This window comes from Paenirhizobium naphthalenivorans (genome assembly GCF_007992095.1).
In the GTDB taxonomy this organism is placed as follows: domain Bacteria; phylum Pseudomonadota; class Alphaproteobacteria; order Rhizobiales; family Rhizobiaceae; genus Allorhizobium; species Allorhizobium naphthalenivorans.
In genome coordinates, this window is the sequence record NZ_BJZP01000016.1 from 1 (window position 1) to 57,375 (window position 57,375).

53 protein-coding genes (1 of these 53 only partly in view) are annotated in these 57,375 nt (G+C 61.2%); 23 read left to right on the forward strand and 30 right to left on the reverse strand.

The window, feature by feature from the left end:
* The first annotated feature begins 264 nt into the window (after positions 1-264).
* Positions 265-1,215 (forward strand): sugar-binding transcriptional regulator, encoded by a 951-nt coding sequence (locus RNA01_RS15195; protein WP_147181067.1) that lies wholly within the window; start codon positions 265-267, stop codon positions 1,213-1,215.
* 118 nt (positions 1,216-1,333) lie between these two features.
* Here the strand turns inward: RNA01_RS15195 and RNA01_RS15200 are convergent, their stop codons facing one another.
* From RNA01_RS15200 to RNA01_RS15225, 6 genes are all read right to left on the reverse strand, one after another.
* Positions 1,334-2,959 (reverse strand): TRAP transporter large permease, encoded by a 1,626-nt coding sequence (locus tag RNA01_RS15200; RefSeq protein WP_147181068.1) that lies wholly within the window; start codon positions 2,957-2,959, stop codon positions 1,334-1,336.
* Positions 2,960-2,964: 5 nt separating this feature from the next.
* The gene (locus RNA01_RS15205) at positions 2,965-3,645 is read right to left on the reverse strand and encodes a TRAP transporter small permease (RefSeq protein ID WP_147181069.1); all 681 of its coding nucleotides are present in this window, start codon (positions 3,643-3,645) and stop codon (positions 2,965-2,967) included.
* A 93-nt stretch (positions 3,646-3,738) separates the two neighbouring features.
* On the reverse strand, positions 3,739-4,740 hold the full coding sequence (locus RNA01_RS15210; RefSeq protein ID WP_147181070.1) for a DctP family TRAP transporter solute-binding subunit: 1,002 nt from the start codon (positions 4,738-4,740) through the stop codon (positions 3,739-3,741).
* A 326-nt stretch (positions 4,741-5,066) separates the two neighbouring features.
* Complete coding sequence (locus RNA01_RS15215) at positions 5,067-6,449, reverse strand: sigma-54-dependent transcriptional regulator (protein WP_147181071.1); 1,383 nt, start codon at positions 6,447-6,449, stop codon at positions 5,067-5,069.
* Positions 6,450-6,453: 4 nt separating this feature from the next.
* On the reverse strand, positions 6,454-8,223 hold the full coding sequence (locus RNA01_RS15220) for a sensor histidine kinase (RefSeq protein ID WP_147181072.1): 1,770 nt from the start codon (positions 8,221-8,223) through the stop codon (positions 6,454-6,456).
* A 285-nt stretch (positions 8,224-8,508) separates the two neighbouring features.
* Positions 8,509-9,306 carry a helix-turn-helix transcriptional regulator gene (locus RNA01_RS15225; protein WP_210245763.1) on the reverse strand — a complete coding sequence of 266 codons (798 nt, stop codon included), beginning with the start codon at positions 9,304-9,306 and terminating at the stop codon, positions 8,509-8,511.
* Positions 9,307-9,449: 143 nt separating this feature from the next.
* On the opposite strand from RNA01_RS15225, the gene RNA01_RS15230 reads away from it, so the two are divergent.
* The 16 genes from RNA01_RS15230 (at position 9,450) to recQ (ending at position 24,968) form a co-directional block, all read left to right on the forward strand.
* Positions 9,450-10,775: a glutamine synthetase family protein gene (locus RNA01_RS15230; protein WP_210245764.1), complete on the forward strand. Its 1,326-nt coding sequence runs from the start codon at positions 9,450-9,452 to the stop codon at positions 10,773-10,775.
* A 42-nt stretch (positions 10,776-10,817) separates the two neighbouring features.
* Positions 10,818-11,969 (forward strand): ABC transporter substrate-binding protein, encoded by a 1,152-nt coding sequence (locus RNA01_RS15235; protein ID WP_147181075.1) that lies wholly within the window; start codon positions 10,818-10,820, stop codon positions 11,967-11,969.
* A gap of 86 nt (positions 11,970-12,055) precedes the next feature.
* Positions 12,056-13,153: an ABC transporter ATP-binding protein gene (locus tag RNA01_RS15240; RefSeq protein WP_147181076.1), complete on the forward strand. Its 1,098-nt coding sequence runs from the start codon at positions 12,056-12,058 to the stop codon at positions 13,151-13,153.
* Between the two features lie 2 nt (positions 13,154-13,155).
* A complete protein-coding gene (locus tag RNA01_RS15245; protein ID WP_147181077.1) occupies positions 13,156-14,034 on the forward strand; it encodes an ABC transporter permease in 879 nt (292 codons plus the stop codon).
* The gene (locus RNA01_RS15250; protein ID WP_147181078.1) at positions 14,031-14,867 is read left to right on the forward strand and encodes an ABC transporter permease; all 837 of its coding nucleotides are present in this window, start codon (positions 14,031-14,033) and stop codon (positions 14,865-14,867) included. Before RNA01_RS15245 ends, RNA01_RS15250 begins: the two co-directional genes overlap by 4 nt.
* A 23-nt stretch (positions 14,868-14,890) precedes the next feature.
* Positions 14,891-16,057, forward strand: a complete 1,167-nt coding sequence (locus tag RNA01_RS15255; RefSeq protein WP_147181079.1) for an iron-containing alcohol dehydrogenase — start codon at positions 14,891-14,893, stop codon at positions 16,055-16,057.
* Positions 16,058-16,337: 280 nt separating this feature from the next.
* On the forward strand, positions 16,338-17,783 hold the full coding sequence (gene atpD, locus RNA01_RS15260; RefSeq protein ID WP_147181080.1) for a F0F1 ATP synthase subunit beta: 1,446 nt from the start codon (positions 16,338-16,340) through the stop codon (positions 17,781-17,783).
* Positions 17,783-18,232, forward strand: coding sequence for a F0F1 ATP synthase subunit epsilon (locus RNA01_RS15265; protein ID WP_147181081.1), 450 nt, complete (start codon positions 17,783-17,785; stop codon positions 18,230-18,232). Before atpD ends, RNA01_RS15265 begins: the two co-directional genes overlap by 1 nt.
* A complete protein-coding gene (locus RNA01_RS15270; RefSeq protein ID WP_147181082.1) occupies positions 18,229-18,528 on the forward strand; it encodes an AtpZ/AtpI family protein in 300 nt (99 codons plus the stop codon). The genes RNA01_RS15265 and RNA01_RS15270 overlap by 4 nt, the downstream gene beginning before the upstream one ends.
* Positions 18,521-18,817, forward strand: coding sequence for an N-ATPase subunit AtpR (locus tag RNA01_RS15275; protein ID WP_147181083.1), 297 nt, complete (start codon positions 18,521-18,523; stop codon positions 18,815-18,817). Before RNA01_RS15270 ends, RNA01_RS15275 begins: the two co-directional genes overlap by 8 nt.
* Positions 18,817-19,515 (forward strand): F0F1 ATP synthase subunit A, encoded by a 699-nt coding sequence (locus RNA01_RS15280; RefSeq protein WP_147181136.1) that lies wholly within the window; start codon positions 18,817-18,819, stop codon positions 19,513-19,515. The genes RNA01_RS15275 and RNA01_RS15280 overlap by 1 nt, the downstream gene beginning before the upstream one ends.
* 2 nt (positions 19,516-19,517) lie before the next feature.
* The gene (locus RNA01_RS15285; RefSeq protein WP_147181084.1) at positions 19,518-19,763 is read left to right on the forward strand and encodes a F0F1 ATP synthase subunit C; all 246 of its coding nucleotides are present in this window, start codon (positions 19,518-19,520) and stop codon (positions 19,761-19,763) included.
* Between the two features lie 13 nt (positions 19,764-19,776).
* Complete coding sequence (locus RNA01_RS15290; protein ID WP_147181085.1) at positions 19,777-20,514, forward strand: F0F1 ATP synthase subunit B family protein; 738 nt, start codon at positions 19,777-19,779, stop codon at positions 20,512-20,514.
* A complete protein-coding gene (locus RNA01_RS15295) occupies positions 20,507-22,063 on the forward strand; it encodes a F0F1 ATP synthase subunit alpha (protein ID WP_147181086.1) in 1,557 nt (518 codons plus the stop codon). The genes RNA01_RS15290 and RNA01_RS15295 overlap by 8 nt, the downstream gene beginning before the upstream one ends.
* Positions 22,060-22,932, forward strand: coding sequence for a F0F1 ATP synthase subunit gamma (locus tag RNA01_RS15300; RefSeq protein WP_147181087.1), 873 nt, complete (start codon positions 22,060-22,062; stop codon positions 22,930-22,932). Before RNA01_RS15295 ends, RNA01_RS15300 begins: the two co-directional genes overlap by 4 nt.
* A 176-nt stretch (positions 22,933-23,108) precedes the next feature.
* Positions 23,109-24,968, forward strand: coding sequence for a DNA helicase RecQ (recQ, locus tag RNA01_RS15305; RefSeq protein ID WP_147181088.1), 1,860 nt, complete (start codon positions 23,109-23,111; stop codon positions 24,966-24,968).
* Positions 24,969-25,037: 69 nt separating this feature from the next.
* Here the strand turns inward: recQ and RNA01_RS15310 are convergent, their stop codons facing one another.
* The 9 genes from RNA01_RS15310 to RNA01_RS15350 form a co-directional block, all read right to left on the reverse strand.
* A complete protein-coding gene (locus RNA01_RS15310) occupies positions 25,038-26,270 on the reverse strand; it encodes a pyridoxal phosphate-dependent aminotransferase (protein WP_147181089.1) in 1,233 nt (410 codons plus the stop codon).
* Between the two features lie 63 nt (positions 26,271-26,333).
* Positions 26,334-27,755 carry an FAD-binding oxidoreductase gene (locus RNA01_RS15315; protein WP_147181090.1) on the reverse strand — a complete coding sequence of 474 codons (1,422 nt, stop codon included), beginning with the start codon at positions 27,753-27,755 and terminating at the stop codon, positions 26,334-26,336.
* Between the two features lie 10 nt (positions 27,756-27,765).
* Positions 27,766-29,166, reverse strand: a complete 1,401-nt coding sequence (gene hglS / locus RNA01_RS15320; protein WP_147181091.1) for a 2-oxoadipate dioxygenase/decarboxylase HglS — start codon at positions 29,164-29,166, stop codon at positions 27,766-27,768.
* 224 nt (positions 29,167-29,390) lie between these two features.
* The gene (locus tag RNA01_RS15325; RefSeq protein WP_147181092.1) at positions 29,391-29,768 is read right to left on the reverse strand and encodes a hypothetical protein; all 378 of its coding nucleotides are present in this window, start codon (positions 29,766-29,768) and stop codon (positions 29,391-29,393) included.
* Positions 29,769-30,080: 312 nt separating this feature from the next.
* The gene (locus RNA01_RS15330) at positions 30,081-30,476 is read right to left on the reverse strand and encodes a (R)-mandelonitrile lyase (RefSeq protein ID WP_147181093.1); all 396 of its coding nucleotides are present in this window, start codon (positions 30,474-30,476) and stop codon (positions 30,081-30,083) included.
* A 210-nt stretch (positions 30,477-30,686) separates the two neighbouring features.
* Positions 30,687-31,067 carry a DUF6481 family protein gene (locus RNA01_RS15335; RefSeq protein ID WP_147181094.1) on the reverse strand — a complete coding sequence of 127 codons (381 nt, stop codon included), beginning with the start codon at positions 31,065-31,067 and terminating at the stop codon, positions 30,687-30,689.
* 98 nt (positions 31,068-31,165) lie between these two features.
* Positions 31,166-31,372: a hypothetical protein gene (locus tag RNA01_RS15340; RefSeq protein WP_147181095.1), complete on the reverse strand. Its 207-nt coding sequence runs from the start codon at positions 31,370-31,372 to the stop codon at positions 31,166-31,168.
* 139 nt (positions 31,373-31,511) lie between these two features.
* Positions 31,512-31,721, reverse strand: a complete 210-nt coding sequence (locus tag RNA01_RS15345; RefSeq protein ID WP_028737242.1) for a cold-shock protein — start codon at positions 31,719-31,721, stop codon at positions 31,512-31,514.
* Between the two features lie 268 nt (positions 31,722-31,989).
* Entirely contained in the window at positions 31,990-32,742 is a 753-nt protein-coding gene (locus RNA01_RS15350) for a YoaK family protein (protein ID WP_147181096.1), read from the reverse strand.
* Between the two features lie 460 nt (positions 32,743-33,202).
* Here RNA01_RS15350 and RNA01_RS15355 point away from each other — a divergent pair, with 460 nt between their 5' ends.
* The 5 genes from RNA01_RS15355 to RNA01_RS15375 all read left to right on the forward strand — a co-directional run bounded on the left by RNA01_RS15355 (position 33,203) and on the right by RNA01_RS15375 (position 39,800).
* Positions 33,203-33,463, forward strand: coding sequence for a DUF4212 domain-containing protein (locus tag RNA01_RS15355; protein ID WP_147181097.1), 261 nt, complete (start codon positions 33,203-33,205; stop codon positions 33,461-33,463).
* 14 nt (positions 33,464-33,477) lie between these two features.
* Positions 33,478-35,244: a sodium:solute symporter family protein gene (locus tag RNA01_RS15360; protein ID WP_147181098.1), complete on the forward strand. Its 1,767-nt coding sequence runs from the start codon at positions 33,478-33,480 to the stop codon at positions 35,242-35,244.
* Between the two features lie 91 nt (positions 35,245-35,335).
* The gene (locus RNA01_RS15365) at positions 35,336-37,162 is read left to right on the forward strand and encodes a DUF294 nucleotidyltransferase-like domain-containing protein (protein ID WP_147181099.1); all 1,827 of its coding nucleotides are present in this window, start codon (positions 35,336-35,338) and stop codon (positions 37,160-37,162) included.
* Between the two features lie 12 nt (positions 37,163-37,174).
* Positions 37,175-37,699, forward strand: coding sequence for a hypothetical protein (locus tag RNA01_RS15370; RefSeq protein WP_147181100.1), 525 nt, complete (start codon positions 37,175-37,177; stop codon positions 37,697-37,699).
* A gap of 13 nt (positions 37,700-37,712) precedes the next feature.
* Entirely contained in the window at positions 37,713-39,800 is a 2,088-nt protein-coding gene (locus tag RNA01_RS15375; RefSeq protein ID WP_147181101.1) for a 3'-5' exonuclease, read from the forward strand.
* A gap of 104 nt (positions 39,801-39,904) precedes the next feature.
* Here the strand turns inward: RNA01_RS15375 and RNA01_RS15380 are convergent, their stop codons facing one another.
* From RNA01_RS15380 to RNA01_RS15395, 4 genes are read right to left on the reverse strand one after another with little or no spacing between them, the layout of a single operon-like run.
* Positions 39,905-40,447 carry a sarcosine oxidase subunit gamma family protein gene (locus tag RNA01_RS15380; protein WP_147181102.1) on the reverse strand — a complete coding sequence of 181 codons (543 nt, stop codon included), beginning with the start codon at positions 40,445-40,447 and terminating at the stop codon, positions 39,905-39,907.
* Between the two features lie 4 nt (positions 40,448-40,451).
* The gene (locus RNA01_RS15385) at positions 40,452-43,415 is read right to left on the reverse strand and encodes a sarcosine oxidase subunit alpha (protein ID WP_147181103.1); all 2,964 of its coding nucleotides are present in this window, start codon (positions 43,413-43,415) and stop codon (positions 40,452-40,454) included.
* Complete coding sequence (locus tag RNA01_RS15390) at positions 43,412-43,684, reverse strand: sarcosine oxidase subunit delta (RefSeq protein ID WP_147181104.1); 273 nt, start codon at positions 43,682-43,684, stop codon at positions 43,412-43,414. Before RNA01_RS15390 ends, RNA01_RS15385 begins: the two co-directional genes overlap by 4 nt.
* Before the next feature lie 12 nt (positions 43,685-43,696).
* Complete coding sequence (locus RNA01_RS15395; RefSeq protein ID WP_147181105.1) at positions 43,697-44,947, reverse strand: sarcosine oxidase subunit beta family protein; 1,251 nt, start codon at positions 44,945-44,947, stop codon at positions 43,697-43,699.
* Positions 44,948-45,107: 160 nt separating this feature from the next.
* Here RNA01_RS15395 and RNA01_RS15400 point away from each other — a divergent pair, with 160 nt between their 5' ends.
* Entirely contained in the window at positions 45,108-46,016 is a 909-nt protein-coding gene (locus RNA01_RS15400) for a GlxA family transcriptional regulator (RefSeq protein ID WP_147181137.1), read from the forward strand.
* 148 nt (positions 46,017-46,164) lie between these two features.
* On the opposite strand, the gene RNA01_RS15405 is transcribed toward RNA01_RS15400, so the two are convergent.
* The 11 genes from RNA01_RS15405 to RNA01_RS15455 form a co-directional block, all read right to left on the reverse strand.
* Positions 46,165-47,592, reverse strand: coding sequence for an aldehyde dehydrogenase family protein (locus tag RNA01_RS15405; RefSeq protein ID WP_147181106.1), 1,428 nt, complete (start codon positions 47,590-47,592; stop codon positions 46,165-46,167).
* Between the two features lie 38 nt (positions 47,593-47,630).
* Positions 47,631-48,716 carry an ABC transporter ATP-binding protein gene (locus RNA01_RS15410; protein ID WP_147181107.1) on the reverse strand — a complete coding sequence of 362 codons (1,086 nt, stop codon included), beginning with the start codon at positions 48,714-48,716 and terminating at the stop codon, positions 47,631-47,633.
* Positions 48,706-49,326, reverse strand: a complete 621-nt coding sequence (locus RNA01_RS15415; RefSeq protein WP_147181108.1) for a helix-turn-helix domain-containing protein — start codon at positions 49,324-49,326, stop codon at positions 48,706-48,708. The genes RNA01_RS15410 and RNA01_RS15415 overlap by 11 nt, the downstream gene beginning before the upstream one ends.
* Positions 49,327-49,389: 63 nt before the next feature.
* A complete protein-coding gene (locus RNA01_RS15420; RefSeq protein WP_147181109.1) occupies positions 49,390-50,451 on the reverse strand; it encodes an ABC transporter substrate-binding protein in 1,062 nt (353 codons plus the stop codon).
* A gap of 41 nt (positions 50,452-50,492) precedes the next feature.
* Entirely contained in the window at positions 50,493-51,308 is an 816-nt protein-coding gene (locus RNA01_RS15425) for an ABC transporter permease (RefSeq protein WP_147181110.1), read from the reverse strand.
* Positions 51,305-52,186 carry an ABC transporter permease gene (locus RNA01_RS15430; protein ID WP_147181111.1) on the reverse strand — a complete coding sequence of 294 codons (882 nt, stop codon included), beginning with the start codon at positions 52,184-52,186 and terminating at the stop codon, positions 51,305-51,307. Before RNA01_RS15430 ends, RNA01_RS15425 begins: the two co-directional genes overlap by 4 nt.
* 86 nt (positions 52,187-52,272) lie before the next feature.
* Positions 52,273-53,556, reverse strand: a complete 1,284-nt coding sequence (locus RNA01_RS15435; RefSeq protein WP_147181112.1) for an NAD(P)/FAD-dependent oxidoreductase — start codon at positions 53,554-53,556, stop codon at positions 52,273-52,275.
* Positions 53,557-53,863: 307 nt separating this feature from the next.
* Complete coding sequence (locus RNA01_RS15440) at positions 53,864-54,874, reverse strand: GlxA family transcriptional regulator (RefSeq protein ID WP_147181113.1); 1,011 nt, start codon at positions 54,872-54,874, stop codon at positions 53,864-53,866.
* Positions 54,875-54,984: 110 nt separating this feature from the next.
* Positions 54,985-55,680: a VIT1/CCC1 transporter family protein gene (locus RNA01_RS15445; RefSeq protein WP_147181114.1), complete on the reverse strand. Its 696-nt coding sequence runs from the start codon at positions 55,678-55,680 to the stop codon at positions 54,985-54,987.
* Positions 55,681-55,765: 85 nt separating this feature from the next.
* Positions 55,766-56,521, reverse strand: coding sequence for a pseudouridine synthase (locus RNA01_RS15450; protein WP_235916670.1), 756 nt, complete (start codon positions 56,519-56,521; stop codon positions 55,766-55,768).
* 134 nt (positions 56,522-56,655) lie between these two features.
* A protein-coding gene (locus RNA01_RS15455) for an AAA family ATPase (RefSeq protein ID WP_147181116.1) crosses the window boundary here: on the reverse strand, positions 56,656-57,375 show its end. The gene runs 2,775 nt beyond the window's last position; only the last 720 of its 3,495 coding nucleotides appear in the window; the start codon falls outside the window, past its right edge; its stop codon occupies positions 56,656-56,658.

Sequence of the window (57,375 nt, forward strand, 5' to 3'; positions counted from 1 at the left end):
CCTGCCACAAGACATGGCTCGAAGCCGGCTCGCTGTCGATCAGCACGCCGTCGCAATCGAAGATAATGAGATCTGCCACCATTGAAGTCTGCCTGCCCTGAGGTACGCGCCGGTCGTCCACAGGAACGTCCGGGGGTATAATGCCAATTCGGTTGCCGACTGGGACGTGTTTCGAGACATTGCCTCCGAGCCCGCGGTCGTCTATGCGGTGTCTCTAGGTTACATATGTTACGCGCGTGTGACATATGGGTTATGGAGGGGATCTTGGACAGCCAGGAACTGATGGTACGGGCGGCATGGCTCTATCATGTCGAGGGCCTGACCCAGGCGCAGATCGGCGAGCGGATGAACCTCACCCGTCGGCGGGTCAACGAGTTGCTGGCTGCCGCCCTTGAGCAGGGTGTCGTCCGTATAAGTTTCAGCTCACCGCTTGCCGAGAATGTCGAGCTTGAGGCTCAGCTCTGTGACCGTTTCGGTCTAGACGAGGCGGTTGTCGCGCCGACACCGGCGGATCCGGCCCACATGCATGCCGTGATCGGTCGGGCGTCGGCGGCGTTTCTCGACCGGCTCATCCAGGTCCGCAAGCCGCGTTCGATCGGTGTCGGCTGGGGCGCCACGCTGCATGAAACGGTCAAGCTGATGACGGGCGCAAACGAACCCGAGATGCGCGTGCGATCATTGATGGGCGGGCTGACCCGCGGCTCCGAGATCAATACATTCGAGATCGTCAGAAGTTTTGCCAAGGTGCTGAACGCCAAGTGCCACTATTTCGCGGCGCCCATTTATGCGGGCAGTGAAGAGGCGCATGATGCGATCATGGCCCAGCCTGTGTTTCGGGAATTCCTGCGTGACGGCTCGAATGTCGAAGTATCCTTCCTCAGTGCCGGCGATGTGACCGGTCGCTCGCTGCAGGTGCGCTACGGCCTGCCGCCGCAGATCGACATTGCCGAGCTTGTGGCGGCTGGCGCCGTCGGCGACCTTCTCGGGCGTTATCTTGATGCCAAAGGGAGCCCGATCGATCACCCGCTCAACCGCCAGGTCATTTCGCCCGACCTTGTTGCCTATCGGGGTATCGCGAACCGTATTCTGGCATCCGGCGGGCCGCACAAGCATGCAATCCTGCGTGCAGCGCTGAGGGCGGGGCTTGCGACCGTGATTGTGACCGACTCCGAAAGCGCGCGGATGCTTCTTAGGGCCCCAGACGCAAACCGTTGAGCGGGCTTCGATTAATGGATGCTGCCGTGAGTGGCACTTGGCGGACGTGTCGATGATGAAAGAAAAGGCCGCGGCGATGAAGCCGCGGCCGATCTTGGTTCGAGATTGGCGGCACAGGCTACCGGGTGGTGATTTCCGGTCCCATCATCGCATAGGGCAGCCATGTCGAGATAATCGGCACATAGGTGACGATGATCAGGAACAGGAAGAGCACGGCGACGAAAGGCATTGCTGCCTTGACCACCTGCACGAGGCTCATGCCGGTGATGCCGGAGGTGACGAAGAGGTTCAGCCCGATCGGCGGCGTGATCATGCCGATCTCCATGTTGACGATCATAATGATGCCGAGGTGGATCGGATCGACGCCCAGTTCCATAGCGATGGGGAAGACGACCGGCGCGACGATCAAAAGCAGGCCGGAGGGTTCCATGAACTGCCCGCCAATCAGAAGCAGGATGTTGACCGCGATCAAGAAGGTGAACCAGTTGAAACCGGCGCCGACCATCAGGTCGGTAATCACTTGCGGGATGCGCTCCGATGTCAGCACATGGGCAAAGAGCAGCGCATTGACGATGATGAACATCAACATGATCGTTGTTCGCGCCGCGTCGATCGTGGCCTTGCGGGTTTCTTCGTTGAAGAAGGCGCGGAAGAAGTTGCGGCCCATCAGCTTGAAATTGCGTCCCCAGATCGGCAGGCTGGCTGCGATATAGCCGGGCAGCTGACCGATACGCGCATTCTCGCCGCGCCACAGCGTGTAGGCGACCGCGATCGCAAGGGCCATCACCAGTCCCATCAGTGCGCGGGCCCGGAACCCTGCATAAATGCTCTCGACGCCGTCGGTGGCAAAGAAGGACAGGATCATCCAGACGAAGAAGAAAGAGACGGCATAGACCAGGGCGGAGAACCCTATCCGCGCCTGGCGGCTATCTGTCTCCAGCACCCAAGCTATGTCCTTCATCGGCCCCATGTCGCGGTAGATGAAAAGCGCCACGAAAAAGGAATAGACGGCCGCCACCGAGGCCGCTTCGGTCGGGGTGAAGACGCCGCCGTAGATGCCACCGAGGATGATGATGATCAGGAACAGGCCCCAGCCGGCTTGCTTGCCGCCCTCGAGTATTTCGCCGAAACCCCGCCAGGGTTCGGCCGGCAGACCGCGGAAGCGGGCAAAGATATAGATCGTCACCATCAGCATGACGCCGGCGATCAGGCCGGGAATGACACCGGCCAGGAACATCCGGCCGACCGAGACGTCGGTTGCTGCCGAATAGACCACCATGACGATCGACGGCGGGATGAGGATGCCGAGCGTTCCGGCATTGGCGATGATGCCGGCGGCGAATTCCTTGGAATAGCCGACCTGGCGCATGCCGGCGATGGCGATCGTACCGATGGCCACTACGGTTGCCGGCGACGAGCCGGAAAGGGCCGCAAAAAGCATGCAGGACAGCACCGAGGCCATGGCCAGGCCACCGCGGAAATGACCGACGGCCGCGATGGCAAAACGGATCAGGCGCTTGGCCACGCCCCCAGTCGACATGAAGACGGATGCGAGCACGAAGAAGGGAATGGCCAGCAGCGTGTAGTTCTGAGCAGCGGTGAAGAGTTGCAGCGCGATCGATGACATCGAGTCCGACGAGAAGAAGGCAATGGTGACGATCGACGACAGGCCGAGCGAAATCGCGACCGGCGCACCGAGGAACAGCAGCCCGAACAGCATTGTGAAAAGAACAATCATTTCCATCGGCGTCAGTCCTTCAGCGCGTCTTTGCTTTCAGCGACAAGGTCTTCGGCCTCGTGGCTGGCGATCATCATCTCGCGCTCGCCACGCCAGATCTGCGCGAAGGCCTCCAGCGACCGAAAGCCGAGCAGGGCCAGGCCGATGGGGAGCATCAGATAGGCGATCCAGCGTTGAACCCGTTCCTGCACCCCGAACAGATCCTGGATGAAGATGGGATAACGCAGGTCGTCGAGGCCGATGCCGGCCTTGAAGAAGCGCGCCCAATAGAACATCGCACCGCCTTTCGTGTCGGCGCCGAACCAGTTGAGCCAGTCGGACGACAGGAGGATTGCGGCGTAAAGAACGCCGGTCAGCGCACCAAAGAGGGCAGCAATGCGCAGGCCCCGTGGCGGCAAAAGCCGGATAGCGGCATCGACGCCGAGATGCAGGCCGTGCTTGATGCCGTATCCCATGCCGAACAGGATGAGCCAGGCAAACAGGATGCGTGTAAGCTCGAGGGCGCCGCCCCATCCACTGTTGAAGCCATAGCGGGCGATTACCTGTGTAAACGATATTAGTGTGATCGCGGCGATGAGGATGGCGAGCACATTTTCCTCGAAGCGCGTCACCGCGTTCGGGAAACGGCGTTCGGTCAGGAAAAGCGCCACGATCATCAGAAAAATTGCGAAATAGGGCCAGTAAGCAGCCATGATTTTCCCCCGGCAGCCGTCAGGAACCGGGCGGTTCTACCCGGCTCGACAGTCCCGGCGCGGTTGAACTGCACCGGGTCTCCTAATGTTGAATCAGTTGTTGGCGGCAACCGCGGCGTCGATGAGGTCCTTGCCGATGTCGCCTTCGAACTTGCTCCAGACGGGCTTCATGACGTCGACCCACTGCTGGCGCTGTTCCGCGGTCAGCTCGCGAACCTTGCCGCCAGCATCGATGATGTTCTGGCGGTTCTTGGCTTCCGTTGCCGCAACGGCGGCATTGGCGTCATGGGTTGCCTCTTCGCAGAGCTTCAGGAACTGATCGCGGAATTCCGGATCGAGTCCTTTGAGCCATTCGGTCGAGGTGACCAGAAGATAGGCGAGCAGCTGGTGGTTGGTTTCGGTAATGCCATCCTGCACCTCGAAGAATTTCTGGGTGTAGATGTTCGACCAGGTGTTCTCCTGCCCGTCGACGACGCCGGTCTGCAACGCGCCGTAGACCTCCTTGAACGCCAGTTTCTGGGCCGAACCACCCATGGCTTCGATCATGGCCTCTGCCACGTCGGAGGTCTGAATGCGGAATTTCAGGCCATCGGCATCCGAAGGCACCATCAGCGGTTTGTTGGCGGAGAACTGCTTGAGGCCTGAGGACCAGTAGCCGAGACCGGTATAACCATTCGGCTCCATCATCTTCAACAGGTCCTTGCCGGCATCGCTGGTGGTGAACCGCTCGACCGCGTCCAGGTCCTTGAACAGGAAGGGCAGGTCATAGAGGCGATATTTGAGCGTATAGGCTTCGAACTTCGACAGCGAAGGTGCTGCGAGCTGCACGTCACCCAGCAATAGGGCCTCAAGAACCTTGTCGTCATCGAACAATGTCGAGTTCGGGAAGACCTCCATGCAGGCTTTGCCGTTCATCTCCTTGTTGACGCGCTCGGCCAGCTTGGTGGCGGCATCGCCCTTCGGGTGGCCGGTGGCGGCAACGACATGGCTGAACTTGATGACCATTTCTCCGGGATCGCAATCGGATGCCTGGGCGACGGAGCTGGCGGCCGTAAGCGTGATGGTCGAAACCGCGGCCAGAAGAAGTGTTTTCATTTTGTCTTTCCTCCACAATGGGCGTTGATGCCCAGTTCCTGATGTGCCGCACGGCCTCTCCAGGGACGCGGGCGATACAAGCTGCAAGGGGGAGGGACAGGCATGCAACGACAGAGCGCGTGGCGCCCCGATGGCCAAAATGTCCTTGATGATCTCCCAACCTCCAAGCTGCGCATAGTGCAGCAAGGACCGTGCCAACTGCCGGAGTGGAATTAAAAGTGTTTTTTATTCAATTGGTTGTTGGGTCTGTGTGGTGGTTTTTCAAAATCCGATGAGGCCCAGGGTGTAGGTCACTACCCATTTTTGCTGGGCGCATGTGTAGGTTTCTACCCATCGGCCTGATCGGGCTTGTCCTCGTAGTCGATTCCGAGCCGTTTCATCTTGTCGTAAAGCCCCTTGCGGGAGATCTGAAGTGCTTCATAGGTCGGCTTGAGCGCGCCATCATTGCGAACAAGCTCGGCGATGATGATGGCGCGTTCCATGTTCTGCAGACGGTCATTGAGCGTGCCCTCGCTGTCATTTGCGGACGGGGCAATGGCGCCCGGTGCCTGCGGAAAGCCGCTCCACATGCCGAGAACGAAACGGTCGGCATAATTGCGAAGTTCACGGACATTGCCGGGCCAGTCATACTCCATCAACTGTAATTCCAGATGATGGGGAATCGGGGGGATCTCCCGGCGGAAGCGGGCGCGGGCCTCGCGGGCCAGATGGAAGAACAGCAGGGGAATATCTTCGCGCCGTTCGCGCAGCGGCGGGATCGACAGCGTGATGACGTTCAGCCGGTAATAGAGGTCGGAGCGGAACCGGCCGTTGCGGCCAGCCTCGCCGAGGTCCGTTTTTGTCGCGGCAAGAAAGCGGATATCAAGGGTTATCGGCTTGTTCGATCCCAGCCGCTCGATGGTGCGTGTCTCGATCGCCCGCAGCAGCTTGGCCTGGAGGTCGAGCGGCATGGATTCGATCTCGTCGAGAAAGATGGTGCCGGCATTGGCATGTTCGAGCTTGCCGATGCGTTGTTTCGCAGCACCCGTGAAGGCTCCCGGTTCGTGACCGAAGAGCTCGGCCTCGATGATGTCAGCCGGCATCGCGGCACAGTTGATGGCGACGAAATTGCCCTTTGCCCGCTGGCCGAAGTCATGCAGGGCACGGGCGACGACCTCCTTGCCAGCTCCAGTTTCGCCGGTGATCAGGATATCGACATCGGTATCGGCAAGCATGACGATCTGCTCGCGCAGCTTGTTGACCTCGGGCGTGCGGCCGACCAGCCGCATGGTCAGCTCTTCGCGCCCGTCGAGTTCCGACCGCAGGGTGCGGTTTTCCAGGACCAGGCGCCGCTTTTCCAGCGCTCTCTCAATTACCGTATAGAGCCGCGACACCTGGAACGGTTTCTCGATGAAGTCATAGGCGCCGGCACGCATGGCATCGACCGCCATCTGCACGTCGCCATGGCCGGTGATCAGGATCACCGGGAAGGTCGGGTCGATGGCCAGCGCCGACTTCAGCAATTCCATGCCGTCGAGGCCCGGCATGCGGATGTCGGTGACGACCACGGCATAAGCTTCGTGGGCGATGCGGCCGAGCACGTCTTCCGCCGTCTTATGAACGCTGACGGGGAGCCCCTCGAGTTCGAGCCCCTGCGCAAGCGCATGCCGCAGGTCGTCATCATCGTCGATCAGATAAACAATCGGCTGTCCCGGGCCAGGCAGTTTCATCATCCTAATCCGCAGTTTGCATGAGAGGCGAGGCAGAGGCCAGCGTCACCAGAAAGGCGCAACCTTGGTCTGCGCGATCGACAAGATCAATACGACCGCCGAAATCGTGAATAATGTTGTAGGCGATGGACAATCCGATGCCGATTCCGGATCCGATCTCCTTGGTGGTGAAGAAGGGGTCGAATACGGCTGGCCGCAGATCCTCGGGGATACCGGGGCCGTTATCGGCAACCAGGACGGCGATCCGCTCCCCACTATTCTCAAGCGTAATGTGGATCTGGCCATTGTGCTGATTCTCAACCGCGTCGATCGAATTGTTGATGAGGTTGACGAAGACCTGGGACAGGCGCACGCGCCCACCAAGCACGCGGACATCACGAAGCGCGGGGTCGAGCACAAGCTTGACGCCGGCCTTGCGGGCTCGCGGCGTCACGAGGATCAGCGCCTCATCGAGAACCTGGCCCAGTCCCACGGGGTTGATGGTCGTCCCGGGTTTGCGCGAGAAGGACAGCAGCGCACTTGACAGTTCGGCCATGCGATCGACCATGGCGCTGATGCGGTCCAGATTGTCACGGGCCTGGTCGAGCCTGCCCTTCTCGATCAGCTTCTGTGTGTTGTCCGCATAGGTCTTCAACGCGGCCAGCGGCTGGTTGATTTCGTGGCTGAGTGTCGCCGACATTTGTCCGAGACCAGCAAGCTTGGCGGCTTGAATCAGTTCGACCTGGGTCTCTTTCAATCTCTTTTCAGTCAGAAGCCGTTCGTCGATTTCGTGCGAAAGGGAAAGGTTGGTGCGGCTCAGTGCCTTCGTGCGATCCCGGATGACCCGCTCCAGACGCAAGGCGACGGCCTTATCACGCCTGTTGCGGATAACCGCTAGTTCGCGGCGATGAAGCAGAAAGAACGACGACAGGGCAAGGGAAAGAGACGCAAGGCCGGCAATCAGCCCACCGGTATAGGATGCCGTTTCGATCGGCCGCATATCGCCGAGTACGTGAAGTTGCCAGCCAAGCAGAGGCAGGTCTCGCGAAACATCGACGTGGTCAACCGCTGTCGTACGCAGCCGAAAAAAACCCGTTTCCCGGTCCCGTTCGGCAATATCCTCCAGTTTTTCGAGGCGCCAGGCCGGGCGGTTGGTCAGGAAGACGGTGCCGCTTTCGTCGCTGACGAAAATCGGATTGGTGGAGAGGGACCAGGTGGCTTCGATACTGTCGAACTCGACGTAGACGGCGACGGCACCGATAAAAAGGCCATCGCGGCGAATGCCGGAGCTGAACGCATAGGCGCGGTTGCCCGAACTCAATGAGACGGCGGCGCGCCCAAGGCGCCCTTGTCTTGCCGTTTCCACCAGTGTTTCTCGCCCAGCCGGAAGGTCGATGAATATATCGCGCGCCGAAGCAAGCGGATGGCCGTCGGCTTCGAAGAAGACCACTTCCTTGGCGCCGGAGAGGCCGGCGATTTCCTCCGCCTTCAGGCGCGCCCGTGCGGCGCGGCTTTCTCTTGGTTCGTCTTCGGCAAAGAGACCGGCAATGTCGCTTTGGCGTGCAAGGAGCGGTGGCAGCAGGCGGTATTTCTCGAGCACGCCGGACAGCGTTTCGGCCTGAACCGCGAGCGTTTCAGTGGATTTCCGATGGATCTGCTCGGCGGCCCGCTGGCGGGAGAGATCGGAGGCGAGGTAGATGGCAAGAGTGGAAGCGCTCAGGAGTGCCAGCCCGAGCAACATCCGGGCGCGGCGAAAATCCCTCCCTGTTCTGGATCCGCTGGTGATTTCTGTCATCGGCTGGCTCGCATCGAACTCGGTGTCTTTCTGCCGCTCAGGCGGTCGGAGTGCCGTCAGTCTTCAACAGCGCGACATCATTGACCAGATGGCATGGGCCCATCAATTCCTTGGAAGGCCATATTCGGCCGCCTGGGTTTCCTCGATGCACCATTTGTGAAGACGCCAAGTGGCGGAGACATGTGAATTGGATTTGTGCAAGATTCTCGGTCACCGCCTTGATGTCGCAAATTCGCGACAAGGCACTGCTGCTTGCCAAGTGGCGCGCGCACTGCGTCGATGTGCTCACTGTCCCGAAAGCTGCAATATGAACATCGCAAACAGTTCCGATTGGCTGGAAATGTCGAGCTTCTGATAAATGTTCTTCCGGTGGATCTTCACCGTCCCCTCGGCGATGCTCAGATGTCTCGAAATCGAACCACTCGAATGTCCGCGCAGGACAAGTGAGGTGATCTCTATTTCCCTTGGCGTCAGGATACCATCGGTCATCCGGCTGAGCGTTTCACTGATCGGATCGGGCGGTGTCCCTGTGTCCCAGCCAGCGGGTGTGGCGGGCGACGCGCGGTGTCGCCAGTGTCGCTTTGCCAATGTCTGGATAACCGGTTCGGCAGCCCGGATCGCTGCAAGATCACGGCGCCCGAAGGCCGGCGCGGCGACCGGTCGCGTGAAGCTGATGACGACACCGGTCCAGCCCGCGGGTCGACAAACGATACCGACTTCGTCACGTATGCCGGTCAGCACATAGTGCCGCCTGTAATATTCCGAATTGTGGAACTGGTCCGGTGCCAAGTCGCGCAGTCGCAGCACGCCGTCGATCTGCGGACCAGTCGCAGCGCCGTAAAAAGGATCCAGCAGATAGGGGCCGGATACATAAGCATCGACCACGGTCCGCATCCGTTCCGGATTCATGTTGTGATAAAAGCAGACCGGTTTTTCAGCCCCTGAATAGGCAAAGGCCATCAGGATATCGAAGTCGACGATACTTCGGAGCGCCGCTTCGATGCGTGGCGCAAAGTCATTTGTGCCAACTGCGCCGATCGCCTCTGCGATCGCCTCGTTCCATGCGGAAAACTCCTTGTCCAAGGTGTGTCCTTCCCTTCTGGCCGACACTAAACGGAGCACGATTAAATCTGCCCGTCTATCCCTAACGGGATATTTCATTGCTTGGAATGCGCGCTTAACCTCGACGAGTTATCGCGTTGAAAGCCATGCCGAGATCAAGCCACATGCCCGCCAGTCTGCAAGCCGCATTTCATGAAATCAATGCCCGTTCGGTTCACATCGGCATGGTCGATCCGGAGGGCGAATTCCGCGATAAGCTGGTGTCCGCCGACAAGGCAGTCAAGCTTGGCCAGACCGGTTATCCATTCTGCGAAGTCCTGTATTTCTGGGACATTGCCGAGAAGGCCTACAGGGATGGTGCCTTTATCGACCGTCCCGCCAAGCTCTTCGCCGATAGCGTTCGCAAATATCCGTTTGCCGAGGATGCCGCCCTGTGTCTTGCCGACTTCTCCGGCGACTTCGGCAAGCGCTCGCCGCGCAACGTCTGCATGGCGATGATCGCCGAGGCTGCCGACATGGGCTTCGATGTTTTTTCCGCCTTCGAATTCGAGTTTTTCATCTTCGACGAAACGCCGGAAAGCCTGCGGGCCAAAGATTTCCGCGACCTGACGCACTTCGCCCAGGGCAATCGGACCTACTCACTGCAAACCTCCGCTCTCCATGGTGATCTGCTTGAGGGCCTCGATGAAACCATGACGACCATGGGCATCGGGCTGGATGCCATCCATACCGAGCTCGGTCCGGGCTGCTTCGAGGCGCCGTTGACCTATGCCAAGGGCATGAAATCGCCCGACGATGCCATGCTTTTCAAGAATTTCGCCAGGGCTTATTTTTCCCGTAACGACCTGACGGTGAGCTTCATGTCGAAGCTCTCCCCTGCGCTTTCCGGCCAGTCGGGCCACCTGCATGTTTCCTTGCGTGACGGACAGGGTAATCCGGTCTTTTCGGATCCAGATGCACCCGATGGTCTGAGCCGAACGGCGCGGCATTTCGTCGGCGGTCTGGTGAAGCTGATGCCGGAACTGCTGGCGCTGTGCTCCTCGACGGTCAATGCCTACAAGCGGCTGGTGCCGGGTGCCTGGGCCCCGACCTCGTCCAACTGGGGTGTGCAGAACCGCACCGCCGCGGTTCGCGTGATCAACGATGTGCCGGAAGCGACCCGGCTGGAGTTCCGCGTGCCTTCGGCCGATACCAACCCTTATCTGGCGCTGGCGCTGTGCCTCGGCGCGGGACTCCACGGTATTCGTAATGGCATCGAGCCTGCCCCGGGCAGTGACGAGAATTTCTACGCGGCGAAACCGTCGCTCGAAACCGCCTTTCCGCGCGATCTCGGCGAGGCCGCAGCGCGGCTCGACCACAGTGCCGTGGCGCGCGACCTCTTTGGTGCCGACTTCGTCGACTGGTTCGTCGCCGCGCGGAAGTTTGAATATGCCGAATATCAGAAACATGTGAGTGAATGGGAAATCAGACGCTATCTGGGAGTTGTCTGATGACCTGCAATCTTGGTGTTTGACGACAGGAAGGAAAATAAAATGAAAAAGGGAACAGCAGACATGAGCAATCTATTGAACGGCATGAAACGCCGCTCGGTGCTGAAGGGTATGGGCGGCATGGGGCTTGCAGCCGCCGGCGCCGGATTCCTCGGAATGCCGCGTCGAGCATCGGCCGCCGAAAGCCTGAATTACATGTGCTGGGAAGGCTATAACGCCCCTTCCATTCTGGAGCCGTTTCAGAAGGCCAAGGACACCACCATTTCTATTGACCTGATCACCGATTCGGCCGGTGGTTTCGCCAAGCTCGCAGCCGGCGCCTCGCGTGACTTCGATCTCGTCTCTTCCGATAGCCCGTGGATCCAACGCATGGGGCCGGCCGGCTTCTGCCGTTTCCTCGACGACAAGGACTTCGCCGAACAATATGGCGAATTCTATCCGCAGTTCCGCGCGCCCTTCGCGCCATTGCAGTTTGAAGGCAAGGCCACAGGTCTGCCGACGCGCTGGGGCTGGGTCGGGCCGACGGTGAACACCAAGTTCGACAAGCTCGAGTCATGGTCGAGCTACGCACCTGTCTTCGACAGCGCCTACAAGGACAAGATTTGCCTGCTCGATTGGGGCGATTGGCCGATCATGCCGCTTGCGCTCTATGCCGGGGTCAATCCTTACGAGGAGCTGGACGAAGCGGCGCTCGGCGAGGTCCGCAAGGTGCTTCGCGCGGCTTTCAAAAACACGCGCGCCATCGTCGCCGATCTGGCAGTCGCCCAGAAGGGGTTGCTCGACGGTTCGTTCCGCGCCCTGATCGGCGGCGGTACCTACTGCACCTCGTCGCTGCGCCTGAAGGGCCACGACTATATCCAGTCGATCGTGCCGGAGCCGAAAAACGGCCTGAAGCAGGGCATTATCTGGATGGAAGCGACCGGTCTCGTCGACAACGGCAAGAATTCCGAGATCGCTGCCGACTTCCTGAAATACATCGTCTCGCCGGAAGTCGCCAAGCAACTGGCAATCACTGAGGCGACCTGCAATCTCGTGCCGAACCAGAAGGCCGAAGCCCTGTTCTCCGAGGAAGAGAAGAAGGCGCTGCAGATGGACTACATGTGGACCGCTTGGGACAACAGCCAGTTCCACACCGTCGCGCCGAATATCGATGACATGTTGGCGATCTGGCAGGAAGAACTGGCTGCCCGCTGATCGAGCATATGCGGCAAAGGAAACCGCCCGCTTTCGAGTGGGCGGGAACCCCTACGAAATAGACTTTAAGGCGAGGAAGGCTGGCATTGGCAACCCCGATTATCGAAGCGTCTGCAATCATCAAGGATTACGGTCAGGCTCGCGCACTTCATGGCGTCTCCCTTGAGGTGGGCGCAGGCGAATTCGTAGCGCTTGTGGGGCCTTCCGGCTGCGGCAAGACCACACTCTTGAAGATTCTGGCGGGTTTCGAGGACGTGACCGAAGGGCGGCTCGAAATCCAGGGCAAGGATATGCATGGGGTCGCGGCGGCTAGTCGTCCGACCCGCATGGTGTTCCAGAAGCTTGCGCTGTTTCCCCACAAAACCGTTGCCCAGAATATCGGCTTTCCGTTGAAACTGCAGAAGGTTGACAAGGCGGAGATCGACCGGCGGGTCGCCGCCATGCTCGAGCTCATGCATCTGAAGCCGGAATATCTCGATCGCTATCCGGCGCAGTTGTCCGGCGGCGAACAGCAGCGTGTTGCGCTGGCGCGGGCTCTGGTCTCGCAGCCGAGCGTTCTGTTGCTCGACGAGCCGATGAGCGCGCTCGATGCCAAGCTGAAGAAATCGCTACAGGCCGAGCTCAAAAAGCTGCACCGTGAACTCGGCACGAGCTTCGTGCTGGTGACCCACGACCTGGAAGAGGCGATGATGCTGGCCGACCGGATCTGCGTGATGCGCGCCGGTCGTGTCGTTCAGATCGGTACGCCCTCGGATATCTATTACCGCCCGGCCAACATGTTTGTCGCCGGTTTCATCGGTGAGACGAATTTCCTGCCGGTTGACGTCGTTCACACCCAAGATGGCGCATTGACGGTCGGGTCTTCGCTAGTGACCGGTGAACCTGTTGTCATGGCGGCCGGCAATGTTTCGGAGTTCCTCGGCGAGGGAAACAAGGCGCTGTTGATCCGTCCGGAAACCATCAGTTTCATCTCGGGCGAGCCCGGCCCCGGTCAATGGACGCTGATTGGTGTAGTCGACGAGTACTTCATCAAGGGATCATCGACGCAGTATCGCATTCGTGTCGCGGGTCTCGACGCGCCTGTTGTCATGGATCTGCCCGGATCGCTCGAACTGCCGGCGCAGGTCGGAGAAGAGGTTGGCATCGGGTTCGAGCCCGCGCGCGCCTTCCTGTTGTCGGAGTGACCATGAAGAGAGAAGCGAAGAAATGGAACGATCCGGTTCTGGTGGCCGCAGTGGCACCACTGGCGATCGTCATGCTGGTCTTTTTTCTTGTGCCGCTGGTGATGACGGCCCTTCTGACCTTCCAGACGACACAATATTACCGCTTGCACTGGACCTGGGATCTGAAAATCTGGACCGAGATTTTTTCCAAACCGCATTACTGGACGATAATGCTGCGTACAGTATGGATGGCCTTGGTTTGTGTAGTGATCTCCGTCCTCATCGCCTTTCCGGCAGCCTATGCGCTGACGACCCGGTTGAAGACCTATAATGCGCAGATCCAGATCCTGATTGTCTTCGCGTTCCTGACTGATGCTGTGCTGAAAACCTTTGGTTGGATTCTCGTGCTCGACAAACACGGTGTCGCCAATTGGCTTTTGTCCTATCTTGGCATGGGCCCCGAAGCGATGAACATCCTGTTCACGCCAACGGGAACCATGATTGGCATGGTCTACAACCTCGCTGTCTATCCGATGTTCACCATCTATCTGTCGCTGGTGCGGATCGATCGCGATCTGATCCTGGCCTCCTATGATGCCGGGGCTTCGCGCATCCGGACGTTCTTCGAGGTGACGCTACCCCTGTCGCGACCTGGGCTGTATTCCGGGGCAGTACTGGTTTTCGTCCTCAGCCTCGGGGCTTTTCTGGAGCCCAAGGTGCTGGGCGGCGGTACCGCCCCGCTTGCATCGGAACTGATCCGCCAGAGTTTCGAGACACGGGTTAACTGGCCGCTCGGCGCCGCGCTGACAATCGTGTTGATTGTCATTGGTGCCCTGACGCTGGCGCTTGCCGCCACTTTCGTGTTTCGCCGTACACCGACGACGGAAAGGGCGCCCGCATGATGTCGCAACGCTTCAAAAATGCTGTCGTTGATACAGCGCTTGTCGGCACCGTCGTGCTACTGCTGCTGTTCTTCTATGCGCCGATCATGACTCTGGTCGCCTTCTCGTTCACCTCGAGTCGTGTTCTGACTTTCCCGATCGATGGCTTTTCGCTCGAATGGTATGGCGAACTGGTCCGCAAGCCGGATTTCTTCCCCGCCGTCATCAACTCAGCCATGGTCGCGGCCATCTCGACGGTCTTCGCATCCGTTCTCGGAACGGCAGGGGCGATCGCCTGGATCCGTTACCGGTTCCGCTTCCAGAATCTGTTTCGCGTCGTGACCTTCGCGCCGCTGCTCTTTCCCCAGCTTCTGCTTGGCGTTGTCATGTTGCTTTGGTTTTCGGTTCTGGGCAATTGGCTTGGCTTCTCGACGGGTCTTGTCACGGTCGTCATCGGCCATATCGTCTATATTACGCCCTTCGCGTTGGTGATTGTCGCCGTGCAGGTCTACGGCTTTGATGAGACACTCGAAGATGCCGCCCGCGATGCTGGCGCCAGCGGATGGGAGGTCTTCCGTGAGGTGACATTCCCGCTGCTGTGGCCGGGAATATTGTCGGCAGCCACCTTCGCTTTCCTGCTGTCCTGGGGCAATTTCTACGTTTCCTATTCGCTGGCCGGAACCGCGCGCACCTTGCCGATCTTCGTGTACAGCGGCATTGCCGTTGGCTCTTCCCCCATCTATCCGGCTCTGGCGACCCTGAATTTCATTCCGGCACTGCTACTGGTCGGCTTTGCCGAGTTCATGCGCCGCCGGGCCTTGAAACGACAAAGCGCTGCCCAACTCACCTCCTGACTCCTCACAACAAGGCAATCATCATGTCCTTCGATACCAAAGCTGTGTCCAGCAACTGGAGCTTTCCAACCGCAGTGCGCTTCGGCAATGGCCGGATTTCGGAGCTTGATGCCGTTGTCCGCGAGCTTGGCTCCAAACGCCCGCTTGTCGTGACCGACAACGGACTAAAGGATCTCTATCCGGTGCAGCGCACGCTGGAGGTGCTGCGGGCAGGGGGGCTGGAGGCCGGACTGTTTCACAGCGTCAAGCCGAACCCCACCGGCACTAACGTATCCGACGGCGTTGATGCCTTCCGCTCGGGCGGTCATGACCTGGTCGTTGCCATCGGCGGCGGCAGCGCGCTTGACGCGGCCAAGGCGATTGCCCTGATGGCAACCCAGACGCTACCTATGTGGGACCTGGAGGACATTGGCGACAACTGGAAACGGGCCGACATCTCACGTCTGGTCTCGGTGATCGCCATCCCGACGACGGCTGGCACCGGCTCGGAGCTCGGCCGTTCCTCCGTCATCACCCATGAAGCCGACAAGCGCAAGGTTATCGTCTTCCATCCGAAGATGATGCCGAATGTGGTCATCATGGACCCCGAGCTGACCACTGGCCTGCCGGCGCATATCACCGCTGCGACCGGAATGGACGCGCTGTCGCACGCGCTGGAAGCCTTTAGCGCGCCGTCCTTCCATCCGATGGCGGAAGGTGTGGCCCTTAACGCCTTGCGGCTCATCAAGACATGGTTGCCGGTGGCGACGCTAGAGGGGGATAATCTTGAGGCGCGCGGCCAGATGCTGATTGCCTCAGGCATGGGCTGCGTCGCGCTGCAGAAGGGCCTCGGTGCGATCCATGCGCTCGCCCATCCGCTCGGCGCCCTGCACGATGCCCATCACGGGCTGCTCAATGCCGTGTTGATGCCCTATGTCTTGGAGTTCAACGCGCCGGTGATAGAGGACAAGCTGGAACTGCTCGGCCGTTTCCTCGATCTGTCGATTCCGACCGCCGCCGGCGTGATCGACTGGATCCTAGAGTTGCGCGAAACACTGCATGTCCCCAGCACGCTCGCGGGTATTGGTCTGGTCGACATCGATATGGACAAGGTCGCCAGCATGGGAGTGGCCGACCCCTGCGCCGGCGGAAATCCCATCGCGCTCGACCAAGCGGGGCTGAAATCGATCCTTGCCGCCGCGCAAGGGTAGGCGAAGCCAGACCCCCCTGCAAATCTAGGGCGGATATCTACGAGGCCCATCTGTCGGGTTGAACAGGAGCCAAGTCATCTTACTTTGGGCGCACGGAGCGACGCGTCTGCGCTATGGCGCGTCGATCTACTGTCCGACAATACCATCCGCTTGACATGTATCAATGTCTGGAGCGCCTTGCAGCTGCCATATGAGGAGGTTAAGCTCAACCTATTGGATAATCGCGGCAAGCGGTCCGAAGCCGGCGGCGATCAAAGCACAGGGGCGGATCAGATTGAAGATGATAGCGCCAGTTGAAATCGACGGAAAAGTCGTGGCTGTACGCGGCGCGATTGTCGATGTTGAGTTCGCCGATGGCAATCTGCCCGAAATCAATGATGCCTTGATCATTGGTAGTGGGCCGGAGAGTGTTTCCGCCGAAGTCCAGGCACACTTGAGCCGGATTACGGTGCGCTCTATTGCGCTCCAGGCGACCATGGGCCTCAAGCGGGGTGACAAGGTTCTAAATACCGGGGGGCCGGTTACCGTTCCGGTCGGCGATGCCGTGCTTGGCCGCCTGATCGATGTAACCGGGAATGTCCGTGACAACGGCAAGCACTTTCCTGAAGACACCCCGCGCCAGCCCATTCATCGTTCGCCTCCGCCTCTTTCCGCGCAGACTGGCACGAGCAATCTGTTCGTGACGGGCATCAAGGTGCTGGACCTTCTCTCGCCCCTGCCGCTCGGGGGCAAAGCGGCGATGTTCGGCGGCGCAGGCGTGGGCAAGACCGTTCTGGTCATGGAATTGATCCACGCGATGGTCGAGAGCTACAAGGGGATTTCGGTCTTTGCCGGCGTTGGCGAGCGCTCACGCGAAGGTCATGAAATGCTGCTCGACATGACGGCCTCGGGTATGATCAAGCGTACCGCGCTGGTCTACGGTCAGATGAACGAGCCGCCGGGCGCGCGCTGGCGGGTGCCGATGACCGCACTCTCGATCGCGGAATATTTCCGCGACGAAAAGCATCAGAACGTTCTTCTGCTGATGGACAACATCTTCCGCTTCGTTCAGGCGGGTGCGGAGGTTTCCGGACTTCTTGGACGATTGCCCTCCCGTGTCGGTTATCAGCCGACGCTCGCAAGTGAGGTCGCCGCGCTACAGGAACGCATCGCGTCCGTGGGGGATGCCTCGGTGACGGCAATCGAGGCTGTCTATGTCCCGGCGGACGATTTTACCGACCCGGCGGTCACCACGATTGCCTCCCATGTCGACAGTACGGTCGTTCTGTCGCGCTCCATGGCGGCCGAGGGCATGTATCCGGCGGTCGATCCGATCGCTTCGGCCTCGACGCTTCTCGAAGCAGCAACGGTCGGCAAAGACCATGCCGAGACGGCGGTGGCGGTGCGGCGTACGATTGAGCATTATCGTGAACTCCAGGATGTGATCTCGCTCCTGGGCATGGACGAGTTGGGCGCGGCCGACCGCAAGGTGGTGCAGCGGGCGCGGCGTCTACAGCGGTTCCTGACGCAGCCTTTTGCCGTCACGGAGGCCTTTACCGGTATCAAAGGCCGTTCTGTCGGCATTGCCGACACGATCGCGGGATGCAAGGCGATTCTTGCCGGAGAATGCGACGACTGGCAGGAAAACTCGCTCTACATGATCGGTGCTCTCGATGAGGCGCGGGAAAAGGAAATGGCCATGCGTGCCAAGAGCCCCGGTCCTTCAGCAACGGCGGAGGTTGGCTGATGGCATCACGGCTCTCCCTTTCCATAACGACGCCGTTCGAGGTGCTGGCTGATGAGGTCGACATTCAATCGCTCCGTGCCGAAGATGCCAGCGGCAGCTTCGGCATTTTGCCGGGGCATGCCGAGTTTCTAACCGTGTTGCCGGTGTCGGTGGTCCGCTGGAAAAACAGCGAGGGGGAGATGCGCTATTGCGCGCTTCGCGGCGGGGTGCTCACCGTTTCGGATGGAAGCCATGTGGCGATCGCCTGCCGGCACGGCATACTCGGCACCCAGCTTTCAACCTTGGCGGCGGATGTCGCGGCCTTCCAGGAGGAAGAAAAGGATGCAGAACGACGTGCCACCACGGAGCAGACCCGTATGCACGCCCGCGCGGTGCGCCAGTTGATGAGCTATCTCAACCCGCGCGGCGGGACAGGCGGCAGTCTTGATTTCAAGGATGGCGCGCCATGACACCACGCGGCGAACAGCCGGAGCAGGACGACGACCGGGTCGTCAAGGCAGCCCGTCAGGCGGCCGACCGGGTGAAGGCGGAGCGGAGCAACCCGGAACCGTCGCTCAGTAGCAGGCTTGCGCAAATCGGCGTTCTCGGCTGGGCCATCGTCGTGCCGATCCTGTTGGCGCTTCTGGCCGGGCGCTGGCTCGATCGCTTCTTTTCAACGGGCATTATGTTCTCCGCTGCCCTGATTATCGGTGGGGCAGTGTTTGGAATGTGGTCAGCCTGGAAGTGGATGGGCGGGCATGACTGAATTTCTCCACGCACAATGGACTGTCGGCATGCCTTTCGCCATCCTGATCGGCATCGGGGCGGGATCGCTTCTCGGGATCGCCCATTTCATGTCGCTGAAGTGGAACACGCGGTTCTATCTGGACGGCGGGTTAGCCAAAGCCTTTCTGCTGCAACTCGCGCGCATAGCTATCCTGGTCGTCGTCATGACCCTGCTGGCGAAGCTTGGCGCGGTCGCCTTGCTGACCGGGCTCGCATGTGTTCTTGCGGTGCGCGCGGTGATCATGCGCCGGGAAAGGAATGCACTGTGATTTCTTCGCCGCTTTCCACCGATGTGCTGTTCCGCATTGGCCCCGTGCTGGTCTCGACACCGGTCGTCGTGACCTGGGTGATCATCGCCGTCATGGGGGTCGGTTCCTTCTTGTTGACCCGCAATCTGAAACTTCGACCCAGTCGAACCCAGGCTTTTCTCGAGATGATCGTCGAGGTGATCGACGGGCAGATCAGGGACACCATGCAGACGGAGCCGGCACCCTACAGGCCGCTGATCGGGATGTTGTTTCTCTTCATCGTCATCGCCAACTGGTCTTCTCTGATTCCTGGCATAGAACCGCCGACCGCGCATATCGAAACGGATGCCGCTCTTGCCGGGCTGGTGGCAGTCGCCACTGTCTATTTCGGTGTGAAGAAACGCGGTGTCGGCGGCTATCTCAAGACCTTTGCCGAACCGAGCTGGGTCATGATCCCACTCAATATCGTCGAGCAGATCACCCGTACCTTCTCCCTCATCATCCGCCTGTTCGGTAATATCATGAGCGGCGTCTTCGTGGTCGGTATCGTGCTGTCGCTTGCCGGTCTTCTGGTGCCGATCCCGCTGATGGCGCTCGATCTTTTGACCGGTGCGGTGCAGGCCTACATTTTCGCTATTCTGGCAACCGTGTTCATCGGCGCCGCGGTCGGCGGCGAGGGAGACGGCGAGCCCAAACGAGATCAGCAGAAGGGAATTTAACCATGGAAATACTCCAGGCAATTAGTATTATTGCAGCGGCCATCGCAGTTAGTTTCGGGGCGATCGGTCCGGCACTGGCCGAAGGTCGAGCTGTAGCTGCCGCTATGGATGCCATTGCCCGCCAGCCTGAATCGGCCGGCACTCTTTCGCGCACGCTCTTCGTCGGTCTCGCGATGATCGAAACTATGGCAATCTACTGCCTCGTCATCGCGCTGCTCGTGCTCTTTGCCAATCCCTTCGTGAAATAGATAAGAGCCTCAAATGCAGATCGATTGGTGGTCTCTCGGCCTTCAGACGCTGAATGCGATTGTCCTCTTGTGGATCCTGTCGCGTTTTCTGTTTCGCCCTGTGGCGGACATCCTGAAAAAACGCCAGGAGGCCGCCGCCGCGATCATGGAGAAGGCGGATGCCGCGAAGGCTGCCGCACTGGCAAGCGAGGAGGGGGCTGAAGCAGAGGCGGCCCGACTGGCGGCCGAGCGCAGTCAAGTGATGGAAAAGGCTTTGGCCGAGGCCGGGGCCGCCAAGGAGGCCGTTTTGGCGGATGCCCATCGCGAAGCCGCCAAGCTTCGTGCGAATGCCGAGAGTGCGATCGAGGCTTTGAAACAGAAAGAGATGGCGACTGTCATGGCTCATGCGGGAGATCTGGCTGTCGATCTTGCCGCCAAGCTTCTGAGTCGGTTGCCGGATGGCGCGCTCGTATCCGGCTTCATCGAAGGCTTGGGCGAGGCGATTGTTCGACTACCTGAGGAAACAAAGAAAGAAATTGGAGAGGATGGCGAGACCGTACGGTTGAAAGCAGTCCGCGCGCTGACACCGGAGGAACGCCTCGCCTGCGGCGCGATGCTTGAGAAGGTTCTGGGCCGCAAGGTGGAATTTGTAACCGAGGCTGATCCGGCGCTGATAGCGGGTCTCGAGTTCGAGACCCCGCATGCCTTGGTGAAGAACAGTTTCAGAGCCGATCTTGACCTCCTTCAGACGAAGCTGACCCATCATGGATGAGCCCCAGGAAAAGCCCCACGAGAAGACGGTCGACTGGCTCGAACGCCAGCATCAGGTGATCGCGGATGTAGCGCTTTCTCCCGAAGCCTATTCGATCGGCCGGGTTGAACAGGTCGCAGACGGCATCGCCCGGGTTTCCGGCTTGCCCGATGTCAAGCTCAATGAACTCTTGCGCTTTGAAAACGGTCGTCTGGGCTTTGCCTTGACGCTCGACGCTGATGATATCAGTGCTGTGCTTCTTGACGATGGCGAGGGGGTCAACGCCGGTGCGCAGGTGCGCGGGACAGGCGACGTGGTGAAGGTGCCCGTCGGCCCGGCCCTTCTCGGCCGGATCGTCGATCCGCTGGGGCGACCGCTTGATGCCGGGGCGCCGATCGAGGCGCATGATTTCTTGCCCGCCGAGCGGCCAGCGCCTTCGATCATCGAGCGCGATCTTGTAGACACGCCGGCTGAAACCGGCATTCTGGTCGTCGATGCGCTTTTCGCGCTCGGGCGCGGACAACGCGAGCTGATCATTGGTGACAGAGCGACGGGCAAGACCTCCATCGGGGTTGATGCGATCATCAATCAGAAGAACTCCGATATGGTGTGCGTCTATGTGGCGATCGGCCAGCGCTCCTCGGATATCGAGCGGGTGATCGCGGCGATCCAGAAACATGGCGCTCTGGAACGCTGCATCTTTGTCGTGGCAGAGGCATCCTCCTCGGCGGGCCTGCAATGGATCGCGCCTTTTGCCGCTTTTTCCATGGCGGAATATTTCCGCGACCGCGGCGAAGATGTGCTGATGGTCATCGATGATCTGACCAAACATGCGGCAACCCATCGCGAACTTGCGCTTCTGACGCGCGAGCCGCCGGGCCGTGAAGCCTATCCGGGCGACATCTTTTACGTCCATGCCAGGCTGCTGGAGCGCGCCGCCAAAATGTCGGCCGAATGTGGCGGCGGTTCGATCACCGCCTTGCCGATTGCCCAGACCGATGCCGGCAATCTCTCAGCCTATATCCCGACCAACCTGATTTCGATTACCGATGGGCAGATCGTCCTTTCGACGCGGCTGCTGGCGCTTGATCAGCGCCCACCGGTCGATGTCGGCCTCAGCGTCAGTCGGGTTGGCGGCAAGGCGCAGAAGCGAGCGCTTCGTGATGTTTCGGGGCGAATCCGGCTGGAGTATTCCCAGTTTCTTGAACTCGAGACCTTTACCCGTTTCGGCGGCATGTCGGATACGCGGGTGAGATCGCAGATCGAGCGCGGCCAGCGTATCCGGTCGCTTCTGACCCAGCCACGCTTTTGCGGCTATCGGCTCGTCGATCAGGTGGCGCTGCTGGCGGCGTTGAACGATGGGGCGCTGGACGGTATTGCGGTGGCCCTCATCCCGGATCTTTGCCAGCGCCTTCCGGCCTATCTCGATAGCAGCGTCAAGGACGTCGTCGATGCTGTCTCGACCAGCGGCCTGTTGACGGAGGACGCCACGGCGCAACTGATCGCCGCGGTGAAAAGGCTTGCCGCCGACCTTAGCGCCGCCGACACCACGGCTGGGGAGGCAAAGTGACCGAACGGCTCTCAGACATCGAGGCGCGCATAGGATCCGTGCACCAGCTTTCCTCGGTGATCGGGGCAATGCGTGGCATTGCGGCGGCAAGGACGCTGGAGGCCAGCAAGCATCTCGACGGAGTCCGAGCCTATGCCTCGACTACTGCCTTGGCGATCGGCAGCGCTTTGGCTCTGGTACCGGACATACAAGACCAGCCGTCTGGTGGGCAAACAGGTGGAGGCGGACAGGTGATCGTCGCCCTTTGTGCCGAACAAGGGTTTGCCGGAAGCTTCAGCCATCGCATCCTCGAACATGTCAGCGGCATGATGAAGGCCGAGACGGGTGGTGCGACGGAGCTTTTGCTCATCGGCGACAGAGGGCTCCTCGCTGCCGTCGAATTCGAGATCGTTCCCGACTGGTCAGCCCCCATGATCGCTTCCACGGCGCAGGCGGCGGGCCTCAGCAACCGCATCATGGATGAGCTTTACGAGCGGATCGGACGTGGCGGTGTCCAGCGCGTCTTCCTGGTTCATGCAAGTCCCGGCGCCGCCGTGGTTGCCAACATTGTCGAGCGTCAGCTTGTTCCCTTCGATTTCAGCCGATTTGCGAGCCCTGCGGGTAATGAGCCTCCGTTGTTGAACTTGGCGCCGCAGAGGCTATTGGCGAGCCTTGTCGAGGAATATGTCTTCGCCGAGCTTTGCGAAGCCGTTGTCCTGTCTTACGCGGCGGAGAACGAGGCGCGTATGCGGGCGATGGTCTCTGCCCAACGCAATGTCGCCGAGACGCTCGAGACTCTGACGGCGTCGGCCCGCCGGCAGCGTCAGGAGGAGATCACCAATGAGATCTGCGAGCTGAGCGCGGGCATCCTTTCCCGAAACGCCTCTTGATCATGGTCCGGCCCGAGATGGCGGGCTTACCGCATATCGGCCAAGCCTCGGCAGGGCTTCGCGGCAAAGTCGTCCAGGACTGTCTTTCGTCTTAACGGGTCCGTTCCGGTGCCGCCGACACTCGCGACCTCAGGCGAGCTGTGGCATAGTGCGATCCATCCCAAGAAAGCGATTCCATGCCGCAGACCCAGACCCGTCTCGATCCTTTGTTCGATAGCCAAGGCGCAAAAAATCCACTTGCCGTACTGAAGCAGGTTTATGGCTATTCAGCTTTTCGCGGCAGGCAGGCCGAGGTGGTCGAGCGGGTTGTTTCCGGGGGCGACGCGGTCGTGCTTTTCCCGACCGGCGCCGGTAAATCGCTGTGCTTCCAGATCCCGGCGCTTTGCCGTGACGGCATTGGGATCGTGGTGTCGCCGCTGATCGCGCTGATGCGCGATCAGGTGGAGGCGCTGAGGCAGCTCGGGGTGCGGGCCGCCGCGCTCAATTCTTCGCTGTCGCGCGAAGGCTATGTCGATGTGCGCCGGGAGATCGCCGATGGTACGCTCGATCTTCTCTATGTCACGCCGGAACGCATCGTCACGCCCAGCTTCAAGGAGATGATCGCCGGCGCCCGGATTGCGCTCTTCGCCATTGATGAGGCCCATTGCGTGTCCCAATGGGGCCATGATTTCCGCCCCGAGTATCGCGAACTCGGGCGTCTGGCCGAGGAATATCCAGGCGTGCCGCGAATCGCGCTGACGGCGACGGCCGATCCGCATACGCGCGAGGACATCATCGACAGGCTCGCGCTGCGCTCGGCCGAAGTTTTCACCACCTCGTTCGATCGGCCGAACATCGCCTATGAGATCGTCGAGAGGGACCAGCCGCGCCAGCAGCTTCTGCGCTTCCTGTCACGTCACCAGGGATCGAGCGGTATCGTCTATTGCCTGTCGCGCGCCAAGGTCGAGGACACGGCTGAATGGCTCAATACCCAGGGGATTCGCGCGCTTGCTTATCATGCGGGGATGGACCGCGCCGTGCGCGACGCCAATCAGGATGCCTTCCTCAAGGAAGAGGATCTCTGCCTTGTCGCCACCGTCGCCTTTGGCATGGGAATCGACAAGCCGAATGTGCGCTATGTCGCCCATCTCGACCTGCCCGGCTCGGTCGAGGCCTATTATCAGGAAACCGGCCGTGCCGGGCGTGACGGGCTGCCATCCGATGTCTGGATGGCCTATGGCATGGCCGATGTCATCCAGCGCGGCCGGATGATCGACGAAGGCGCCTCGGGCGACGACATCAAGCGGGTTGAGCGCGCCAAACTCAACGCGCTGCTGGCGATTTGCGAGACGCCGGGCTGTCGCCGACAGGCGATCCTAGCGCATTTCGGCGAGGCGCATGGCGGCCAGTGCGGCAATTGCGACACTTGCCTGAAGCCAGTCGAGACCTGGGATGGGACGGAGGCGGCGATCAAGGCACTGGCGGCGATCTATCGCACCGGCGAGCGTTTTGGCACCGGCCATCTCGTCGACGTTTTGACTGGCACCGAGAACGAAAAAACCATCCGCTTCGGCCATGTCGACATGCCGGTCTTCGGCGTCGGCAAGGATCTTGCGGCCAAGACCTGGCAGTCGGTCTATCGCCAGTTGCTAGCTGCCGGTCTCGTCTCCGTCGATCACTCCGCCTTTGGCGCGCTGAAGCTGGAACCAGAGGCGCGCGCCGTGTTTAAGCACGAGCGCACGGTTCGCTTCCGCCAGGATCGGCCGACCAAGGGCAAGGCGTCACGGGGCTCGTCACCGACTTCCGCGCAGGCCCGTTCCTCGCTGCACAGCGATGATGTGGCGCTGTTCGAGGCACTCCGCGCCCGTCGCATGGCGATCGCCAAGGAGCTTTCGGTTCCACCCTATGTCGTTTTCCCGGATACGACGCTGGTCGCCTTCGCCAGCGAACGCCCGATGGATCGCGAGGCGCTGATCGGCATTTCAGGCGTTGGGCAGTCGAAGCTTGAGCGCTATGGCGATGCGTTCATCGAGGTCATACGCGCGCACAGCGACTAGATTTTCCGCTGGCGCGCAAGCCGATCCGACCGTCGGCGAGGACGGTCGGTGGTGTCGTGTGGTCTGTGCTTAGGCCAGCCTGGCGCAGGCATCCGTGATGCGGGCGAGTGCTTCCCTGAGTTCGGATTCGGCGCTGGCATAGGAGATGCGGAAGAAGGGCGACAGGCCAAAGGCCGAGCCGGGCACGACCGCGACATTGGCGTCTTCCAGCAGATAGGCGCAGAAATCCGTGTCGGTTTCGAGGCGCTTGCCGGCCGGCGTGGTCTTGCCGAGCATGCCGGCGCATCCCGAGAAGGTGTAGAAGGCGCCTTCCGGAACACGGCAATCGAGGCCGTCGATGGCATTGAGGCCGGCAACCACCAGATCGCGGCGGCGCTGGAAGCTCGCCTTGCGCTCATTGAGGAAATCCTGCGGGCCATTCAGCGCGGCGACCGAGGCGGCCTGGCTGATCGAGGAGGGGCAGGAGGTCGCCTGGCTCTGCACCACGGCCATGGCCTTGATCAGGTCGCGCGGGCCGCCGGCATAGCCGATGCGCCAGCCGGTCATGGCATAGGCCTTGGAGACGCCGTTGACGGTGAGAATGCGGTTTTTCAGGCGCGGCTCAAGGGCAGCCGGTGTGACGAATTCGAAGCCGTCATAGACGATGTGCTCGTACATGTCGTCGACCAGCAGCCAGACCTGCGGGTGCTTCAGGAGCACGTCGAGCAGCGGGCGATAATCCTCGGCGCGATAGCCGGCGCCCGACGGGTTGGACGGCGAGTTGAGGATGACCCAGCGCGTCTTGGGCGTGATCGCGGCCTCGAGTTGGGCGGCCTGAAGGCGAAACCCGGCCTCGGCATTGCAGGCGATCAGCACCGGCTTTGCCTCGGCGATCTGGACGATGTCGGAATAGGAGGTCCAGTAGGGCGTCGGGATGATCACTTCGTCGCCCGGATCGAGCGTCGCCATCATCGCGTTGAACAGGATCTGCTTGGCGCCGGTCGCGACCGTGATCTCGTCGAGCGCGTAGTCTACGGCATTTTCGCGGCTGAACTTGTCGCGGATTGCGGCCTTCAGTTCCGGCGTGCCGTCGAGCGCGGTGTATTTGGTCTGGCCAGCCTGCATGGCCTTCCACGCAGCTTCCTTGATGTGGTCCGGCGTGTCGAAATCGGGTTCGCCGGCGCCGAGGATGATGACGGGCCGGCCTTCGCGCTTCAGGGCTTGTGCCTTGGCGCCGATCTTCAGGATTTCGGAGACGCCGATCGACGAGATGCGCTTCGCCGGCCGGAAAACTGCCTCTTCGGGCTTGCTGTTGATGTTCATGACCATCCTCTTTGTTTTCTTGGTCGCCCTCATTTCGAGGGCCATCATGCGCTGGGTCGGGCGTTAGCCGAAACGGACCGTGCCGAGTGCACCCGGCGAGGTGATCGCCTTGAGGCCGGCCGCCAGTTCCTTGATCTTTCCGTCTGTATAGAGATCGTAATAGGGTTGGTTCTTGCGACCGATCGCATGCTCGGCACTGAAACTGCCGTTGAAATCGCGAACGGCCATGTTGAAGACCCAGTCGCGCAGGTGCTGCTCAAAGGCCGCGTCGGTTGCCGCCTGGCTGTCCTTCGGCACGACGAGATTGAAATGCACACCGCCGTCGCCGATGTGACCGAAGTCGCAGATTGTCACGTCCGGGAAGGCGCCCGGCATCTCCGCCTTCATGCGGTCACAAAAGGCCATGATGTCGCCGCGGCGGAAGGAGAGATCGAAGGCGATCAGCTTTCCGGCGTGCTTGACGCCTTCCGAGAGCGCATGGCGCAGCGCCCACATTTCATGGGCAGGGCCGACGAAGGCATCCGCCAGTGGCGCCGCCTCACTTTCCCAGATCTCGGCGAGCACGGTCTCCAGCACGGCGTCGAGCCCCTGTTCGCCCTCGCGCGGCTCCCAGGTGCGGGAGATTTCGCAGAGGATCACATAGTCGGGGATATGGCCGCCCTGGAACGGGTTGCGGAGCGAGGGGACATGGTCGAGAGCTGCGGCGACCGCGTTCTTCGACATGCCCTCGAAGGCCGAGAGATAGGCGCCGAGCTTCTGCTCCATGGAACGCAGTAACGGCATGACATGGGCGCCGCTGGACGGAACCAGATAGGCGGTAGCCATCTGCCTCGGCAGAGCCTCGAGGTTCAGTACGCATTCGGTGATGATACCAAAGGCGCCGGACGTGCCGATGAAGATCTGTTTCCAGTCGACACCGGTATTGTTCTTGCGCAGGTCCGAGGTCAGGTCGAGGATCGTGCCTACCTCATCCGCGAGTACGACCTTGATGCCGAGCGTGTTGCGACGCACGTCGCCATATTTGAGGAAGCGCGAGCCGCCGGTATTGGTCGACAACATGCCGGCGAGGCGAGGATCGGCGCCAAGATCGATCGGAAAGAACAGGCCGTTCGCTTCAAGTTGCTGGTTGACTTCGGACAGCCGGAAACCCGCGTCGGTGTGAAGCGAGCGGTTGTCGAGATCGAGATCAAAACGGCGTGTCATACGATCGAGGCTGAGCACGACTTGAGCACCAGAGGCATCCGGCGTCGAGCCGGAAACGAGGCCGGTATTGCCTGATTGCGGGATCAGCGAAAGGCCGTGGCGCACGCAATAGGCAACGGCGGACGAGGCCTCCTCGGTGGTCGCCGGGCGCAGCACGAGGCCCGCCAGACCTTCGTCATAGCGGGCTCCCGTTTGATAGGCCACCATGGCGCCGGGCTCGCTGACGATGCCCTTGTCGCCAAGAATATTGCCCAGTGCCAGAATGTGCTCTTGGTCGATCATCGTCGGTCGCTTACTCTGCTGCCTGCACGGCCGAGAGCATCTGACGGCAATCGGCGATCGATGCCTGTTCGATGCCGGCATAATGATCGAACTCGTTCAACACCTTGGCACCGAGGTCAAGTTCGAAGCGCTGCTGGTTCGGGCTTGCGGCGAAGTCCTGGGTCGCGTCGTCGCCAAGGTTCGACTGGAAGATGCCGGCGGCGCTGACCGGCAGGAAGTCTTCGTAGACGATCGGATCGAACTGGACGAGACCATCGGCGATCAGGCTATCGAGGCTCGCCTCGGCACCGGCCCTGGACTTGCGGCCCTTTTCGGTGAGCGAATAGGCGAAATAGCCGAGACCTTCGGCGCGGATCGCCTCCCAGCTGTCGGGGAAGGGTGTGAAGGCTTCAGCCAGTGCCTTTTCGTAGTCAGCGGCGTTCGAGCCGTCCGCGGCCGGGCGCACGACTTTGCGCGAGGCATTGAGCAGATCGTCATAAAGCGCGCGGCCCTTCGGGGTGAGGGCAATGCCGCGCTGTTCGATCTCGCCGAAACGGGCGGTGTGCGAGCCTTCCTTCCAGCTGCCGTCCTCAGCCTGGAACAGTACCGGCTCGTTGAGCGCCTTGAAGGAGGTCTGGCGCAGCAGGATCGCGCACTTGCGGGTAGGCGGGCCTTCGACGACGGCCTTTGGGGCGATGCCATAGTCCGGCATGCGGGCCTGGACGAGGTCGATGTCGAGGGTACGTGGCGTGAGGTGATTGATGTGCGGGCCCTTGAACGATACAACGTCGGCGACCAAGCGGTGGGCCGCATGGAGCCGGGCATACATGTCCGGGCTGACGCGCGCCTTGTCATGCCAGCGAAAGGTTTCGAGCGCCTCGGTGACGAAGCGCGCTGCATCGGCGCGGTCGAGACCGCCCTGCTGCTCGGCCTTCTCCGTCAATTCGACGGCGCCCGGGGTGAAGATCTCGCGGGTGGCGAGCGTGGCTTGCGCCTCGGCGCGCAGCGTCTCGTCGGCGATCAGATCGAGTCTGAGCAGAGAGGTGAAGACGCGAAACGGGTTCTTCTTCAGGCTTGCGTCGCCGACCGGGCGAAACGCAGTCGAGTGAACCGGCACGCCAGCGGTCGACAGGTCATAGTAGCCAACCGGGAACATGCCCATGACGGCGAAGACGCGGCGCATCATGGCAAGTTCTGCCGGCGTGCCGAGACGGATGGCGCCGTGGCGTTCTTCCGAGATGCGGTTGAGGGAATCGGTGTCCTCAAGGCGCTCGCGCAGCTTGGGATCGGCATCGAGCGTCTCCAGGTTGACGCGGGCCACCAGATCCATGAGCGTACCATAGGCCGGAACCTCTGCGCGATACATGGCGGACATGGCGGCGGAAAACATCGAGCGGATCTCGTCGCTCGACACGAAAGCGGTCTTGGTCATCAGGGCATCCCAAAGCACAGAAGATGGATCGTTCGGGAGACAGCTTATAATATGTTGCAGCGCCGAAGGATGCTGACGTTTATCTATGAGTTCATGCGTCTGGCGAATGACTGAGGCGCTTTGCAGACAATTCCGGACATTGGGCGAGGTGCCCTATTTATTGGATCAGAGTCCATAAAAGTGATCATGATGATGCGGTATAATCTGATTGCAATGATCTGTGCTTACGCGAGCGGAGGGGGCGAGGTCGAGTTGGCGATGAGCCATGTCTCAAGCGCGGCGACGACGGCGAGGCGCAGGCTCTGGTGGTCATCGAGGGCCCGTGCCAGCGAAGGGTCGTCGCACTCGAAACCCATTTCGACCATGACGTCGGCCGCTGTCAGGTTTCGTTTGGTCATGATCACTTGCACGCGGGCGACGGCGGACGGCAACAGATAGCGCCCGCTCGCGATCGGTGCCAGGTTGAGGGCCGGCGCAGACCCATCGGCCGCGAGATCCGCGTGGCGAAGCCATTCGATGAAGCTGGATCGCTCCTCGAGCGTCGCCTTGGCCCAGGAATTCTGGAGCTTCTGAAGGCGGGTGCGCTTCTGTTTGCTGGTCATCATGGGCTCCGGCTCTGCGTGTGTGTTTCCTCTAGCGGAACAAATGGGCTGGTGCCATCGCTCCAAGCGACGACTCGCTCACGAGCTGTAATCACGGCTAACAATCGTGTCCGCAGGCCGGCGATCACGCGATTCTGGATGTTGCGAGGAAGTGGAGCGGTCACGTTGTTTCGCGGCAGCAGGAGAGACGTCAATCAACCCGCCCGGCCCCGTCCTTAAGTTGACGGCAGCCGCGCTCCGATGCGGCTTGTGCCAGAGATCGGGATGAATTGAAACAGCAGCGATTGTCTGTCGGCGAGAAAAGCTTCTTCTTCAGGCGAGAAATTGCGCGTCGCTCACGTGTTCCAGCCAGTCGACGGCTTTGCCGTCAAGAGCCTCCTGAATGGCGATATGGGTCATGGCGGTGTCGGCCGAGGCGCCATGCCAATGCTTCTCACCCGGCGGGAACCAGACCACGTCGCCGGTGCGGATCTCCTGCTTCGTCTCGCCCCAAGTCTGGGCCCAGCCGGAGCCTGCGGTGACGATCAGCGTCTGGCCGAGCGGATGGGTGTGCCACGCGGTGCGGGCGCCCGGTTCGAAGGCGACACTGACCGCACGCAGATGAGCCGGGGCCGGTGCCTCGATGATCGTGTCCTGGCGAACGGAGCCGGTGAAATAGTCCGCCGACGGAGTGGTGGAGGGGCGGGATCCGCAGCGCTTGATGTCCATGCCGGCAACCTTGGTTATATCGGGAGTGGCATCCTATCCACGATGTGGCCATCGCGCCAGACGCTGCGCGCGACGTCTCATGTATATGGGCTTATCTTCCGGGCCGGCTGTGGGGCGTGACGCAACCGGAGAGGAATGTCTCCTCTTTTCCAGCGGGACCGCCGGTGGCGGGTTCAGTGAACTATCCGGCGATCCGCGTTCCGGCAACCATCAGCGCTGTCTGGCTTTTCGCTCTGCATAGCGCTGGTCGCGCTTGGCCTTGCGTGCCGCCTCGTCTTCGATCACCCGGCTGATCCTGGATGTCTCGGCTTCTAGGCGGGCATCTGCTTCGGCCCTATCAGCCGCAGTCGCGGCTTCAGCCGCTTCCCTTGCCGCCGCAAGAGCCTGTTCGCGCTCCTCCGTTTTGGCGCGTTCGCGCGCCGCTCGGCGTTCGTCGCGGGCCGTCGCCAATGCGAGGCGTTCCGCCTGCCGGGCTTCGAGATGCGGCTCCGCCGCCTCTTTGGCCATGCGATAATTGTCGAGAAGGAGTTTCTTGGCGTCGGCTGTTGCCTTGCGGCGATCGGACAGGCCGTTGTCTCTAGTGTTCTTCAAAGTTCCGCTTTCGGATGGAGATTGTGTTCAGGTCGAGGTCTTCTCATGCGTGCCTTGCGTGCGGCGCGCCGGTGCGGGGCGAGTTGCCGCCGTACCAATTAGTCCTTGGGCGCCGGCGCAGTGGTGACTGTCGCATCAGCCTCCTTGGCAATGCGCAGAGCGCGCAGACGCATGGTCTTTTCGTCGCGCTCTTGAACGACAGCATCGTTCTCCGAGATAACCCGGTTACGCGCCAGAAACTGCGACTGGGTTTTGCCAAAGGCCGCTTCGGCTTGCATACGCGCCTTGCTGTGGGTCTCTGTCATGGCGATTTCCCTCGCTGGTCTTGATGAAGGTGCTCGTCTTTCGGCCAAAAAAAAGCCAGGCAAAATGCCTGACCTTCCTTGGTCTTGTGCTCTCCGTGGTGCCAGTACATCCGTGGTCACCCGAGAGCACAAAGATCGATCAGGCAGCCTGCAGCTGGCCGGCGGACATCTTGCCCGACTTGTTGTCGCGTTCCATCTCGTAGCCGATCTTCTGGCCTTCGACGATTTCACGCATACCGGCGCGCTCTACAGCGGAGATGTGGACGAAAACGTCCGGGCCGCCGTTGTCAGGCTGAATGAAGCCGAAGCCCTTGGTGGAATTGAACCATTTAACTGTGCCAGTGGTCATAACGAACCCTTTCGTAGCAATATTGAGTGCCCGCCGTGCGACTGCACGGGCGGCTGGGTAGCTCGATTTCTTTTGAAGGGAAGTTCGTCGAGGCACGGTGTCAAGGTGCGAAAACAAAAGTCAAACAAGCAAATATCGACACTCACTAAATAGTAGATCCTTGTTGTCGTGTCAACTTTTAGTTTTTACTTGGGCGTCTGCGCCGATTTTTGGTTGAGTTGGCGGTTGGCGTCATATCCTTTTTCGACGATGGTTGCCGATCAAGGCGTCAATTCCGGTGGGGTCGGCCGGATTTCAGATCGGCGACGATCGGGAAAGAGGCGAAGAGACCGAGCGGCAAGGCGAAAACGGCGGCGACCGGCAGGCCGAAATGGCTGAACAGCAGCGCGCCGGCGATGCCGCCGGAAAAGAACAGGCCGATCAGAGAGAGCAGCAAGGCGAGTTTGCGTCGATCGGCGATGACTGGAGCCAGATCCGGCCGCGCGGGGGCATTGTGATAGAAGAGTTTACCGATTTCGATACCGGCATCTGTTACCAGGCCGGTGACATGGGTGGTCCGGATGCGCGCGCCCGACAGCTTGGTGATGATGGCATTCTGTAGGCCCATGATGAAGCACAGGAGGCCGATGGTCAGCAGCAGGGCCAGGTGCGAGCCCTGCACCAGCACGAGGTCCGAAAGCGCGAAGATCAGAAGCAGCAGCGCCTCGACGGCAAGCGGCAGCGCATATTCCGACTCGAGCGCCCGGCGGCGCGCCCAGTTGATCAGGATGGCAGAGGTTGCCGCGCCGGCAATGAATGCGGACAGCGATGAGACGCCGATCACAACGAGCGGCCCCTTGCCGAGCACCATATTGTCGGCAATGGCCGACACGATGCCGGACATGTGCGAGGTGTATTGTCCGACGGCCATGAAGCCGCCTGCATTGACCGCACCGGCCACGAAGGTCAGATAGAAGGCGAGATGGCGATTGGTCTTTTCATTTCGCTCGCGGGCGGCAAGCCCACCCAGATAATATTTCATGCTTCTTCCGCAGGCTTCCGGCGGCTGGTTGGATATAAGAGGCACCTTCGGCGGCAATGGTAAACATTGCTCGAAGATCCACTGGAGATAATATCTTCCAGCGCCTTTTTCGAGCCGATTCCCGCTTTATTTGTGCGGCTTCAAACGGCGGCAACCAGTTCCTCCAAACCGCTGTTGCCTGGGGATGGCCGTCGGATGTGTCACGAAAGTTCCGTGCTTATGTCGCATTTGAAATGCTATTGGCGTGTTTTCGCTCGAGTATAAGACTTTGGTCTTACGACCAATCGTGGGCTTGGAACTGTTCACTTCAAGTCTAGTCTGCTGGAACTACGTGGAGGTGACTGAATTACCGGGGGAGCGGTTTTAAGGTTGACGGCACATGCAGCTGTCTCGATCCCACGGCGTAGTTGAGGAGTTTGGGTGCCCTTTGGCGCCTGAAACAAGAGAGGGAGGAGCAATCATGACGGACAAGACTTCGTCCAATGCCTATTGGGCAGCGAATATTCGCGCTATTTACATTTGTTTGGCCATCTGGGCGATCGTATCCTACGGATTCGGTATTCTGCTGCGTCCAATGCTGTCCGGCATCGCCGTTGGCGGCACAGATATTGGTTTCTGGTTCGCCCAGCAGGGTTCGATCCTCGTCTTCATCGCGCTGATTTTCTTCTACGCGATATACATGAACAAGATCGACCGTGAATTCGGCGTCGACGAGCAGTAAGGCGGAAAATAATTATGGATCAATACACCCTCAATCTTCTGATTGTGGGCGCGACCTTTGCGCTCTACATCGGCATTGCAATCTGGAGCCGAGCCGGCTCCACTGCTGAATTCTACGCCGCCAACCGCGGCGTTCATCCCGTGCTGAACGGCATGGCGACAGCTGCGGACTGGATGTCGGCGGCATCGTTCATCTCCATGGCCGGCCTGATCGCCGGTGTTGGCTACGCCAACTCCACCTATCTGATGGGCTGGACGGGCGGCTACGTTCTGCTGGCGCTTCTGCTGGCACCTTACCTGCGCAAGTTCGGCAAGTTCACGGTGCCGCAGTTCATCGGCGACCGGTTCTACAGCCTGAGTGCGCGCCTTGTTGCGGTCATCTGCCTGATTATCATCTCGGTCACCTATGTTATCGGCCAGATGACCGGCGCCGGCGTCGCTTTCTCGCGCTTCCTTGAAGTGGAGGCCTCGACCGGTCTGTGGATTGCCTCGGCGGTCGTCTTCGCCTACGCGGTTCTTGGCGGCATGAAAGGCATCACTTACACGCAGGTTGCCCAGTACGTCGTTTTGATCATCGCCTATACGATCCCGGCGATCTTTATCTCGCTGCAACTGACCGGTAATCCGCTTCCGTGGCTTGGTCTGTTCTCGACGCACACCGAATCGGGCCTGCCGTTGCTGCAGAAGCTCGACCAGGTCGTCACCGACCTCGGTTTCAACGCCTACACCGCTCAGGGCTCCATGCTCAACATGACCCTGTTCACGCTGTCGCTCATGATCGGCACCGCTGGTCTGCCGCACGTTATCATCCGCTTCTTCACTGTGCCGAAGGTTGCTGATGCGCGTTGGTCGGCTGGCTGGGCACTGGTTTTCATCGCGCTTCTTTATCTGACGGCCCCGGCAGTGGGTGCCATGGCGCGCCTGAACATCATCAACACCATCTTCCCCAACGGTCCGAAGGCGGAAGCCGTTCTCTATGAGGAACGTCCGGACTGGATGCGCACCTGGGAAGTCACCGGTCTTCTGAAGTTTGAAGACAAGAATGGCGACGGTCGGATGCAGTACTACAACGACAAGTCCGCAGGCTTCGCTACGCAGGCTGCCGAGCGTGGCTGGACCGGCAACGAACTGACCATCAACAACGATATCCTGGTTCTTGCCAATCCGGAAATCGCACAGCTTCCGGGCTGGGTCATCGGCCTCATCGCCGCTGGTGGTTTGGCGGCGGCCCTGTCGACGGCAGCCGGTCTTCTGCTCGCCATTTCGTCATCGATCAGCCACGACTTGGTCAAGGAATGGCTCGTTCCGGGTATCTCTGAAAAGAATGAGCTCATGGTTGCTCGCGTCGCCATGGCGGGTGCCATCCTGGTCGCAACGCTGCTGGGCCTCCATCCGCCCGGATTTGCCGCCCAGACCGTGGCATTGGCCTTCGGTCTTGCCGCTGCAACCATCTTCCCGGTTCTCATGATGGGCATCTTCTCGAAGCGGATGAACTCGACCGGGGCAACCGTCGGCATGATCGTGGGTCTGGTTGTGACCTGCCTCTACCTTTTCACCTATCTCGGCTGGTTCTTCATCGCGGGGACCAACATGCTCGAGAACGTGCCGGCCAACTACCTGTTCGGCATCCCGCCGACAGCCTTTGGCCCGATTGGTGCGCTTCTGAACTTCGCGACCGCCTACCTCGTGTCGTCGATGACGAAGGCCCCGCCGGCCCACGTACAGGAACTGGTGGAATCCATCCGTGTGCCGCGTGGTGCGGGTGTCGCCACAGGTCACTAAGAGCCCAGAGACAAAAGAGCGGGCGGCGAAGGCCGCCCGCTCTTTTCCCTCAACCAAGGTTTGACCGCACAAGTGGTTCGTTGGGGTCATGATGGCTGAAGCCACTTCCGATATCCTGAAGTTTCTCGAGACCGTCCATCCCTACGACAGTCTCCCGCGCGCGGAGCTGGAACGTGTCGTCGAACGCTTCGCCTGCAAGAGGCTGAATGCTGGCGGGACGGTCTATACTCGCGGCGAATTGTTGCCCGGCTTATTCCTGATCATGGACGGCAGTGTCGAGGTCAGGGACGCATCCAACACCGTCATATCGCAATTATCGCCCAGAAATTCTCTCGGTGAGCGTGGCCTGATGGTCGACGGCCGCGCCGCGACCAACGCGCGCGCGCTGACGGACCTCGTTCTGCTGGTTTTGCCGACGGACGAATTCAAGCGCCTGATCCGCGAGCAGCCGGTCTACGCCCGGTTCTTCACCCGTGGCCGCATCGCGGACGTCAGGCGCAGTGACATGAGCCGGCGCAAGATCGGTGACCTGATGTCGAAGCCGGCGCTCGTATGCTCGCCCGACGATTACGTGCGCCATGCCGCGCAAACCATGCGCGACCGCAAGGTTTCCAGCCTGGGAGTGGTGGAAAAGGATCGTTTCGTCGGCATAATCACCACACGCGATCTGTCCTTCCGGGTTGTCGCCGAGGGACTCGACCCCGCCACGACCCAGGTATCCGCTGTCATGACACGGCAGCCGATCGGATTGACTGAGGATGCGCTCGGTTCGGATGTGCTCAACCACATGCTGGAGCATGGCGTCGGCCATTTGCCCGTGGTGGATGGCGATCGACTGGTCGGCATCGTCACCCAGACGGATCTGACGCGTTTCCAAGCGACGTCGTCGGCGCTGATGATCGGCGAAATCGCCACAGCCGAACAGGTGGCAGACCTGCGGGAGATCACGGCCCGTATACCCCAACTGCTGGTTCAACTCGTCGGCGGCAACAATGCGCACGAGGTTGTGACGCGATTGATCACGGACATCGCGGATGCCGTGACCCGGCGGCTTATCGTGCTTGCCGAGCGCGAGCTTGGGCCGCCGCCGGTACCCTATCTTTGGCTTGCCTGCGGCAGTCAGGGACGTCAGGAGCAGACCGGCGTGAGCGACCAGGACAATTGTATCTTCATCGATGACAGTTTTGTCGAGAGCCAGCGGCCGTGGTTCGAGCGGCTCGCCCGCATGGTCAGTGACAATCTCGATGCCTGCGGCTATGTCTTTTGTCCCGGCGACATGATGGCGACAAATCCGCGCTGGTGCCAGCCGGTGCATGTGTGGCGCAGCTATTTTCTTGGCTGGGTCGAGGCCCCGGAGCCAACCGCGCAAATGCTCGCCAGCGTCATGTTCGATCTGCGCCCCATCGCCGGAACGGCGGGGCTGTTCGATGCGTTGCAGGCGGAGGTGCTGGATCACGCCAGCCGCAATTCGATCTTTGTCGCCCATATGGTCAGCAATTCCCTTAAGCACGCGCCGCCTCTGGGGCTGCTGCGCGGCTTTGCCACGATCCGTAGTGGCGAACATCGCAACCATATCGACATGAAGCACAATGGCGTCGTTCCGGTAGTCGATCTGGGGCGGGTTTACAGCCTGATGGCGCGCTTGACGCCGGTCAATACGCGGGCCAGGCTCTTGGCGGCGGAAGCCAGCGGTGTCATTTCCAACGCGGGGGCACGCGACCTGATCGCGGCCTATGACCTGATCGCCGACATGCGACTGCGCAACCAGGCGAGCCAGGTTAAGGCGGGACATAAGCCCGACAATTATCTCGGCCCCTACGACTTCGGCGACTTCGAGCGCTCCCATTTGCGGGATGCTTTCGTTGTCGTGAGGACCATGCAATCGGCGCTCGCCAATGGCGGACGCGCGCCCGTGTAAAGGAAAAGTGCAATGTTGTTCGAGTTGATCGCGGCTGTGGTGGCGGGGGTGGCGGTGGCCGGTCTTGCCATGGGAATGAGATGGCTGAGCCGCGGCCTGCTGCCGAAGTGGATCGTGCCGGCAGCAGCAGGTCTTGGCATGCTGAGCTACGCGATCTGGAGCGAATATAGCTGGTTCACCCGCCTCACTGAAACGCAACCGGAAGGCGTGGTCGTCGCGTGGCACAATGAGGAGAGCTCCTTCTGGAGGCCCTGGTCGTACTACAAGCCGGTCGTCACCCGGTTCACCGCCGTCGACATGAGAAGCGTTCAACGTCATCCGAACCTGCCCGACCAGGTGATGGTCGATGTCATTCTTGCGGCGCGCTGGCAAAGAGCGGCACGGGTGAAGGTGGTTTTCGATTGCGCCGGCGGCCGGCGAGCGGATCTCGTGGGGGCGAATGTTTCAGTGGCTGACGACGGCAGTATCGTTGGAGCGACCTGGACGGCCTTGCCGGCCGATGATCCGGTTCTCGCGGTAGCCTGCAAGCAGAGTTGAAAGGACATTGAGCTTGACAATAGGACTGCGCGGCCGCGTTCTGCTCTTCTTTGTTGCCATCGCCCTTGGGGCGATCGTGGCGCTCGGGCTCGGCCTGTGGTTCGGTTACCATCGTCATGGCAGTCCGGAGATGCTCGATGCTTTCATACAAGGGGCGGTGGCCTCCAGCTTCGGCATCCTGGCGCTCGTCGCCTGGATTTGGTTCCTGTTCGATACCCATGTGTCGCGACCGATCGAGCAACTGGCGTCGGCCATGCGTGTGCGCACGCACGCGGATGTGGCTGGCGATATCGATCCGAGCCAGGCGCGCTATCTGGGGGATCTGGCCGAAGCCGCATCGTCGGCGACAGCGTCCCTCGCGCAAAGTCGTAATTCGCTGGTGGAGGCGGTGGCACGGGAGACGGCCCGCCTCTCATCGGACAAGACCAAGCTGGAGCATCTGCTTTCCGATGTGCCGCCGGCCGTGCTGCTCTGCACTGGCAGGCATCACATCGTTTTCTATAACAGTGTTGCCCAACACCTACTGTCCGGGCCGAAAACGCCGGTCTGCCTCGGGCGAAACCTGTTCGACTATGTGAACGATGGTGCAATCCGCCAAGTGCATCATCGCCTGCTCGAAGCGGCCTTACCGGATGCGGTGGTTGAATTCGTCTGCACCAGCCCTTGCGGTTCGAGGCGTCTTGCGGGCCGCATGCGTCTTGCCCGCGACAACGGGGGTGACGCGGGCGCCTATGTCATGACGCTACGCGACGTCACCGCCGAAGTCGCCGCCTATGCAAGGCGGGACGTGTTGCTGTGCGAGGTTTTCGAGCACGTCCGCCCGACTGTTGCCGCACTGGTCGTGCGGATCGGAGGGGATGAGAGCCAAGATGGAAGCCCGTCAATGTCGGGACTGAAGGACGATGTCGAAAAGCTCGACGCGACGCTGGCGGATCTCGCGACGCGTTTCGACGGCTGTCGAGCGGATGGCTGGCCGATGGCCCCGGTGGACTTGCGGGAACTGGCGGTGAACTTGCAGAGGCTGCTGGCATCCTCTGGGATCCCGCTTGAGATCGAAGCGAGTGCGCTCGCCTTACGCTGCAATGCCTTCGACATCGTCTCGCTGCTTGGACATGTGGCACGGAAGGCCGCGTCCGCTGGCGATGTGAACGGTTTCAATCTGAGGATCCGAGAGATGAACGAGGCGGCCGAGATCCGCCTCGGCTGGCAAGGTCGAGCGGTCTCCGACAGCGATCTGAAACAATGGCTGTCGGACCCGGTTGACGGCAGTCCGGGCGGCCTTCCGGCGGAAGCCATCCTTGCCGCGCATGCGGCGACAATTGTGCCGGATCGCGAGGGCAGTCTTGCATCGATCAGCATGTCCCTAAGGCCTATCCAGCACCTCAAACCCGCTCCCACCGATACGGCCCGCTCGGTCGTCTATGATTTCGACCTACTGTCACGCGTCTATTCCGAGCGGATTGCCGAAGCACGTCTTGATGATCTGACTTATGTGGTCTTCGATACGGAGACGACGGGCCTTTTTCCGGAGCGGGGGGACGAAATCGTCCAGATCGCCGCCGTGCGGATCGTCAATGGCAGGCGGGTACCGGGCGAGGCCTTCGACATGCTGGTCAATCCGGGGCGACCCATCCCACGATCGTCCTCTGCCATCCATGGTGTCACCGACGCCATGGTCGCCGATGCCTTAAGTGTTCAGGAAGCTGTCGAGCGATTTCACACATTCGCCAAGGGCGCCGTCATCGTTGCCCACAACGCTCCGTTCGATATGGCCTTTCTGCAGCGTCGGGAAACAGAGCTTGGAATCCGTTTCGTCAATCCGATCCTCGACACGGTGCTGATGTCGGCCGCCGTCTTTGGCCTGAACGAGAAACATACGCTGGACGATCTTGTTGACCGGCTCGGGGTTGATTTGCCCGAGAGCCAGCGCCATACCGCCATGGGCGACACCCTGGGGACTGCCGAAGTCTTCCTCAAGCTGAAGCAGGTCTTCCAGGCCAGAGGGATCGAGCGCCTCAGCGAGGCGCTGGCCGAGGTGAAGCGCTATGACAGGCTCCTGCAGGACATCAACCAGACAACAGAGGACGCCGATACGGCGTGAGACAATTGCCTGTTCCGGTCGTTACGTCGCGATTGAGTCGGTGCGGGCCTGCAGCCCCCTGAGCCTACAGGTCCATCGGCTGACCAATCAGTGCGTGACTGCACCTAGTCTGCGGAAAACTCCAGGCCGAGTGCTACGAGTTCGTCCCACAGGCTTTGCGCCAGCGTGCGCAGCACCAGGAGTTCGAAGCGATCCTGCGCCATTCTCGTGATGTGGGTGCCGATATGGCCGAACAAAGTCGGCGTAGCGTGGCCGATGGGGAATTGCGACAGGTCGAAATCGACGCCGCAACCCTTGGCGAGCAGGATTGTCGCCCTGTTGCCGCTGAGGCCGATGCGGATACGGCCATGGCTCTGGTCCACGATCTCGCCGACTGGCTTGAGGGCCATGGCCAGGGCGGCGAGTTCTTCTCGCGTCAGCACATTATCGCCGACGATGAACCACTGGCCGGGCGAAACGAAGCGGACCGAAAGGTCTGAACCACCGGCCGCCGCGCGAATGTCTGGTGACAGGTCGCCGGCTATGCCTTTCGCCAGCACATGGAGCACATGCCCTTCCGCAAGCGGTTCCAGCCGGAAGTCGGTGTAAAACGCGGGTTTTCTGTCGGCGAGCGCCGGGCGGCTTTCGATCTCGAAAACAGACGTCATGACCTTAGACCTTCAGCTTTTCGTTGGCGGGGTCGACAAACACCGGGCTGCAGATCCGGGCGGGTGTGAATTCGTCGCGCAGGCCGTTCCAGATCATCACTTCCTCGCCATGGCGCGACTGGCCGCGTTTGACCAGCGCCAGCCCAATGGCCGAGCCGACATGCGGTGAATAGCAGGACGAACTGACATAGCCCTCGTCGTTCTCCAACCGGGCCTGCGCCTCCTTTGCCAGGACATGGGCACCGGTGCGGAAAGACGCGTTTGCGTCGATGGGTACCAGGCCTACCAGTTGATGGCGCTCCGGGTCGCTCAGCCCCGGCCGTTCCAGCATGCGCTTGCCGATGAAGTCGGGCTTGGCTGCGGACACCATCTTATCAAATCCAAGGTCGCCGGGCACGACCGTGCCGTTGATCTCATTGTGGGTGACGTGACCCTTCTCGATGCGCAAGACCGAGAGCGCTTCGATGCCATAGGGGCAAATGCCGTGTTCGCGGCCGGCCTCCATGAGAGCATCGGCGACGCTTTCGCCGTAGCCTGCCGGAACCGCAAGCTCATAGGCCAGTTCGCCGGAAAACGAGATGCGGAACAGGCGGCCTGCGAGGCGCCCGCCAAACAGCGAAACCTCTTTTGCCGCGAGATAGGGGACGGCTTCGTCGGAGATGTCCTCATCGACGATCTGCGCGAGAATGGCACGGGATTTCGGACCGGCAAGCGCCATCTGCGCCCATTGGTCGGTGACGGATGCGAGCCGCACGTCGAGCTCTGGCCAGAGCGCCTGGGCGCAGAATTCCAGATGGTTCATCACGCTGGCAGCATAGGCCGTCGTGGTGGTCATGAAATACCGATTTTCTGCCAGGTGGCTGGTGGTGCCGTCGTCATAGATGAAACCGTCCTCGCGCAGCATCAGGCCATAGCGCGCCCGACCGACCGGAAGCTTGAGAAAGCCGTTGCAATAGACTCGGTTGAGGAATTCCGCCGCATCCAGGCCGCAGACTTCGATCTTACCCAGCATGGAGACATCACAGAGGCCGGCATTGAGTCGGACGTTGCGGACCTCGCGATTGACGCTTTCGCGCCAGCCGGTTTCGCCGACGCGCGGAAACCAGGCGGAACGATACCAGAGGCCCGCCTCGACGAATGTTGCGCCATTCTTCTCTGCCCAGTCGTGCAGCGGGGATTTGCGCACCGGCTGGAAATGCTTGCCATGAGAGCTGCCGGCCAGTGCGCCAAAGGAAACCGGCGTGTAGAAGGGCCGGAAAGTCGTCGTGCCGACCTCGGCCGGTGAGATGCGTCGCGCCTCGGCAAGCAGGCCGATGGCGTTGACGTTGGAGAGTTTGCCCTGATCAGTCGCCATGCCAGTGGTCGTGTAGCGCTTGGCTAGCTCGACATGGCCGTAGCCCTCCTGCACGGCGAGCCCGAGATCCTTCAGATGCACGTCGTTCTGGAAATCGACGAAGGCCTTGGTCTTGATGCCGGGGATCGACCAGAGTGGCGCGGCCGGCGCGGGGACGATATCATTTTCGACCGCCGGCAAGTCCGCGGTGGGAACCTCAAAGCCGAGGTCTGAGAGGGCGGACTTGGCCGCCAAACGTCCCGACGCCATGGCAGACTGGAGGCCGAAGGTGCCGGCGGTGGAGCCAGCAAGGGCGAGGCCATGCAGGCCCTCGGGCGCCAGAAAGGCGGAATGAGTCTCTGACCAGACCGGCTTTGCGCCGCGATGACAGGCGAGATGGATGATTGGCGAGAAGCCACCGGACATGGCCACGCTGTCGACGGAAAGTCGCTCTGTCTGGCCATCGCGCCAGAGGTCGATGGCCTCGACGGCTTTTGCGCCATGGACGTTGGAGACGAAGCCGCCGTGCACCACACGGGCTTGGCCGTCATAGGCAATTGTGCTGTCGCGCCGGCTGTCGACCAGCGCTGTGACCTCGACGCCTGCGGCCTCCAGATCGCGGGCCAGGGCATAGCCGCTGTCATTGGTGGTGAAGATCGCGGTCTTCTTGCCCGGTGCGACGGCATGACGGTTGAGATAGCTGCGCATGGCGCCGGCCATCATCACGCCGGGAATATCATTGCCGCCGAAGACCAGCGGACGTTCCTCCGCACCCGTGGCAAGGATCGCTTTCCTGGCGGCGATGCGCCACAACCGTTCGATCGGGCGGTTCGAGGCCGGGATCGCCACATGTTTCTGCACCCGCTCCACCGCGCCGAACACCTGGCCATCATACCAGCCGAAGGCCGTGGTGCGCGCCATGATCTGCACATTGGGCAGGCTCTCCAGCTCGGCGATAACGGTTTGGACAAAGGCCGGCGCGTTCTGTCCGCCGACTAAGGCGGTCTCGCTCAGAAGGCCACCACCGAGTCGGGCGTTTTCATCGAGCAGGATGACGCGGGCGCCTGCGCGACCGGCGGCCAGCGCCGCCATCAGGCCGGTCGCGCCTGCGCCGATCACCAGCAGGTCGCAATGGGCCCAGCACTTCTCATAGGGATCCGGATCGGCTTCATAAGAGGCCTTGCCCAGCCCCGCAGCCTTGCGGATAGCGGGCTCGTAGAACCTCTCCCAGAGGGCGCCCGGCCACATGAAGGTCTTGTAGTAGAAGCCGGCGGACAGGAAGGGCGAGAGCAGGCCGTTGACCGCGCCGATGTCGTACTCCAGCGAGGGCCAGCGGTTCTGGCTCTTGGCTTCCAGCCCCTCGTAGAGTTCCTGCATGGTGGCGCGGGTGTTAGGTTCGGTGCGCCCGCCGCGGCCGATGGTCATCAGTGCGTTGGGTTCGGCCGCACCGGCGGTCAGGATGCCGCGCGGGCGATGATACTTGAAGCTGCGGCCGACCAGTTGCTGGCCGTTGGCAAGCAGGGCGGCGGCGAGTGTATCGCCGTCCAGGCCCTGCATCGCCTCGCCGTCGAAGGTGAAGTAGACCGGCTTGGCACGATCGATCAGGCCACCTTTTGCCAGACGATAGGAGGTCATGCGCTCACCGTAGCTCGGTCGGCGGCGTCGCGGCTGCCATGGATTTCATGGGTGGCGGTGTCGCGGGAAACCACCAGCCAGCGACGGCAGCCGGAGGTATGGTGCCAGTACTCGTCGTAGGCGCCGCGTGGGTTGTCGCGTAGGTAGACATGGTCGTACCAGATCTCGGCGTCAGCATCGGCGGCGGGACGGGCAACGGCGGCGCCCTTGACGGTGAATTCTTCCTTGGGACGAAGCCCGCAATGAGGGCAGGGGATACGGCTGGCCATCGGACTCTTCTTTCAATGCAGATTGGGCTGGGCGCCTTGGCCCTTCTCGTCGAGCAGGTATCCGCGCCGGAACCGGTCAAGCCGGAAGGCCCGGGCGGTCTCATGGGGTTCGTCCCGCGCGATCAGATTGGCGAAGCAGTAGCCGGAGGCGGGTGTTGCCTTGAAACCGCCGTAGCACCAGCCGGAGTTGAGGTAGAGATTGTCGAGATGCACCTTGTCGATGATCGGTGATCCGTCCATCGACATGTCCATGATGCCGCCCCAGGACCGCAGCACCCGGATGCGCGACAGCGCCGGGATCATCGCCTTGCCGGCCTCTGCGACGTGCTCGACGGTCGCCAGGTTGCCGCGCTGGGCATAGGAATTATAGCCGTCGATGTCTCCGCCGAAGACCAGGCCGCCCTTGTCGGATTGCGATACATAGAAGTGCCCGGCGCCAAAGGTGACGACGCAATCGATGAAGGGTTTCAGTCCTTCCGAGACGAAAGCCTGAAGCACATGGCTTTCGATCGGCAGTTTCAGCCCCGCCATCTCGGCCACGCGCGACGAATTGCCGGCCGCCGCCAGCGCCAGCTTGGCGCAGCCGATGAAGCCGCGTGTCGTTTCCACCCCGACCGCCTTGCCGGCCTCGGTGCGAATGCCCGTCACTTCGCAATTCTGGATGATGTCGACGCCTTGGCTGTCGGCGCCGCGCGCATAGCCCCAGGCCACCGCGTCATGGCGCACCGTACCACCACGTCGCTGCATCAAGGCGCCCTGGATGGGGAAGCGGGCGTTGTCGTAATCGAGAAAGGGCAGCTTTGCCTTGACCGCATCGCGATCCAGCAGTTCGGCGTCGACACCATGCAGGCGCATGGCATTGCCACGCCGCGTATAGGCGTCGCGTTGGGCGTCGGAATGATAGAGATTGAGCACGCCGCGCTGGGAGACCATGGCGTTGAAGTTGAAATCCTGCTCAAGCCCTTCCCAGAGCTTCATGGAGAACTCGTAGAACGGATTATTGCCAGGCAAGAGGTAGTTCGAGCGGATGATCGTGGTGTTGCGCCCGACATTGCCGGAGCCGATATAGCCCTTTTCGACCACGGCGATGTTCCTCGCCCCGAAGGTCTTCGACAGATAATAAGCCGTCGCCAGACCGTGCCCGCCACCGCCGACGATGATCACGTCATAATGGGGCTTGGGCTCCGGCTGACGCCAATGGGCGGCCCAATTCCTGTTGCCGCGAAGACCGTTGAGAAAGATGGAAAGTGCCGAATACCGCATTCGTGCCCGCTCGATTGGAAGACCGAAACGAAGACTAGGCTGAAAGCACTAAGCCCAATTGCATGAACGAGCTATTTTCTGATAGATTAGAGACGTGATTGATGGCGGCTCCTCTTCCACCCAGCGCTATGGCTTCGTGCTGACCCAGAATTTCGCGCTGATGTCCTATGCGTCGGCGACCGAGCCCTTGCGGGCGGCGAACCTGATCGCCCAGACTGCCCTCTATACCGTCGTGCCGCTTTCGATCGGCGGTCGCGACGTCCAATCCTCCGCGGGCTTTGCCGTGCCCTGCGAGGATCTTTCCGTTATCGGTGGCGGTTGTCATACGATCTTCGTCGTCGCCGGTGGTAATCCCGAGGACTGGAGGGATACGGCCAACCTTCATCCGCTGCTCCGCCGACTGGCGCGACAGGGGGTGCGCATTGGCGCGATTTCCAGCGGCTCCTACCTGCTCGCCGCTGCCGGTCTGCTTGATGGCCGAGATTTCACCATCCACTGGGAACATGCCCCGGCCATGCGCGAGGCCTTTCCGCATCTGGCTCCGCGCCAGGCTCGGTATGTGCTGGATGGCGACCGGATCACCTGTGGCGGCGGCGTGGCGCCGCTCGACATGATGCATGCCCTCATAGAAGCCCGCTTCGGCTCCGCCTTCGCAAGGCGGGTCAGCGACTGGTATCTTCACACCGCCGTGGCGGAACCGACCGCGCCGCAGCGTGGTTCCTTGAGCGAACGTTTCGGAACGCATCATCCGGGCCTGATCGGTGTGCTGGAAAAGATGGAGGCTACGATCGAGCATCCGCTTGACCGCCGGACCATGGCGAGGCTGGTCGGACTAAGCCCGCGCCACCTGGATCGCCTGTTCGCCGAGCACCTCAAGGTCAGCTTCCACGCGACCTATCTGCGCATTCGGCTTGACCACGCCCGTCGTCTCCTGGAGCAGAGCCCCTTATCGATCTCGGAACTGGCCTTCGCCACGGGTTTTTCCAGCGCCTCGCATTTCTCGCGGGCCTTCAGGGAACACTTCGGTGTAACGCCAAAATCGGCCAGAATACCCCGGCGCGCGCCGTGAGATCGACGGTGTGGCCGGTAATGTAGCGCCGTTGGCGCGGGACGCGTCTCTCCGGGGTTTCTCACCGATCTGGCGCCTAGGAAAACCGGAAAACGGAAACCGTGACATCACTGCCGCGGATCACGGGATCCGCGGCAGTGATGAGAGATCACTCGCCGTAACCGACGATGCCCTTGATTTCGAGGAAGTCGTGAATGCCGAAGTCGGCGTATTCGCGACCATTGCCCGACTGCTTGTAGCCGCCGAACGGGGCGTGCGTGTCCCAGTCCGGGTAGTTGAGATAGACCGAACCGGCGCGCATTTCTCGGGCCACCGCACGAGCGTGTTCGATGTCCTGCGACTGGATGTAGGCGGCCAGGCCGTAGACCGTGTCGTTGGCGATGGCGATCGCTTCTTCTTCGGTCTTGTAGGGCAGGATCGACAGGACCGGTCCGAAGATCTCCTCGCGCGCGATGGTCATGTCCTTGGTGACATTGCCGAACACGGTCGGGCGGACATAGTAGCCGCGATTCAGGCCGTCGGGACGGCCAAGACCACCGGCAACGAGGGTCGCACCTTCCTTGATACCAGTCTCGATCAGGCGCTGGATCTTGTCGAACTGAAGCTGAGAAACGACCGGGCCGAGATCGGTGTCATCGGCGGTCGGGCTGCCGACCTTGTGGGCTTCGGCTGCTGCCTTGGCGAACTTAAGCGCCTCCTCGTGGCGGTCGGCGGGAACCAGCATACGGGTCGGCGCATCGCAGGACTGGCCGGAATTGCCAAAGCAACCCTGGACGCCCTTGGTGACGGCGACCTCAAGGTCGGCATCTGGCAGCACGATATTGGCCGACTTGCCGCCTAGTTCCTGGGCGACGCGCTTGACCGTGTCGGCGGCCGTCTTGGCGACAATGATGCCGGCGCGGGTCGAGCCGGTGAAGGACACCATGTCGACATCCGGATGGCCGGCCATGACCTGGCCGACATCGGGGCCGGTGCCGTTGATCAGGTTGAAGACGCCCTTCGGCACACCGGCTTCTTCCATGACCTCGGCCCAGACGAGGCCCGAGATCGGCGCGATTTCCGACGGCTTCAGCACCACGGTGCAGCCGGCGGCGATCGCCGGCGCGACCTTGCAGACAATCTGGTTGAGTGGCCAGTTCCACGGCGTGATGAGCGCGCAGACGCCGATCGGTTCCTTGACCACGGTGGTCGAGCCGCGCTTTTCGGAGAACTTGTAGTTTTCCAGCGCCTCGATGGTCGATTCCATATGCGCTCGACCGGCCCAGGCCTGGGCGTCGCGGGCAAACGACAGCGGCGCGCCCATCTCGTTGGAAACGGCAACCGCGATGTCTTCGAAGCGGGCGTTGTAGACTTCGAGGATCTTCTTCAAAAGCGCCAGGCGCTCGGCAACCGAGGTCCTGGAGAAGGTTGCAAAGGCTCTCTTGGCAGCGGCAACAGCCTTGTCGACATCAGCCTTCGAGCCGACGGCGATTTGCGTATAGGCCTCTTCGGTCGCGGGGTTGATGACATCGAGAGCTGCCGGCATGACCGGATCGACCCAGGCGCCGTCGATGAAGAATTTCATATTGTGTGACATGGATCAGGTTCCTGAACTGGATTTGCAAATGAAAGGCATCACGCCGGCAACAAACTGCATGCGGCTCCCGGACGCAAGCGTACATGGGCACGCTGGCCGGCAAGCAGGCCGGACCGCTCGCTCTCGCGCGGAATGTCGAGGACAATTTCGCGGCCGCTTTGAAGATCGCCGTGTACCCGCAGGCTACGACCGTGAAAGACGATGCTGGTAATGGTCAGCGGCGCCGAATCCGGCGTGCTGTCCTCGGCCAGCAATAGGTCCTCCGGCCTTACGCCCAGGGTCATGGCGCCCTTTGCCTGTGCTGAAGCGGCCGCATCCGCCGGCACGAGGGCTGGCAGACCGTTGGCGTCCAGCCTGATGCTCCCGCCCTCCGCGCCAAGCGAAATGGCGGGCAGCAGGTTCATCGTGCCGATGAAACTGGCAACGAACTTGGTGGCCGGATTGTCGTAGAGTTCGGCTGGACTTGCCACCTGTTCGATACGAGCCTTGTTCATCACGGCGATCCGGTCGGAAATCGAAAGCGCCTCTGTCTGGTCGTGAGTCACCATGACGAAAGTGGTGCCGAGGCGCGACTGCAGGCTTTTGAGTTCGACCTGCATCTGTTCGCGCAGATGAGCGTCGAGCGCCGACAGCGGCTCGTCGAGCAGCAGCACCTGCGGCTCGCAGACGATGGCGCGGGCCAGGGCCACGCGTTGACGTTGGCCACCGGAGAGCGCCTGCACCCGGGACTGCGCCTTGTCGGCCAGGCCGACCAGTTCGAGTGCCGACAGAATGCGCCGGCGCTGTTCGGCCGCTGGAACCTTGCGGATCGACAGCCCGAAACCGACATTCTCGGAGACATCCATATGTGGGAAGATCGCATAGTCCTGAAATACCGTGTTCACCGGTCGGTCGAACGGCCGCAGATAGGTGATTTCGCGCCCACCCAGGCGGACCGAACCGGATGTCGGCATTTCGAAGCCGGCGATCACGCGTAGCGTCGTGGTCTTGCCACAGCCGGAGGGGCCGAGCAGGCTGACAAACTCGCCCTGAGCAATCGTCAGATCGATATTGGCGAGGCCTATCCAGTCATTGGCGAAAACCTTGTTGACGCCGGACAGTGACAGTAGTGCTTCAGTTGCCATCCCGGACCTCCGACGGCTTGACGGTGTTGACCCAGAGAATGGTGCATGTCTCTGAGCCGGGATTGCGGAAGGAGTGCAGCAAGGTGCTCTTGAAAGCGAAGCTGTCACCCTGGCGCAGCATGTATTTGGTCGCATCGACGACCAACTCGACGCTCCCATTCAGGACGAAGCCGAATTCGTGGCCGCTGTGGGAATAGGCCTCTGACGTACCGCCATTTGGCTCCACCTCGACCGTCATGCCTGTGAGTGTGGCGCCAGGCGGCGATAACAATTGCTTGCGGATACCTTCCGAGTGAACCGGCAGATCACGCCGGTTGGCGGCCCGCACGCAGTAGATGTCGCTCGACATGTCATTGCCCTCGGAGATCAGCACCGACGGCTCGACGTTCAGTGCCGCCGCCAGCGGCCAGATGACCTTGACCCTGAGCGACGTCATGCCCCGCTCGATCTGGCTCAGCGCGCCGATCGAAATGCCAGCCCGGGCCGCGAGCTCGGCCAGGGAGAGACCACTCTCCAGCCGGAGTGCGCGAATGCGTCGCCCCACCATGATGTCGGCCTCGCCGACGTCGCTGGCTGTTTTCACCAAATCTTCGTCAAGATCGCTGGTCATGTGCCGTATCTGCTTCCTCGTGTACAGAAATGGGCGCCGCCGGGCAGGCGGCGCCCGGATACCTTAACCGCCTGCTTTGACCTTCTCGAACATTTTGGCCAGGCTGTCATTCTGTTTCATCGGTCCGGTGAAGACCGTTTCCTTCAGCATAACCTCTGGATCGGCCGGTAGTTGCAGGCTTTCGAGAGTCTCCGGCGGCACTGCGGCAAATGCCGTGGACGTAGAACTGCCGTATCCATAAGCCTCAATCAGATATTTGCCGGACTCGGCTTCGAGACGGCTGTTGATGAAGTCATAGGCGAGATCGGTATTCTTCGAATCCTTGAGCAGCACGAAACCGCAGGCCCAGGTCAGCATGCCTTCCTTCGGCTTCATGAACTCGACCGGCACGCCCTGCTTCTTGAGCGCCACAGCCGATGCGTTCCATGTCATGGCCGCAACCAGTTCGCCGCTGGCGAGAGACTGTTCAACCGACGTCATGTCGGTGGTGTAGCTGGCGAGGAGCGGGCGCTGTTCGCGCAGCTTGTCGGCAACCTTGTCCATTTCGGCATCGGTCATGTCGAAGGGATTGACGCCAGCAAGGATCGCAGCGACGAGCGGTGTGTCGTGAACCGCGTCGATTGTCGCCATGCGACCGGCATACTGCTTGTCCCAGAGCAGAGACCAGCTGTTCTCCGGATTTTGCACCAGATCGGTCCGGTACAGAACCGAGGTATTGCCCCAGTCCCACGGAATCATCCAGACCTTGCCGTCGCCGGCCTGCAGGTCCGGCAGATTGCGAAATACCGGGAAGATATTGTTCCAGTTCTTGATCTTCGAGGTGTCGATCGGCTGAAGCAGGCCCTCCTTGTTCCAGCGGGCGATCTTATCGTAGCAGGGATGGGCCACGTCGGGACGGAAGCCGGCCTTGACCTTGGTGAAGGCGTCGTCGTCATCGCCGAACATGGTCGCCTCGACGCCATCAGCATGAGCCTTGAGGAAGCTCGGGTTGAACTCCGGCAGTTCGTAGCCCGACCAGGTGAAATACTTCAGCTTTTCCTCGGCCGCGGCTGAACCGGTCAGAAAGCCAAGGCCAAGGGCCAGCGCGGCGACACCACCCAGAATACGTCTCTTGTTTGTTTGCATGCTCGTTCTCCTCTTTGTTTTTTTGAATGACGAATGCGATTTCAGCTCTTGCCTCCGGCCTGTGATGGCTGCCACCGGCGCAGGATCTCTGCGGCGGTCGCCAACACGATGGAGACGCCGAGGATCAATGTGCCGAGCGCCATGACGACGGGTAGCGATTTGGGGAAGCGCAGTTGGCTCCAGATATAGAGCGGCAGCGTTGGCTCGGCGCCGGCGAGAAAGAAGGCGACGATGAATTCGTCGAATGAGGTCAGGAATGACAGCATAAAGGCCGATGCCACCGCCGACCATGCAAGCGGCAGCATGGCCCGGCGAAACACCGCGAAGTCGCGGGCGCCGAGATCGCTTGCAGCCTCTGCCAGGCTTTTCGGGATGGCCGAAAAGCGACCCCGCATGATCACCACCGTGGTCGGCAGGCAAATCAGCACATGACCCATGCCTATCGCCAGCCGCGATGGGCCAAATCCCAGCAGGTTGACCAGAATGAGCAGCGCGATGCCGACGATGACACCAGGGATCAGGATCGGCAGCCGCGAGAGGCCCGATATGACAGAGGACAATGGTGTGCTGGCATAGACGTCGAGGTAGGCGATTGTCGTGCCGCAAAGGGTTGCGACGGCGGCCGAGGAGATGGCGATCATCAGACTGTTGCCGAGCGCGGCGGCAATCGCCTCATTGCCGAGCAGCGTTCTATACCATTCGAGCGTAAAGCCCTTCAGTGGAAAGGCCGCCTGTATGGAATCGTTGAACGAGAACAGCGGGATGAGCACAACCGGCAAGTAAAGGAAAACGATGTAGGCAACGACATAGCCGCTGAGCAGACGAGCGTGGCTGGCGGGTTGGCGTGTGACGGTCATGTGCGGCTCCCGAATTTTCTGTCGGCAAGCCGGACAAGCGCGACCAGCAGCAGGATCACCAGCATGACCGTAATCGAAAGCGCGGCCCCGAATGGCCAGTCATTGGCCTTGCCGAATTGGGCCTGAATCAGTGATCCGATCATTGTGCTGGCGGGACCGCCGACCATGGAGGGTGTCACATAGTCGCCAATCGTCGGCACGAAGACCACGAGCGCGGCCGCCAGGACGCCTGGCATGGACATTGGCAGAACAACCCGGCGGAAGGCCAGCAACGGGCGAGCGCCGAGATCGCTTGCCGCTTCCAGCAGGGACGGCGGAATCGTTTGCAGCGACACCAGGATCGGCAGGATGGCGAAAGGGGCATAGGCATGGGCCAACGTCACCACCACGGCCGCCGGAGTATTGAGGAAGATCATCAACGGCTCCGAGATCGCGCCGAGCGAGAGCAATGCCGAGTTGAGTACGCCGTTATAGGCGAGCACCACCTTCCAGGCGAAGACCCGAAGCAGGTAGCTCGTCCAGAACGGCAGGGTCACGAGAAACAGGATGGTCGCCCGCCAGCGGCCGGCATGGAAGGCGAGGAAATAGGCGACCGGATAAGCCGTCACGACTGTCGCGAGCGTTACCAGCCCGGAAATCGCCAATGACCTGAGAATGACAGTCGCATAGAGATCATCTCCGAGAACGGTGATGAAATTCGCCACCGTAAAGCCGCTGCCCATCAGCGAGCCGTCATTTGCGCGGAAGGCGAGGAAAAGCACCAGCGCCAAAGCGAACAAGATCAGCACACAGGTGACAAGCAGTCCGGGAGCAGACATCGAAGCGCGAAAGCCAAGCTGGCTCGAACTATGCTCTGCCTCTGTTGCTGCTGTAGCCATCTGCGACACCGTCTTCATCTTCTGAAAGGATACGCCATATTTTTTCACTAAAGTGAAATTGTCAATCGTATTTTCATTTGCCTGCGTCAGCGTTCCAGGCTGTCCAGGAGCCGATACCAGGCGATCGCTGCGGAAACGCCGATCTGGCGAAAGGCGTGAAAGGGGATCGGCCGGATCGGCGTGATGGGAAATGGCAGCGCAGCCGGGTCCCCGGTCGTGACGTAGTGCGCCAGATAAGGTCCGAGCGCCGTCATCAGACCGACGCCCCTGCCCTGGCAGCCGGCCGCCATCAGCAAGCCGGGTTCCGGCTCGTGAATATGCGGCAGATGATTCATGGTCATGGCGACGCGGCCGTACCAGCGCCGCTCGATCGGCGTGTCTTCAAGCGCCGGAAAAACACGGCGCATGGCGCGTTCGATGTGGGCCCAGTCGTCGGCCGATCGTGGCAGTCCGAGCCGCCCCCTGCCACCCATGGCGAGTCGGCCATCCGCCGTCTTGCGATAATAGACGAGGATGCGCCGCGAATCCGAGATGGCATGCCCTCCCGGCAGGATCGCCGCATCTTGCGCCGCAGTCAGCGGCGCGGTGGCAATCTGGAAGGAATGCAGTGGAACAAGGCTTTGACGCAGGCCAGGCACCAGCCCGTCCGAGTAGGCATTGGTGGCAACGAGGACTGATTTGGCTCGGACCGCCTTGCCCGACTGCGTCGAGACAACCCACAGTCCTGTTTCATGTCGAAGACCGGAAACCCTTTCGTTCTCGGCGATACGGGCACCTGCGTCGCTCGCAAGTCGTGCCAACTCCAGAACGAAGGCGAGCGGATTGATGATCCCGGCGCGCCGGTCAAGCCAGCCACCCACATAACCCGAGGTTCCAGTCATCTCGGCGATCTGCCGGGCGTCGAGAAGAGCCACATCGGCTCCTCTTTCTACCCATTGCCGGTGACGCTCGGCCTGCATTTCGGACGCGGTCTGTGTGTGTGCCGCCTGGATCCAGCCATTGCGCTTGCGCGGCACGTCGAGTTGATGGTGATCGATCAGGTCGAAAACGGCATCGGCGGTTGATGCGGCAAAGCGCGCCAGGGCCTCGCCGCGCTCCGGCCCAAAATGGGCCAGTAGCCACTCGGGGTCGTATTTCAATCCCGGAATGACCTGCCCGCCATTCAGGCCCGACGCGCCCGAACCCACCTGTGCAGCCTCGATGACCCGCACCTTGAGTCCAAGCGCCACGGCGTGGAATGCTGCCGAAAGGCCTTGGAATCCGGCTCCAACGATGACCAGATCGACCTCCTCGTTCACCTCTATGGGTGTGGCGGGGCGTTTGCTGGACTGCGGGGCCAGCCATATGGGCGTTGAAAACGGCATTCCCATCGCTTCTCTCACAAATGTTGATTTATGAAATTTTTAATGAAAGTTTCACGAAATAGAATACCTGTCAACAAAGTTTCACAAAATCGACATGATGCTCTATACCGTTGGGTCAAGCCGGTCGCGTTGGATTTGGCGATCAAGGTTGTCGGTCAGGTGACTGTGAGCTGGCGGACGCAGACAAGAAGAGGCTATGCACCTCACCGGTGACGGGCGCTGGTTCGCGGTCAGAGTTCACACGAAGGAGGGCAGATGGGGGGCTTGTTGGCGCTAGTCTGGCTTCCATCCCTGCTTCTCCGAGGTGATGTACTTAGCCTGTCACATCCCCGTCCCGTTCGGCCGGGGGCGTGACGATCGAAAATCGCATGCGATATTCCCCGGGCGAGACGCCGACGATCTTGCGGAAGATCTTGCGGAAGGCGTTGGCGTCCTCATAGCCGCTCGCCCAAGCGACTTGCTCAGTCGAAAGGCTTGATTGCGCGAGCAGGTCACGTGCCTTGGCAACGCGCAGACGTTGGGCATATTCGGTCGGATTGAGACCGGTCGCCTTCTGGAAGCGACGCAGGAAAGTGCGCTCACCCAACCTTGCACGCTCGGCCATCGCCGGTACGCCGAGCCCCTTTGTATCGGTGCCGTGCAGCCAGTGCTGGATGTCGAGGATGACCATGTCCTCATGGTCCAGCCTAGGGGTGAACGTCGAGTAGAAACTCTGCTCGCGCGCACCCGGATCGATCAGCATGAAGCGTGCGGTCGCCAGCATGATGTTGGCGCCGAGCAGTCGGTCGATCAGCCTCAGTCCGAGATCGGTCCAGGCCATCATGCCGCCTGCCGTGATGATGTCTCCCTCGTCCAACAGCATCTTGTCGGTGTCGATGCGCACATCCGGATGCCGTTTGGCGATCGCTTCGCCGTGCAGCCAATGGGTCGTCGCAGAGCGACCGGCCAGAAGGCCAGTCTGGGCCAGCAGAGAGACGCCGCCGCACGCCGAACAGATGATGGCGCCCGATTGATGATGGGTACGGATCCACTCGGGAAAGCCGCCCATCCGCTCGCCGAAGGGCAGTTCGTCGCCGATGGCAGGCGGGAGCACGACTGCGGCCGGGACCCGCTCCCTTTCTGAGGGATGGGTGTCGAACACTTTCAACACCGAGCCTGCATCATCGAGTGCGTAGTGGCTGACCCTCAGGCGGCGTGGTTCCGACGCAGACTGCAGGCGATCATACCGCTCTGCCACCATGAACATGTCCGTCAGGCCATGCACCGAGGCTCGCCAGACCTCGGGGTAGCTGGCGATGGCTATTCCCACCGTGTCGTCGATCATAGGTTGTGTCACTTCTGACCATATGCATGTCAATCTCGCCATTCGTATGGCGACGTTCTCGCTCTGTCCATATCAGTCGGCGAGTGTCATCGATTACGTGGGGTTCTGGACTAAACCGCTGTCCCGACCAGCGCGCCGATGCCGGCTGTGAGCGCCATGGCAAAGGCACCCCAAAAGGTGACGCGTAGCGTGGCACGCCAGACGTTTGCGCCGCCCGCCTTGGCGCCGATCGCGCCGAGCAGCGCAAGGAAGGCAAGTGAGGCGATGGACACCGTCCAGACAAGCAGATTGACCGGCGAAATGACGACCATCAGCAGAGGCAGGGCCGCGCCGACGGAGAAAGTCGCGGCCGAGGTCAGCGCGGCTTGGATCGGCCGGGCCGTCGTCATCTCGGAAATGCCGAGCTCGTCATGGGCGTGGGCGGCAAGCGCATCCTTGGCCATCAGTTGGTCGGCGACTTGGCGGGCAAGCTCTTGCTCGACGCCGCGGGCCACATAAATCTGCGCCAGTTCTTCCCGTTCAGACTCCGGCTGTGTTTCAAGTTCCATGCGCTCACGGGCCAGATCGGCCTGTTCGGTGTCAGCTTGAGAGCTGACGGAGACATATTCGCCGGCCGCCATCGACATTGCACCGGCAACGAGGCCGGCGATACCCGCCACCAGGACTTCCGAGTTCGCGGCCGATGCCGAGGCGACGCCGACCACCAGGCTTGCGGTTGAGACGATGCCGTCATTGGCGCCGAGCACTGCGGCACGCAGCCAGCCGATGCGCGAGACAAGATGGTTTTCACTGTGCAGCCGGCTCATGAGGAGATCTCCGCTCTCTAATTGGCATTAGTTATTCCCAAACTAGCAGCAAGCCTGTGCCAGAGGAAAGGACTCTCTCGCAAGGTTAGGTCCGACCGGTGCGACGCTTGAGTGCCGCAACCTGAGCTTCGGTCAGGAAGCGTGCTTTCCCCTTTTCCAGGTCGCCGAGAACCAAGTCGTCGAAGGAGACTCGCACAAGGCGAAGGCATTCGAAGCCGATTGTCTCCAGCATCCGGCGGATCTCGCGGTTCTTCCCCTCGCACAGTTCGAATTCGAGCCAGCAGGTCCTGTCGGCCTCCCGCAAGACCCGCACGCGTTTTGCCTTCAGCAGTTCTCCGTCATCCAGAATGCCGGCCCTCATACGGGCGAGGTCGGCCTCGGTCGGGCGGCCGCGCGTCTGCACGTGGTAGGTTTTGGCGATGTCGCTCTCGGGTTCCAGCAAGCGCTGGGCGAGTACCGTGTCGTTGGTGAAGAGCAGCAGGCCCTCGCTTGCCTTATCGAGGCGGCCAACTGGGGACACATGCGGAATGTCGAGATGCTCGAGGCAGGAGAACACGGTCTCGCGGCCTTCCGGGTCGTCGCGGGTCGTCACGAGGCCACGCGGCTTGTTGAGCATCAAGTAAACCTTGGCCTCGGCGCTGATCGGCTTGCCATCGACCTCGATGTGGTCGGCGCGGATGTCGACCCAGGTGGAAAGGTCGGTGACGATTCGGCCGCCGACCGTGACATGGCCACCGGCAACCAGCTTCTCGGCTTGGGTGCGAGAGCAGTAGCCGAGCTTGGAGAGCGCCCTTGGCAGGGTGACGCGCGTGCCGGGTGCGGCGGTCGGGGATCTGGCCAACAGAGGTCCATCCGGATGTTCTGAGCGACCGGCCGGCCGCGGTTGTCGATGACGCAACGAGTGCCTGCGGCTGGGCCGCCGCGTCAAGGAAAAATCGTGCGGGACTGGCCTGGGAACAGGCCGCCGTCCGACGTTCAGCTGGCGATTTCGTGGATCCTGACCTCTGGCACGATCTGGCGTGCCAGGTCGCAGAGGTGGCGATGGTGGGTGAGATAGATCACCTGGCCGATTTTCGCCATCGCACCAAAGAGCCGCAGCACTTCTTCCGAGCGCGGCTCGTCGAAGGTCTCCATGATGTCGTCGGCGATGAAGGGTACGGAGGGGCGGCTGGCGGCAAATTCCTCGTAACCGGCCAGGCGCAGCGCCAGATAAAGCTGGAACTGCGTGCCTTTCGACATTTCGTTCGCCAGTTTCGATCCCCCCCGGAGAGAAAGACCGATCAACGTCTCGCGATCCTTGTCTGGTTGCGTGGCGAGACCGACATAGTCGCCGCGGGTGATGAGGCGGAAGGCCTCCGAGGCGCGCTTCATCATCGACGAGCGGTGTTTGTCGCGATAGGCGCGCAGCGCCTCGCCGGCGATCAGCGCGCCGCTCTTCAGCCGGAGATAGGTTGCCGCGTGCTCCTCGATTTCAAGAAATACGGTGCGGCGTTCGGCCTCTATGCGCGCCACCTGGTCGTCGCCGCCGATCGCATCGAGCCGGTCGGTTGCGCGGGTGCGGTCGGCGAAGAGCTGCCGGGTTCGCTCGTCGAGGTCGTCGAGGCGCACGGCAAGTTCGGCCGCTTCCTGCTCGATGAGCTCGAAATCGCTTGCCTCTATCTGTTCCAGAGCGGTCTCGATCGAAGGTGACGGCAA

Excerpts from the sequence above, each read along its gene's own strand:
- RNA01_RS15200 (WP_147181068.1), bottom strand. The coding sequence starts at position 2,959 with ATGGAAATGATTGTTCTTTTCACAATGCTGTTCGGGCTGCTGTTCCTC.
- RNA01_RS15205 (WP_147181069.1), bottom strand. The coding sequence starts at position 3,645 with ATGGCTGCTTACTGGCCCTATTTCGCAATTTTTCTGATGATCGTGGCG.
- RNA01_RS15210 (WP_147181070.1), bottom strand. The coding sequence starts at position 4,740 with ATGAAAACACTTCTTCTGGCCGCGGTTTCGACCATCACGCTTACGGCC.
- RNA01_RS15215 (WP_147181071.1), bottom strand. The coding sequence starts at position 6,449 with ATGAAACTGCCTGGCCCGGGACAGCCGATTGTTTATCTGATCGACGAT.
- RNA01_RS15220 (WP_147181072.1), bottom strand. The coding sequence starts at position 8,223 with ATGACAGAAATCACCAGCGGATCCAGAACAGGGAGGGATTTTCGCCGC.
- RNA01_RS15230 (WP_210245764.1), top strand. The coding sequence starts at position 9,450 with ATGCCCGCCAGTCTGCAAGCCGCATTTCATGAAATCAATGCCCGTTCG.
- RNA01_RS15235 (WP_147181075.1), top strand. The coding sequence starts at position 10,818 with ATGAAAAAGGGAACAGCAGACATGAGCAATCTATTGAACGGCATGAAA.
- RNA01_RS15245 (WP_147181077.1), top strand. The coding sequence starts at position 13,156 with ATGAAGAGAGAAGCGAAGAAATGGAACGATCCGGTTCTGGTGGCCGCA.
- RNA01_RS15250 (WP_147181078.1), top strand. The coding sequence starts at position 14,031 with ATGATGTCGCAACGCTTCAAAAATGCTGTCGTTGATACAGCGCTTGTC.
- RNA01_RS15255 (WP_147181079.1), top strand. The coding sequence starts at position 14,891 with ATGTCCTTCGATACCAAAGCTGTGTCCAGCAACTGGAGCTTTCCAACC.
- atpD (WP_147181080.1), top strand. The coding sequence starts at position 16,338 with ATGATAGCGCCAGTTGAAATCGACGGAAAAGTCGTGGCTGTACGCGGC.
- RNA01_RS15265 (WP_147181081.1), top strand. The coding sequence starts at position 17,783 with ATGGCATCACGGCTCTCCCTTTCCATAACGACGCCGTTCGAGGTGCTG.
- RNA01_RS15270 (WP_147181082.1), top strand. The coding sequence starts at position 18,229 with ATGACACCACGCGGCGAACAGCCGGAGCAGGACGACGACCGGGTCGTC.
- RNA01_RS15275 (WP_147181083.1), top strand. The coding sequence starts at position 18,521 with ATGACTGAATTTCTCCACGCACAATGGACTGTCGGCATGCCTTTCGCC.
- RNA01_RS15285 (WP_147181084.1), top strand. The coding sequence starts at position 19,518 with ATGGAAATACTCCAGGCAATTAGTATTATTGCAGCGGCCATCGCAGTT.
- RNA01_RS15290 (WP_147181085.1), top strand. The coding sequence starts at position 19,777 with ATGCAGATCGATTGGTGGTCTCTCGGCCTTCAGACGCTGAATGCGATT.
- RNA01_RS15295 (WP_147181086.1), top strand. The coding sequence starts at position 20,507 with ATGGATGAGCCCCAGGAAAAGCCCCACGAGAAGACGGTCGACTGGCTC.
- recQ (WP_147181088.1), top strand. The coding sequence starts at position 23,109 with ATGCCGCAGACCCAGACCCGTCTCGATCCTTTGTTCGATAGCCAAGGC.
- RNA01_RS15310 (WP_147181089.1), bottom strand. The coding sequence starts at position 26,270 with ATGAACATCAACAGCAAGCCCGAAGAGGCAGTTTTCCGGCCGGCGAAG.
- RNA01_RS15315 (WP_147181090.1), bottom strand. The coding sequence starts at position 27,755 with ATGATCGACCAAGAGCACATTCTGGCACTGGGCAATATTCTTGGCGAC.
- hglS (WP_147181091.1), bottom strand. The coding sequence starts at position 29,166 with ATGACCAAGACCGCTTTCGTGTCGAGCGACGAGATCCGCTCGATGTTT.
- RNA01_RS15325 (WP_147181092.1), bottom strand. The coding sequence starts at position 29,768 with ATGACCAGCAAACAGAAGCGCACCCGCCTTCAGAAGCTCCAGAATTCC.
- RNA01_RS15330 (WP_147181093.1), bottom strand. The coding sequence starts at position 30,476 with ATGGACATCAAGCGCTGCGGATCCCGCCCCTCCACCACTCCGTCGGCG.
- RNA01_RS15340 (WP_147181095.1), bottom strand. The coding sequence starts at position 31,372 with ATGACAGAGACCCACAGCAAGGCGCGTATGCAAGCCGAAGCGGCCTTT.
- RNA01_RS15345 (WP_028737242.1), bottom strand. The coding sequence starts at position 31,721 with ATGACCACTGGCACAGTTAAATGGTTCAATTCCACCAAGGGCTTCGGC.
- RNA01_RS15350 (WP_147181096.1), bottom strand. The coding sequence starts at position 32,742 with ATGAAATATTATCTGGGTGGGCTTGCCGCCCGCGAGCGAAATGAAAAG.
- RNA01_RS15355 (WP_147181097.1), top strand. The coding sequence starts at position 33,203 with ATGACGGACAAGACTTCGTCCAATGCCTATTGGGCAGCGAATATTCGC.
- RNA01_RS15360 (WP_147181098.1), top strand. The coding sequence starts at position 33,478 with ATGGATCAATACACCCTCAATCTTCTGATTGTGGGCGCGACCTTTGCG.
- RNA01_RS15365 (WP_147181099.1), top strand. The coding sequence starts at position 35,336 with ATGGCTGAAGCCACTTCCGATATCCTGAAGTTTCTCGAGACCGTCCAT.
- RNA01_RS15370 (WP_147181100.1), top strand. The coding sequence starts at position 37,175 with ATGTTGTTCGAGTTGATCGCGGCTGTGGTGGCGGGGGTGGCGGTGGCC.
- RNA01_RS15380 (WP_147181102.1), bottom strand. The coding sequence starts at position 40,447 with ATGACGTCTGTTTTCGAGATCGAAAGCCGCCCGGCGCTCGCCGACAGA.
- RNA01_RS15385 (WP_147181103.1), bottom strand. The coding sequence starts at position 43,415 with ATGACCTCCTATCGTCTGGCAAAAGGTGGCCTGATCGATCGTGCCAAG.
- RNA01_RS15390 (WP_147181104.1), bottom strand. The coding sequence starts at position 43,684 with ATGGCCAGCCGTATCCCCTGCCCTCATTGCGGGCTTCGTCCCAAGGAA.
- RNA01_RS15395 (WP_147181105.1), bottom strand. The coding sequence starts at position 44,947 with ATGCGGTATTCGGCACTTTCCATCTTTCTCAACGGTCTTCGCGGCAAC.
- RNA01_RS15400 (WP_147181137.1), top strand. The coding sequence starts at position 45,108 with ATGTCCTATGCGTCGGCGACCGAGCCCTTGCGGGCGGCGAACCTGATC.
- RNA01_RS15405 (WP_147181106.1), bottom strand. The coding sequence starts at position 47,592 with ATGTCACACAATATGAAATTCTTCATCGACGGCGCCTGGGTCGATCCG.
- RNA01_RS15410 (WP_147181107.1), bottom strand. The coding sequence starts at position 48,716 with ATGGCAACTGAAGCACTACTGTCACTGTCCGGCGTCAACAAGGTTTTC.
- RNA01_RS15415 (WP_147181108.1), bottom strand. The coding sequence starts at position 49,326 with ATGACCAGCGATCTTGACGAAGATTTGGTGAAAACAGCCAGCGACGTC.
- RNA01_RS15420 (WP_147181109.1), bottom strand. The coding sequence starts at position 50,451 with ATGCAAACAAACAAGAGACGTATTCTGGGTGGTGTCGCCGCGCTGGCC.
- RNA01_RS15425 (WP_147181110.1), bottom strand. The coding sequence starts at position 51,308 with ATGACCGTCACACGCCAACCCGCCAGCCACGCTCGTCTGCTCAGCGGC.
- RNA01_RS15430 (WP_147181111.1), bottom strand. The coding sequence starts at position 52,186 with ATGGCTACAGCAGCAACAGAGGCAGAGCATAGTTCGAGCCAGCTTGGC.
- RNA01_RS15435 (WP_147181112.1), bottom strand. The coding sequence starts at position 53,556 with ATGGGAATGCCGTTTTCAACGCCCATATGGCTGGCCCCGCAGTCCAGC.
- RNA01_RS15440 (WP_147181113.1), bottom strand. The coding sequence starts at position 54,874 with ATGATCGACGACACGGTGGGAATAGCCATCGCCAGCTACCCCGAGGTC.
- RNA01_RS15445 (WP_147181114.1), bottom strand. The coding sequence starts at position 55,680 with ATGAGCCGGCTGCACAGTGAAAACCATCTTGTCTCGCGCATCGGCTGG.